52 protein-coding genes and 1 pseudogene (1 of these 53 cut by a window edge) are annotated in these 56,620 nt (G+C 63.3%); 22 read left to right on the top strand and 31 right to left on the bottom strand.

What is annotated here, in order from left to right; all coding sequences use genetic code 11:
- Both EOA78_RS14500 and dhaL read left to right on the top strand, forming a co-directional pair.
- A partial coding sequence (locus tag EOA78_RS14500) for a dihydroxyacetone kinase subunit DhaK (protein WP_164783759.1) occupies positions 1-874 on the top strand: 874 nt, incomplete at its 5' end.
- 11 nt (positions 875-885) lie between these two features.
- Positions 886-1,524, top strand: a complete 639-nt coding sequence (dhaL, locus tag EOA78_RS14505; RefSeq protein WP_127315728.1) for a dihydroxyacetone kinase subunit DhaL — start codon at positions 886-888, stop codon at positions 1,522-1,524.
- On the opposite strand, the gene EOA78_RS14510 is transcribed toward dhaL, so the two are convergent.
- From EOA78_RS14510 to EOA78_RS14520, 3 genes are read right to left on the bottom strand one after another with little or no spacing between them, the layout of a single operon-like run.
- Positions 1,521-1,964, bottom strand: a complete 444-nt coding sequence (locus tag EOA78_RS14510) for an RpiB/LacA/LacB family sugar-phosphate isomerase (protein ID WP_029355267.1) — start codon at positions 1,962-1,964, stop codon at positions 1,521-1,523. The two genes, dhaL and EOA78_RS14510, sit on opposite strands and share 4 nt — an antisense overlap.
- 26 nt (positions 1,965-1,990) lie before the next feature.
- On the bottom strand, positions 1,991-2,749 hold the full coding sequence (locus EOA78_RS14515; RefSeq protein WP_127315729.1) for a triose-phosphate isomerase: 759 nt from the start codon (positions 2,747-2,749) through the stop codon (positions 1,991-1,993).
- A gap of 9 nt (positions 2,750-2,758) precedes the next feature.
- A complete protein-coding gene (locus tag EOA78_RS14520; protein ID WP_127315730.1) occupies positions 2,759-3,526 on the bottom strand; it encodes a DeoR/GlpR family DNA-binding transcription regulator in 768 nt (255 codons plus the stop codon).
- Positions 3,527-3,818: 292 nt separating this feature from the next.
- Here EOA78_RS14520 and fba point away from each other — a divergent pair, with 292 nt between their 5' ends.
- Positions 3,819-4,883 carry a class II fructose-bisphosphate aldolase gene (gene fba / locus EOA78_RS14525; protein ID WP_095483847.1) on the top strand — a complete coding sequence of 355 codons (1,065 nt, stop codon included), beginning with the start codon at positions 3,819-3,821 and terminating at the stop codon, positions 4,881-4,883.
- A 36-nt stretch (positions 4,884-4,919) separates the two neighbouring features.
- Here fba and EOA78_RS14530 read toward each other — a convergent pair whose 3' ends face one another.
- From EOA78_RS14530 to EOA78_RS14575, 10 genes are all read right to left on the bottom strand, one after another.
- Entirely contained in the window at positions 4,920-5,882 is a 963-nt protein-coding gene (locus EOA78_RS14530; protein ID WP_127315776.1) for a TIM barrel protein, read from the bottom strand.
- Positions 5,882-7,399: a glycerol-3-phosphate dehydrogenase gene (locus tag EOA78_RS14535; RefSeq protein WP_127315731.1), complete on the bottom strand. Its 1,518-nt coding sequence runs from the start codon at positions 7,397-7,399 to the stop codon at positions 5,882-5,884. Before EOA78_RS14535 ends, EOA78_RS14530 begins: the two co-directional genes overlap by 1 nt.
- Before the next feature lie 49 nt (positions 7,400-7,448).
- The gene (locus EOA78_RS14540) at positions 7,449-8,489 is read right to left on the bottom strand and encodes a 2-hydroxyacid dehydrogenase (RefSeq protein ID WP_127315732.1); all 1,041 of its coding nucleotides are present in this window, start codon (positions 8,487-8,489) and stop codon (positions 7,449-7,451) included.
- 10 nt (positions 8,490-8,499) lie between these two features.
- Positions 8,500-10,053: an FGGY-family carbohydrate kinase gene (locus EOA78_RS14545; RefSeq protein ID WP_127315733.1), complete on the bottom strand. Its 1,554-nt coding sequence runs from the start codon at positions 10,051-10,053 to the stop codon at positions 8,500-8,502.
- Positions 10,053-11,177, bottom strand: a complete 1,125-nt coding sequence (locus EOA78_RS14550; protein WP_029355254.1) for an ABC transporter ATP-binding protein — start codon at positions 11,175-11,177, stop codon at positions 10,053-10,055. Before EOA78_RS14550 ends, EOA78_RS14545 begins: the two co-directional genes overlap by 1 nt.
- Positions 11,174-12,292, bottom strand: coding sequence for an ABC transporter ATP-binding protein (locus EOA78_RS14555; protein WP_127315734.1), 1,119 nt, complete (start codon positions 12,290-12,292; stop codon positions 11,174-11,176). The genes EOA78_RS14550 and EOA78_RS14555 overlap by 4 nt, the downstream gene beginning before the upstream one ends.
- A 5-nt stretch (positions 12,293-12,297) precedes the next feature.
- Positions 12,298-13,155 (bottom strand): carbohydrate ABC transporter permease, encoded by an 858-nt coding sequence (locus EOA78_RS14560; protein ID WP_095518160.1) that lies wholly within the window; start codon positions 13,153-13,155, stop codon positions 12,298-12,300.
- Between the two features lie 9 nt (positions 13,156-13,164).
- A complete protein-coding gene (locus EOA78_RS14565) occupies positions 13,165-14,088 on the bottom strand; it encodes a sugar ABC transporter permease (protein WP_029355248.1) in 924 nt (307 codons plus the stop codon).
- 205 nt (positions 14,089-14,293) lie between these two features.
- Positions 14,294-15,739: an extracellular solute-binding protein gene (locus EOA78_RS14570; RefSeq protein WP_095518158.1), complete on the bottom strand. Its 1,446-nt coding sequence runs from the start codon at positions 15,737-15,739 to the stop codon at positions 14,294-14,296.
- Between the two features lie 44 nt (positions 15,740-15,783).
- Positions 15,784-16,758: a sugar-binding transcriptional regulator gene (locus tag EOA78_RS14575; RefSeq protein ID WP_127315735.1), complete on the bottom strand. Its 975-nt coding sequence runs from the start codon at positions 16,756-16,758 to the stop codon at positions 15,784-15,786.
- 28 nt (positions 16,759-16,786) lie between these two features.
- Between EOA78_RS14575 and EOA78_RS36445 the strand changes: the two genes are divergently transcribed.
- The 7 genes from EOA78_RS36445 (at position 16,787) to EOA78_RS14605 (ending at position 26,071) form a co-directional block, all read left to right on the top strand.
- Complete coding sequence (locus EOA78_RS36445) at positions 16,787-16,924, top strand: hypothetical protein (protein ID WP_206533444.1); 138 nt, start codon at positions 16,787-16,789, stop codon at positions 16,922-16,924.
- A gap of 289 nt (positions 16,925-17,213) precedes the next feature.
- Positions 17,214-18,614, top strand: a complete 1,401-nt coding sequence (locus EOA78_RS14580; protein ID WP_127315736.1) for an SWIM zinc finger family protein — start codon at positions 17,214-17,216, stop codon at positions 18,612-18,614.
- Complete coding sequence (locus EOA78_RS14585; RefSeq protein WP_127315737.1) at positions 18,611-20,050, top strand: DUF5691 domain-containing protein; 1,440 nt, start codon at positions 18,611-18,613, stop codon at positions 20,048-20,050. The genes EOA78_RS14580 and EOA78_RS14585 overlap by 4 nt, the downstream gene beginning before the upstream one ends.
- 18 nt (positions 20,051-20,068) lie before the next feature.
- Positions 20,069-21,148 carry an AAA family ATPase gene (locus EOA78_RS14590; RefSeq protein WP_077381511.1) on the top strand — a complete coding sequence of 360 codons (1,080 nt, stop codon included), beginning with the start codon at positions 20,069-20,071 and terminating at the stop codon, positions 21,146-21,148.
- A gap of 6 nt (positions 21,149-21,154) precedes the next feature.
- Positions 21,155-23,413: a DUF5682 family protein gene (locus EOA78_RS14595; RefSeq protein ID WP_127315738.1), complete on the top strand. Its 2,259-nt coding sequence runs from the start codon at positions 21,155-21,157 to the stop codon at positions 23,411-23,413.
- Entirely contained in the window at positions 23,406-24,647 is a 1,242-nt protein-coding gene (locus tag EOA78_RS14600; RefSeq protein ID WP_127315739.1) for a VWA domain-containing protein, read from the top strand. Before EOA78_RS14595 ends, EOA78_RS14600 begins: the two co-directional genes overlap by 8 nt.
- Before the next feature lie 5 nt (positions 24,648-24,652).
- Positions 24,653-26,071: an FAD-binding oxidoreductase gene (locus EOA78_RS14605; RefSeq protein WP_127315740.1), complete on the top strand. Its 1,419-nt coding sequence runs from the start codon at positions 24,653-24,655 to the stop codon at positions 26,069-26,071.
- Between the two features lie 41 nt (positions 26,072-26,112).
- Here the strand turns inward: EOA78_RS14605 and EOA78_RS14610 are convergent, their stop codons facing one another.
- The gene (locus EOA78_RS14610; protein WP_127315741.1) at positions 26,113-27,042 is read right to left on the bottom strand and encodes a pseudouridine-5'-phosphate glycosidase; all 930 of its coding nucleotides are present in this window, start codon (positions 27,040-27,042) and stop codon (positions 26,113-26,115) included.
- A 30-nt stretch (positions 27,043-27,072) separates the two neighbouring features.
- Positions 27,073-28,152 carry a carbohydrate kinase gene (locus EOA78_RS14615; protein WP_245477502.1) on the bottom strand — a complete coding sequence of 360 codons (1,080 nt, stop codon included), beginning with the start codon at positions 28,150-28,152 and terminating at the stop codon, positions 27,073-27,075.
- Between the two features lie 196 nt (positions 28,153-28,348).
- Between EOA78_RS14615 and murQ the strand changes: the two genes are divergently transcribed.
- Positions 28,349-29,272, top strand: a complete 924-nt coding sequence (gene murQ / locus EOA78_RS14620; RefSeq protein ID WP_127315777.1) for an N-acetylmuramic acid 6-phosphate etherase — start codon at positions 28,349-28,351, stop codon at positions 29,270-29,272.
- Positions 29,273-29,462: 190 nt separating this feature from the next.
- Positions 29,463-30,593 (top strand): anhydro-N-acetylmuramic acid kinase, encoded by a 1,131-nt coding sequence (locus tag EOA78_RS14625; protein WP_127315743.1) that lies wholly within the window; start codon positions 29,463-29,465, stop codon positions 30,591-30,593.
- Positions 30,594-30,681: 88 nt separating this feature from the next.
- Here the strand turns inward: EOA78_RS14625 and EOA78_RS14630 are convergent, their stop codons facing one another.
- Complete coding sequence (locus EOA78_RS14630) at positions 30,682-31,917, bottom strand: MFS transporter (RefSeq protein ID WP_127315744.1); 1,236 nt, start codon at positions 31,915-31,917, stop codon at positions 30,682-30,684.
- A 48-nt stretch (positions 31,918-31,965) separates the two neighbouring features.
- Between EOA78_RS14630 and EOA78_RS14635 the strand changes: the two genes are divergently transcribed.
- Positions 31,966-32,505 carry an Lrp/AsnC family transcriptional regulator gene (locus tag EOA78_RS14635; RefSeq protein WP_127315745.1) on the top strand — a complete coding sequence of 180 codons (540 nt, stop codon included), beginning with the start codon at positions 31,966-31,968 and terminating at the stop codon, positions 32,503-32,505.
- A gap of 42 nt (positions 32,506-32,547) precedes the next feature.
- On the opposite strand, the gene EOA78_RS14640 is transcribed toward EOA78_RS14635, so the two are convergent.
- From EOA78_RS14640 to EOA78_RS14665, 6 genes and pseudogenes are all read right to left on the bottom strand, one after another.
- Positions 32,548-33,384: a GNAT family N-acetyltransferase gene (locus tag EOA78_RS14640; protein WP_127315746.1), complete on the bottom strand. Its 837-nt coding sequence runs from the start codon at positions 33,382-33,384 to the stop codon at positions 32,548-32,550.
- Positions 33,385-33,389: 5 nt separating this feature from the next.
- Complete coding sequence (locus EOA78_RS14645; RefSeq protein WP_127315747.1) at positions 33,390-34,136, bottom strand: aspartate/glutamate racemase family protein; 747 nt, start codon at positions 34,134-34,136, stop codon at positions 33,390-33,392.
- 8 nt (positions 34,137-34,144) lie between these two features.
- Positions 34,145-34,963 (bottom strand): ABC transporter permease, encoded by an 819-nt coding sequence (locus EOA78_RS14650; protein WP_127315748.1) that lies wholly within the window; start codon positions 34,961-34,963, stop codon positions 34,145-34,147.
- A 4-nt stretch (positions 34,964-34,967) separates the two neighbouring features.
- A pseudogene (locus EOA78_RS14655) lies at positions 34,968-35,801 on the bottom strand (ABC transporter permease); the annotation flags it as partial.
- A gap of 277 nt (positions 35,802-36,078) precedes the next feature.
- A complete protein-coding gene (locus EOA78_RS14660; protein WP_127315750.1) occupies positions 36,079-37,368 on the bottom strand; it encodes a PotD/PotF family extracellular solute-binding protein in 1,290 nt (429 codons plus the stop codon).
- A gap of 32 nt (positions 37,369-37,400) precedes the next feature.
- Positions 37,401-38,489, bottom strand: coding sequence for an ABC transporter ATP-binding protein (locus EOA78_RS14665; protein ID WP_127315751.1), 1,089 nt, complete (start codon positions 38,487-38,489; stop codon positions 37,401-37,403).
- Between the two features lie 261 nt (positions 38,490-38,750).
- On the opposite strand from EOA78_RS14665, the gene EOA78_RS14670 reads away from it, so the two are divergent.
- On the top strand, positions 38,751-39,464 hold the full coding sequence (locus EOA78_RS14670; protein ID WP_127315752.1) for a GntR family transcriptional regulator: 714 nt from the start codon (positions 38,751-38,753) through the stop codon (positions 39,462-39,464).
- Positions 39,465-39,632: 168 nt separating this feature from the next.
- Here EOA78_RS14670 and EOA78_RS14675 read toward each other — a convergent pair whose 3' ends face one another.
- The 7 genes from EOA78_RS14675 to EOA78_RS14705 all read right to left on the bottom strand — a co-directional run bounded on the left by EOA78_RS14675 (position 39,633) and on the right by EOA78_RS14705 (position 45,840).
- A complete protein-coding gene (locus EOA78_RS14675) occupies positions 39,633-40,217 on the bottom strand; it encodes a HupE/UreJ family protein (protein ID WP_127315753.1) in 585 nt (194 codons plus the stop codon).
- Between the two features lie 37 nt (positions 40,218-40,254).
- Positions 40,255-40,785, bottom strand: coding sequence for a hypothetical protein (locus tag EOA78_RS14680; protein WP_127315754.1), 531 nt, complete (start codon positions 40,783-40,785; stop codon positions 40,255-40,257).
- 2 nt (positions 40,786-40,787) lie between these two features.
- Complete coding sequence (locus EOA78_RS14685) at positions 40,788-41,996, bottom strand: agmatinase family protein (RefSeq protein WP_127315755.1); 1,209 nt, start codon at positions 41,994-41,996, stop codon at positions 40,788-40,790.
- 12 nt (positions 41,997-42,008) lie between these two features.
- Complete coding sequence (locus EOA78_RS14690) at positions 42,009-42,818, bottom strand: ABC transporter ATP-binding protein (protein WP_127315756.1); 810 nt, start codon at positions 42,816-42,818, stop codon at positions 42,009-42,011.
- The gene (locus tag EOA78_RS14695; protein WP_127315757.1) at positions 42,815-43,627 is read right to left on the bottom strand and encodes an ABC transporter permease; all 813 of its coding nucleotides are present in this window, start codon (positions 43,625-43,627) and stop codon (positions 42,815-42,817) included. The genes EOA78_RS14690 and EOA78_RS14695 overlap by 4 nt, the downstream gene beginning before the upstream one ends.
- A gap of 105 nt (positions 43,628-43,732) precedes the next feature.
- Positions 43,733-44,797 (bottom strand): putative urea ABC transporter substrate-binding protein, encoded by a 1,065-nt coding sequence (locus EOA78_RS14700; protein WP_127315758.1) that lies wholly within the window; start codon positions 44,795-44,797, stop codon positions 43,733-43,735.
- A 356-nt stretch (positions 44,798-45,153) separates the two neighbouring features.
- A complete protein-coding gene (locus tag EOA78_RS14705) occupies positions 45,154-45,840 on the bottom strand; it encodes a GntR family transcriptional regulator (protein WP_127315759.1) in 687 nt (228 codons plus the stop codon).
- Positions 45,841-46,138: 298 nt separating this feature from the next.
- Here EOA78_RS14705 and EOA78_RS14710 point away from each other — a divergent pair, with 298 nt between their 5' ends.
- The 8 genes from EOA78_RS14710 to atzF are packed head-to-tail and all read left to right on the top strand — an operon-like array spanning position 46,139 to position 54,460.
- Positions 46,139-47,266 (top strand): BMP family ABC transporter substrate-binding protein, encoded by a 1,128-nt coding sequence (locus tag EOA78_RS14710; RefSeq protein ID WP_127315760.1) that lies wholly within the window; start codon positions 46,139-46,141, stop codon positions 47,264-47,266.
- Between the two features lie 57 nt (positions 47,267-47,323).
- Complete coding sequence (locus EOA78_RS14715) at positions 47,324-48,430, top strand: ABC transporter permease (RefSeq protein ID WP_245477504.1); 1,107 nt, start codon at positions 47,324-47,326, stop codon at positions 48,428-48,430.
- Entirely contained in the window at positions 48,430-49,356 is a 927-nt protein-coding gene (locus tag EOA78_RS14720) for an ABC transporter permease (protein WP_127315762.1), read from the top strand. The genes EOA78_RS14715 and EOA78_RS14720 overlap by 1 nt, the downstream gene beginning before the upstream one ends.
- 25 nt (positions 49,357-49,381) lie before the next feature.
- Positions 49,382-50,083: an isochorismatase family cysteine hydrolase gene (locus EOA78_RS14725; protein ID WP_127315763.1), complete on the top strand. Its 702-nt coding sequence runs from the start codon at positions 49,382-49,384 to the stop codon at positions 50,081-50,083.
- 10 nt (positions 50,084-50,093) lie between these two features.
- Positions 50,094-51,623 carry an ABC transporter ATP-binding protein gene (locus EOA78_RS14730; RefSeq protein WP_127315778.1) on the top strand — a complete coding sequence of 510 codons (1,530 nt, stop codon included), beginning with the start codon at positions 50,094-50,096 and terminating at the stop codon, positions 51,621-51,623.
- On the top strand, positions 51,623-52,291 hold the full coding sequence (locus EOA78_RS14735) for an isochorismatase family cysteine hydrolase (protein ID WP_127315764.1): 669 nt from the start codon (positions 51,623-51,625) through the stop codon (positions 52,289-52,291). The genes EOA78_RS14730 and EOA78_RS14735 overlap by 1 nt, the downstream gene beginning before the upstream one ends.
- On the top strand, positions 52,284-52,634 hold the full coding sequence (locus EOA78_RS14740; RefSeq protein WP_127315765.1) for a cupin domain-containing protein: 351 nt from the start codon (positions 52,284-52,286) through the stop codon (positions 52,632-52,634). Before EOA78_RS14735 ends, EOA78_RS14740 begins: the two co-directional genes overlap by 8 nt.
- Positions 52,631-54,460: an allophanate hydrolase gene (gene atzF, locus EOA78_RS14745; protein WP_127315766.1), complete on the top strand. Its 1,830-nt coding sequence runs from the start codon at positions 52,631-52,633 to the stop codon at positions 54,458-54,460. The genes EOA78_RS14740 and atzF overlap by 4 nt, the downstream gene beginning before the upstream one ends.
- A 497-nt stretch (positions 54,461-54,957) precedes the next feature.
- Here atzF and EOA78_RS14750 read toward each other — a convergent pair whose 3' ends face one another.
- Both EOA78_RS14750 and EOA78_RS14755 read right to left on the bottom strand, forming a co-directional pair.
- Positions 54,958-56,136, bottom strand: coding sequence for a hypothetical protein (locus tag EOA78_RS14750; RefSeq protein WP_127315767.1), 1,179 nt, complete (start codon positions 56,134-56,136; stop codon positions 54,958-54,960).
- A 56-nt stretch (positions 56,137-56,192) separates the two neighbouring features.
- Positions 56,193-56,620, bottom strand: partial view of a succinylglutamate desuccinylase/aspartoacylase family protein gene (locus EOA78_RS14755; RefSeq protein WP_127315768.1) — the end only. It continues 583 nt past the right edge of the window; the window shows 428 of its 1,011 coding nt (coding positions 584-1,011); its start codon lies beyond the right edge, outside the window; its stop codon occupies positions 56,193-56,195.

The following is a 56,620-nucleotide window of genomic DNA, read 5'->3' on the forward strand; positions in this document are numbered from 1 at the left end:
GCGGGAAGGCAAAGTTGGCCTCGTCGTCGGCGGCGGCTCCGGCCACGAGCCGACCTTCCTTGGTTTCGTCGGCAAAGGCCTGGCCGACGCGGCGGCGATCGGCAACGTCTTTGCCTCGCCGCCGCCCGACCCGATCCTCGAATGCGCCAAGGCGGCCAGCGGCGGCGCCGGCGTTCTGTTCATGTATGGCAACTATGCCGGCGACGTGATGAATTTCGACATGGCCGCCGAGATGGCGGCGATGGACGATGTCGAGGTGCGCACTGTGCTGACCACTGACGACGTGGCGTCGGCGCCGCGTGACCAGAGGCAAAAGCGGCGCGGCGTTGCCGGCAATTTCTTCATTTTCAAGGCCGCCGGTGCCGCCTGCGACCGGATGCTCTCATTCGATGAATGCGAACGCATCGCCAGGAAGGCCAACGATCACACCTTCACCATGGGCGTGGCGCTGTCGCCCTGTTCGCTGCCGCAGACCCGCCGGCCGAATTTCGAGATCGGACCGGACGAGATGGAGATCGGCATGGGCATTCATGGCGAGCCGGGCATCGCGCGTGGAAAACTGAAAACGGCCGACGAGATCACTGACGAGATGCTGGACAAGATCCTCGACGAGATGGCGCCGGCGCATGGCGACAAGGTCGCCGTGCTCGTCAATTCACTCGGCTCGACGCCGCTGATGGAGCTTTACATCATGAACCGGCGAGTCAAGCAGAGGCTTGATGACGTCGGTGTTGCCATCCACGCGACATGGGTCGGCAACTACTGCACCTCGCTCGAAATGGCCGGCGCCTCGGTGACGCTGATGCATCTCGACGCCGAATTGCAGACGATGCTCGACCATCCTTGCGACTGCGCCATGTTTCGCGCCGGCTGAAAGTAGCATCCATGACATCCATCGATACGGCCGATCTGAAAAGAATGTTTGATGAAATCGCAGTGGCGATCGAAGCCGACAAGGACAGGCTCTGCCAGCTCGACGGCGTCATCGGCGACGCCGATCATGGCGTTGCCATGGGGCTCGGTTTCGGGGCGGTGCGCGATGCACTCGCTTCGCTCGAGCTCGCGGCGACCGAGCCGACAGCTCTCCTCAACACCGCGGCCAAATCGTTCCTCAACGCTGTCGGCGCCTCGTCGGGCCCGCTTTATGCGACCGCCTTCATGCGAGGTGCGGCCGCCGTCAAGGGCAAGGCGAGGCTGGCGAGCGCCGATTTCATCGCCCTGTTCCAGGCGATGGCGCAAGGCATCCAGGATCGCGGCAAGGCCGAGATCGGCGAAAAGACAATGGTCGACGCCTGGCTGCCTGCGGCTGAAGCGGCTGCGGTCGCGCATGCCTCCGGCAAGACGCTGTCCGAAAGCCTGGCAGCCGGCCTTGAAGCAGCCGAACGGGGCGCCGAGGCGACCAAGGACATGATTGCCGCGAAGGGTCGCTCATCGCGGCTTGGCGAACGATCGCTGGGGCACATGGACCCCGGCGCCGCGTCGGCCGTCACCGTCATTGGCGCGATGCGGAAAAGCTTGGGTTAGCCCAGCTTCGCCGCGTCGAGCCTGTCGATGGCCTGGACATTGCCAGCCGACGGTCCCTTTTCGTCGAACTCCGATGCGAGCCAGGCGTCGACGATCGACTTGGCCAGTTCCGGGCCGATGACGCGGGCGCCCATGGTGATGATCTGGGCATTGTTGGATTTCGCAGCGCGCTCGGCGGAGTAGGTGTCGTGGGTGAGTGCTGCGCGAATGCCGGGCACCTTGTTGGCCGAGATGGAAACGCCGATGCCGGTGCCGCAAAACAGGATGCCGCGATCGTTCTCGCCGTCGAGGATGGTCTGGGCGAGCTTCTGCGACAGGTCGGCATAATAGCCCGCCTGGCTGAGGTCGCTGACGGTGAGACCGGGTTTGGTGGCGAGATGCGCGGCAATGACGTCGAGCAGCGGCTTGCCCGCGCTGTCGGCTCCAATGGCTATTTTCATTTATTGTCCTTTCCTGTCCATCGATACTAGATCGCCGCCGAGGCGCGTTGGAGGATGTCGATATAGCCTTCCGCCTGCCAGGCGGAGCGGCCGATGAACAGCCCGTCGATATGCGGCTGGCCGATCAACTCGGCGGCATTTTGCGGATTGACGCTGCCGCCATAGAGCACTGGCGGTACGCCCGGCAGGAGTTCGCCGGCGATTTTCTTGATCAGCGCCTGCTGCCTGTCGGCGTAGTCCGCACTTGCCGGAATGCCCTTGTCGCCGATCGCCCAGACCGGCTCATAGGCAAACAGGATCGTCGCCGCTTTCGCCTCGCCTTCGAGGACCTTTAGCGCGCCGTGCACCTGCAAGGCCAACACCGCATCGGCCTGGCCGCTGTTGCGTTGCGCCAACGTCTCGCCGACGCAGATGAGCGGCACCAGCCCGTGCTTTACCGCCGCAGCTGCCTTGAGGCCGACAGCATTGTCGGTCTCGCCGAAATGCTCGCGCCGTTCGCTATGGCCGAGCTCGACGAGGTCGAGGCCGCAGTCCGTCAGCATCACGGGCGAGATCTCCCCGGTCCAGGCTCCGGCGTCGGCCCAGTGCATATTCTGGGCGCCGACCTTGACCCGCGTCGTCGCCAACGCCTTCTTGACCTCGCGGACCGCCGTGAAGGGCGGGATGACGAAGGGCTGGATGCGGTCGTCGAAACCGGGGACGAACCCCGCCAGCGCCCTGGCGAAGTCAGTCGCCTCTGCAAGCGTCTTGTTCATTTTCCAGCTTGTGCCGACCCAGTAAACCACGCGTCCTCCTCAATCCTTCTCGACTACTGTTAGCGAAACATTGGCACCATCCAACGCCTCGCGCATCTCCGGTCCCAGTTCGCGACCGGTGAAGACGGCGTCGAACGCCTTGAGATCGGTCAGGAAATGCAAGGCCGTGCGGCCGAACTTGCCGTGATCGACCAGCAGATATTTACGGGCGGCGGCGGCCATCATCAGCCGCTTGGTATGGACCACTTCCTGGTCCTGGTGGAAGGCGGAAGAGCCGTGGATGGCAGACGACGACAGAAAGGCCACATCGGCGCGCAATGATCTCAGCGTGTCCTCGGCAAGCAGGCCGAAGAAACCGTGGAATTTCTTGCTGTACTGGCCACCGAGCGCGATCAGGGTGATCCCTCCAACGCCTGCCAGATCCTGTATGACGGCCAGATTGTTCGAGATCACCGTCAACGGGCGGAGATCCGCAAGGTGCCGCGCAATGCCGCCTGCCGTCGAGCCGTCGTCGATGATCACCGTCTGGCCCGGTTCGATCATCGCCACGGCGGCAGCCGCAAGGCGCTGCTTCTCCTCGCCGGCCTGCTTCTGACGGTAGCGGAAATCGCTCTCGAAAAGACCGCTCGGCTGGATCGAGGCGCCGCCGCGCACCTTGCGCAGGAAGCCGCTCTCCTCAAGCTCGTCGAGGTCACGATGGACGGTCATCTTCGACACGCCAAAGCGCGAGGCAAGGTCATCGACACTGGCCGTGCCAGTGTCCATCAGAAAATCCATGATGCCTTGCCGCCGGCCGTCGCTCTTCATTGTCCAGCCTGTTTCCTGAATCCGGCCCGCTGCGAATCCGCCGTGGCGGAAACCGCGAGCCAAAGCTATTATAACAGATGAAATCGCATAGGCGGCAAATTTTTTGTGATGATGTTATGTTTCTTTGGGATATTATATCGCTTCTGATTGCTGTCTTGTAACAAGAATTGCTCCCGGCGGCATGGCCAAAGGTTGCGGTTCTGTGGAAATCCGGCCAGAAGCATCAGCGGGCTGAACGATGATCGGACGGCCCGCAACCACAGGCTTGAAACCAGATACGGGAGACTATTGGGTGGCTCGCATCACATTGAGACAATTGCTCGACCATGCCGCCGAACACGGCTATGGCGTGCCTGCCTTCAACATGAACAATATGGAACAGGGCCTCGCCATCATGGAGGCTGCCGAGGAGACCAAATCGCCTGTTATTCTGCAGGCGAGCCGCGGCGCCCGCGCCTATGCCAACGATGTCGTGCTGGCCAAGCTGATCGATGCGCTGGTCGAAATCCATCCCGATATCCCGGTCTGCATGCATCTCGACCACGGCAACAACGAAGCCACATGCGTGACCGCGATCCAATATGGCTTCACCTCGGTGATGATGGACGGGTCGCTGAAGGAAGACGGCAAGACGCCGGCCGATTACGATTATAATTCCGGTATCACGCGCCGCGTCGTCGATATGGCGCATTGGGGCGGCGTGTCGGTGGAAGGCGAGATCGGCGTCCTCGGATCCCTGGAGATGGGCGGCGGCGAACAGGAAGACGGCCATGGTGTCGAAGGCGCCGTCAGCCACGACCAGTTGCTGACCGATCCGGAGCAGGCGGTGCAGTTCGTCAAGGACACACATGTCGACGCGCTGGCCGTCGCCATGGGCACCAGCCACGGCGCCTATAAATTCTCGCGCAAGCCGGACGGCGCGGTGCTCGCCATGAACGTGATCGAGGAAATCCATCGCCGCCTGCCCAACATGCATCTCGTCATGCACGGCTCGTCCTCGGTGCCGGAAGAACTGCAGGAGATCATCAACAAATATGGCGGCCAGATGAAGCCGACATGGGGCGTGCCGGTCGAGGAGATCCAGCGCGGCATCAAGCACGGCGTGCGCAAGATCAACATCGATACCGACAACCGCATGGCGCTGACCGGCGCGATCCGCAAGGTGCTGACCGAGAACCCGAGCGAATTCGACCCGCGCAAATATCTGACGCCGGCGATGGCCGCCATGAGGAAGCTATGCAAGGAGCGCTTCGAGCAATTCGGCACCGCCGGCAACGCTCCCAAGATCAAGCCGCTGCCGGTCTCGGAAATGGCCAAGCGCTACAAGTCGGGCAGTCTCGATCCGAAATTCGGCTGAGTTCGGCCGGCTTCATCTGACCGGGGCGGGCCCGGTTCAACGGGCAGGAGCCGTACCCTGCCCGTCTAGCGGCAGGAGTGCCGCCCTGCCGGTCTCGATGAACGGCGCCCAGTAGTCGACCGACTCGCGGATCATGGCGACGACCTGGTGATCGACCGGCTCGCGCTCGCGAAACGACAGTTCGAGGCAGATCTCGTTGTCGACGCCGCCGCCGCGGCGAACCGTCTCCAGGAATTTTTCCGGCGTGATGCGGCCGTCCTGGTTGTAGGCGGCGATGAACGGCCAATGACCGCCCTTGTTCATCGACGACTGCTTGATGTGGATGATCGGCGATACGTTGGGGAAGGCTTCGGCCCAGGCATAGGGGTCGATGTCGGCCGGGTTGCTCGACGTCACGTCGCCATGGTCAATGTCGACCATCATCTTCATCGGGATGGCCATGCCGGCTGCCTCGATCTCGTTGTGCAGTACCCAGCAACTCTCGATCGTATGGCCGAATTCGCGGCCGACCGACATCGGCTCCCAGAACAGATAGGTTAATCCGGCCGCCTTGGCGTGCTCGGCAACCTCGCGCCAGCATTCCAGCGCGATGTCGAAAAGCCGCGCGCGACGCTCGGGATCGTCGAAATCCCTGTGCGTGAAGATAGCGAACTGGGTCCCCATACCGGTCGCGCCGAGCTCGGCCGAAATGTCGGCAAAGGTCTTGAACCAATCGACATAGTAGCGGCGCACATCGTCGTCCGGATGGCCGAAATGGTTGAGCCGCCCATAAGGGCCGGTCATCCCCGACGTCACGCGCACGCCGGTGCGGTCGAGCGCGTTGCGGAACAGGCGGACGAATTTCGAGATCGTCGCCGCCGGCCAGCCGGGATTGACGAATTCGTGCGTGAGCTGCACGTCCCGGATGCCGATGTCGTAAGCGATCGCATTGATCAGATCGTCCGGTTCGGCGAAACGGTTGACCAGCGGATTGGTGTTGAGAGAAAGCGTAAAGGCCATCAGCTTGCTTTCACCAGCCGGCTCGCGCACCAGTCCTCGAAGGCGGCTCTTTCTGCGGCGGACAGATGCAGCCCATGCTTGGTGCGCCGTTCGAGAATGTCGGCAGCGGTCAGCGCCCATTCATATTCGAACAAGTAATTGGCTTCGCGCTCGAAAAAATCCTTGCCGAAGCACCGCCCCAGATCGGCAAGCGACTTGGCCGCACCGACCAGAACGCGCGTCCTGGTGCCGTAGAGCCGGCCATAATGCTTGACCAGCGATGCCGGCATCCAGGGATATTCGCGGCCGAGATCGCCGAGAAACTGCTCGAAGTCGGCATTAGCAATATCGCCACCCGGCAGATAGCCTTTCGATGTCCATGGCGTGCCCATTTTCGGAAAGAACGGGGCGATCCTATCCAGCGCGTGCTCAGCCAATTTGCGGAAGGTGGTGATCTTGCCGCCGAAGACGGAGAGCAACGGCGCCTGCCCGGCCGATGCGTCGAGCTCGAAAATATAGTCGCGCGTTACTGCGCTGGGGTTGTCGGCGTTGTCGTCATAGAGCGGCCGGACGCCGGAAAACGAGTAGATGACATCGTCGCGGGCAAGTTCGCGCTTGAAGTAGCGGTTGACGATTTTGATCAGGTAGTCGATCTCGCTGCTATCAGCCTTCACATCTTCCGGCCGCCCGTCATAGGGGATGTCGGTGGTACCGATCAGCGCCAGATCGTTCTGGTAAGGGTTGATGAAGATCACGCGCTTGTCGCTGTTCTGGACGAGATAGGCCTGCCGCCCTTCCCAGAATTTAGGCACGACGATGTGGCTGCCCTTGACCAGGCGCACATTTCGTTTGGAGTTCTGGCCGGCCACGCGGTTGATGATGTCGTTGACCCAGGGACCGGCTGCGTTGATCAGCGCCCGTGCCCGAACCGTCGTCGTGACGCCGGTTCGGCTGTCGCGCATCTCGACCGACCACAGGCCGTTTTCACGGCGGGCGGCGGTGCAGGCGATCCGGGCAAGGATCTTGGCTCCGCGCTCCGCGGCATCGAGCGCATTGATGATGACGAGACGGGCATCGTCGACCCAGCAATCGGAATATTCGAAACCGCGCTTGAACATATCCTTGATCGGCGCGCCTTCGGGCGCGGTGCGCAGGTTGAGCGTGCGGGTGGCGGGCAGCCGCTTGCGGCCGCCGAGATGATCGTAGAGGAACAGGCCGAGCCGGACCAGCCATGCCGGCCGGTCGTCAGGGCTGTGCGGCAGCACGAAGCGCATCGGCCAGATAATGTGCGGAGCGGATTCAAGCAGCACTTCGCGCTCGATCAGCGCCTCGCGCACCAGCCGGAATTCGTAATATTCAAGATAGCGCAGGCCGCCATGGACGAGCTTTCCCGATCGCGAACTGGTGCCTTCGGCCAGATCGTCCTTCTCGCACAGAATGACGGACAAGCCGCGGCCGGCTGCGTCGCGCGCGATGCCGGCGCCGTTGACACCGCCGCCGATAACGAAGAGGTCGACGATTTCAGTGGCGCCGCTCATCCCGCCGGGTCCTCGGTGCCTGGATTGTGTTTCATGGCTGCCGCGACCTTCAGCATGGATTGACCGGTGGGAGCCCGGCGATGAAGCGGCGCACCTCTTCGGCCGCCTGCTCGGCCGCATAGGTCACCGTGCGCACCGATGCGCCGGCGATATGCGGTGTCAGCGTGACGTTCGGAAGCTGCAGCAGTGGCCAGTCGGCAGGCACCGGCTCGACCGCGAACGTCTCCAGCATCGCGCTGCCGATTTGGCCTGAGACGAGCGCATCGTAAAGCGCGTCGTAGTCGACCAGCGGCCCGCGCGCCGTGTTGACGAAGATCACCCCAGGCTTCATTCGGGCGATGGTATCCTTGTTGATCAGTCTGCGGGTCTCCTCAGTCACCCGAGGATGAAGCGTGACCACATCGGAGCGGGACAGGAGATCGTCGAGCGCGACCAGTTCGACGCCGCCATTGCGGTCTTCGGCGCTCAGTTGCACGTAGGGATCGGTGACCAGGATGCGGCAGCCGAACGCGCGCAGCAGGCGGACAACCTTGGTGCCGATATTGCCGTAGCCGATGACGCCGACGGTCATTTCGTTTAGCTCGCGGCCGGTGCGGTCGGCCCGGTAGAGATCGCCGCGCCATTCCCCTTTGCGCAAGGCTTCGTGCCCGACCCGGATCAGCCGCGTCTCGGCAAGGATGGCACCGATGGTGAACTCGGCCACAGCACTTGCATTGCGGCCGGGCACGTTGACCACAGTGATGCCATGGGCCTTGGCGGCGGCCATGTCGATGTTGATCGGGCCGCCGCGCGATACCGCAACCAGTTTGAGTGTGGGCAGGCGCTGCATCATGGTCTCGGAGAGCGGCGCAAGCTGGGTGACGAATATCTCGGCATCGCCGATGAAATCGACCACCTTGTCCGGATCGCCAAAATACTCCTTGACCTTGTCGAGGCCGAGCGCCGCATTGCCGAATTCCATCGGCTCGTCGGGCCAGGCCGCCTCAAGGGTGCGAATGTCGAGATTGTCGCCGCAGGCCTTCTCGATTTTCTCGCAAAACACTTCGGGAAGCATGAAGCGGTCGCCAATGATTGCAATCTTCTTACCCATACTCGACTTCTCAGTTTGCCCTGGATGCGGCCATCGACCGCCAGACCGGCCGCAGCGCCTCATGCGCCAATGTGTAGGATGGAGCCACCCGCTCATAGATCGCCGCAAGCTTTCGGTCGCTCGGCTCCGCCGCGCCAAGCAGCGGCGTGACCCATTCGCCGACGCATTCGTCCATCGACCTGTATTGGCCGACGCAAACCGCAGCGATCATCGCGGCGCCCGCCGCGCCGGCTTCCTCGCGTTGGCTGGTGCGAATGTCGGCGCCGACGACAGCGCCCAGGATCTTGCGCAGAGCCGGGCTTCTGGCCGCACCGCCGGTCAGCCGGATTTCGCTTGGCAGCGGCCCCATGGCGGCGTAGCAATCGCGCGACGCGAACGCCAGTCCCTCAAAAACAGCGCGCACCATGTCGGCATAACCGTGCCGTGACGAAATGCCGACGAAACCGGCCCTGGCATTGGCATCGACGAACGGCCCGCGCTCGCCGGCCTCGGACACGTAGGGCTGATAGAGCAGCGAGGCGGGCTCGGATACGGATATCCACTGATCGACCAGCGCGATCATCTCGCCATTGGTGCGTGTAATGCCTTGCGAGGCGAGAATGCCGGAGGCGAGGCTAAGGACCCAATCGATGTTGAGTGTCGCCGCCATGTTCGACTGCATCTGCGCAAAGACGCCGGGCGTCGGCATCGTCATCGTGTAGCCGGTCGCCGCCTCGTTGAGCAGCACCTCGTCCGGCGTCTGCGCAAGCCGCATATGCATGCCGGTGGAGCCGATGATGGAGCAGCCGGGCTTGCACTCGCGGTCGAGCAGGCCGGCGCCGAGCGCGGTGCAGGCCACGTCGACATAGGCCAGCACCACCGGCGTACCGGAAAGCAGCCCGGTCGCTTCGGCAGCCGTCTCCGAGAGGCCGGCGCTATGCCTGGTGCCGTCGACGATCGGCGGCAGCAGATGCCTGAGATCAGCGACGCCGAGCACCTCAAGCACATCGTCGCAATAGCCACGAGTGCGGAAGTCGCCAAAGGTGAAAGTCCCCTCCGACGGATCGGTGGCGCGTTCCCCGGTCAGGTTGAAATAGAGCCAGTCCTTGCAATGGAATGCCGTCGCCGCCTTGCCAAGCATGTCAGGCGCGTTGCGCTTCATGAAGGCAAGCTGCGGCCCCTGCTGACAGGCGGCCAGCCCGCTGCCGGTCTTTTCGAAACGGAGCCGGTCATCGGGCCGCGCGCGGATCTCCTCGACTATCGCAGCAGCGCGCGCGTCGAGCCACAGCCAGCCCTTCGCGACCGGCTCACCCTCCTTGTCGATCAGCCAGGTGCCATCGCCCTGCCCGGTCACGGCGATGGCAATGGTGCGGCTGGCAAGGTCCGGCACCCTTTCGGCAAGCTGGCGCAAGGTGGTCGCGGTATCGGCCCAGGTGCGCGCCAGATCCTGCTCGGCGCCGCCGCCCGGCAAGGTCTCATACCGGTTCGGCAACGCCGTGGCAGCGAGCTGCCGGCCCGCCGTGTCGAAGGCGACGGACTTGATGACAGACGTGCCGGCGTCGATGCCGATCAGCACATCCCGCATCAGGCAAGCTCCATGCCGTGCGAAATGGCCATGCCGCTGGACTGATCGAAGACGTGCAGGTTTTTCGGATCGATGCTGATATTGATCGGCGCGCCAAGCTCCAGCCGGGTCCGGTCATGTTCGACCAGAACGAGCGAACCGCCGGCGAAATCCGCCGCGATATGCGTCTGGTCGCCGAGCCACTGGTTGGCCGAAACCGTGGCCGGCACGCCGTCCTTCGAGCGGCGAACCGCGTAGGGCCTTATGCCGATGACGACCCGCTGCCGTTTGAGCAATTCGTCGCGAACCGAGCCGCTGAACGCGTCCTTGTCATAGTCGAGCGAAAGTCCGTCGGGCAGCCGCAGATTGATCTTGTCGGCGGCCGTGCCGACATAGGCCTCGAAGACATTCATCGGCGGCTCGCCGACGAAGGTGCCGGTGAACAGGTTGGCCGGCCGCTGCTTGAGCATGTCGGGCGTGTCGAATTGCTGCAGCACGCCGCCTTCCATGACCGCGATCCGGTCGGCAAGCGCATTGGCCTCGGTCTGGTCGTGGGTGACCAGGATCGCGGTCAGGCCGCGCTCCTTGATGAAGTGCTTGATGCGGCCGCGCAGCACGGCGCGAAGCTGCGGTTCGAGCTGGCCCATCGGTTCGTCCAGCAGATGAAGATCTGCCTCGCGGATCAGCGCCCGGCCGAGGCTGGCGCGCTGCTGCTGACCGCCGGAGATGGAGCTTGGATAGCGCTCCAGAATGTCCTCGATCTCGAGCAGCTTGGCGATGCTGGCAACCTTCGCATCGACGTCGCTTTTCCGCAGTTTGGCCGCCTTCAGCGCGAACGCCATGTTCTCGCGCACGGTCAGCGGCGGATAGAGCGAGTAGCCCTCGAACGCCATCGCCACATTGCGCTTGACCGGAGGCAGCGTGTGCACCTTGCGGCCGGCAACCGAGATGGTGCCGCGCGAGACCTCCTCGAAACCGGCGATCATGCGCAATGTCGAGGTCTTGCCGCAGCCGGACGAGCCGAGCAATGCGACGATCTCGCCCCTGCCGATTTCCATCGTCAGGTTCTGGACGGCGTGCACGCCCCTGTCGATCGGACCGTAGAACTTGTCGACGCCGGAAATGGTGAGTGCGCTCGGGATCATGCCGCTTCTCCGCTGCGCAAATTGACGACGTTCCTGGCGCCTATTCTGTCGCCGCTCGCATGATCGAACAGCAGGGCGCTTTTGCCGTCGACGGCGATATGGGCCCTGCCCTCGGTCTGACCCGGTGTTCCGGCCGGCCGGGAGACCAGGATTTCACGGCCGCGCACGGTGCGCACCAGCGTGACGATCTTTTCATTGAGCGGCGTCTCCGCCTCAACCGTCACCGGAATGGCAGCGGGCGTTCCTTCGTCGACGAAGCTCAGGGCTTCCGGCCGTAAGCCGATCACGCAGTCGCGGCCGACCGTCGCGTCATAGGCACCCGTCAGATGAACCTGGACATTCGACAGGCCTACATAGATGCCCTTGGCATCGCGCGACGGCTTGACGTCGAGCAGGTTGATGGTCGGGTCGCCAAACAGCCGCGCGATCTCGATGTTCGCCGGCTCACGATAGATCTGCTCGGGTGTGCCGAGCTGCTTGATGACGCCTTGCGACATCACTGCGATGCGGTCGCCGAGCGCCATGGCCTCTTTGTAGTCCTGGGTGACGTAGACGACGGTGGCGCCACGGTCGGCCAGCAGCCTCGGCAATTCGAGCCGCATTTCGAAGCGCAGTTTGGCATCGACGTTGCGCAAGGGGTCGTCGAGCAGGAGAACCGGCGGCGAGCCGACCAGAGCGCGGGCGAGCGCGGTACGCTGCTTCTGGCCATTGGACAGCGCCCGTGGCTTGTGGCTGAGCACGTGGCCGATCTTCAGCAGCTTAGCGGCGCTCTCGACGCCCGCCTTCATCGCACTCTGCGACGAACGCTTGGCCTGTAGCGGCGTGGCGATGTTGTCGAACGCAGTCATGTGCGGAAACAGTGCGAAATTCTGGAACGCCATGCCGACGCCGCGGAACTCGGCATCGAGGTCGGTCATATCCTCACCGCCGATGAAGATCTTTCCCTCATCGGGGTCGATAACGCCGGCGACGAGCCGCAGCAGCACCGTCTTGCCGGCGCCGGACGGTCCGAACAGGACAAGGGTTTCGCCGTCGGCGACGGTCAGCGACAGATTGTCGAGAACAGTCTGGCTCTTGTAGCGCTTGACGACATTTCGCAGTTCGAGGCTGGCCATGAGAACTATCCCTTTACCGCGCCGAGCGACAGGCCTTCGACGAGATAGCGCTGTGCATAGAGGGCGAGCGCCAGCGTCGGCGTGATCGAAAGCACGATCGCCGCCGAGATCTGGCCATACTGGATGCCGGAGGAGGTGATGAAGGCCAGCGCACCGACTGTCACCGGCTGCTTGTCGGCCGAGGCGAGCACGAGCGCGAAGACGAAATTGTTCCAGGCGAAGATGAATGCGAGCAGGCCGGCAGCCGCAATGCCCGGGCCGGCGAGCGGCAGCGCGATCTTGCGGAAGGTGGCGAACCAGGAATGGCCGGCGATGCGATAGGCATATTCGATGTCGGCCGGGATGTCCTCGAAATAGCCGCGCACGATCCATAGGATCAGCGGCAGGCAGATCAGCTGATACACCCAGATCAGCCCGATATAAGTGTTGGCCAGTCCAAGCTTCTGGAAATAGAGGGTCAGCGGCAGGAGCACCAGCAGCGCGGGCGCGAACCGGAACGACAGCAGCGTAAAGGCAATGTCTTCCGAGCCGCGAAACTTATGCCGTGCAAAGGCGTAGGCCGCCGGAACGCCGAGCAGCAGCGCGACGGCGACCGAGGTGACCGACAGGAACACCGAATTCCAGAGGTTGCGCATGAAGGCGATGTCGAGCGTGCCGGCCGCCGTCGTCAGCTTTCCGGTGATCAGCGCGGTGTAGTTGGCCAGCGTCGGCTTGAAGACAAGCTGTGGCGGAATCCGCAAGATGGTTTCGTTGGTCTGGAACGACATCATTAGGATCCAGACGATCGGGAACATGAAGAAGATCACGACCAGTGTCAGCGCTATGCCGCGCAGGATGCGTTCGAGAAGCGAGGTGTGTTCCATCTCAGCCTCCTATGCCTGGCCGCGGGCGCGTTCGCGCAGCCGCAGCCAATTCTTGATGAAGATATTCGAGAGGAAATAGGTGATTGCCCACAGGATGATCATCAGCGCTGCCGAGCGGCCGACATTGGTCGACTGGAAGAAGTTGAGATAGGCCTCGACCTGGAAGACGGTCAGCGTGTCGCCCGGACCGCCCTGGGTCATGGCATAGATGATGTCGAACTGCTGGATGGAATCAAGCAGACGGAACAGCGTCGCCGTCAGGATGTAGGGCATCAGCATCGGCAAGGTAATGCGGAAGAACACGAAACTCCTCGGCACGCCGTCAAGTGCTGCCGCCTCGAAGGGCTGCGTCGGCAGGCTGCGCAGGCCTGCAAGCAGCAGGATCATGATGAAGGGCGTGTAGACCCAGATGTCGACAAGGACCACGGTGAAAAGCGCGGTCGACGGCGACGAGGCCCAGCGGAAATCGTGCAGTCCGATCAGGCTGGCGAGATAGCTCAGCACGCCGAAGCCGGGATTGGTCATCAGCTTCCACATCAGCGCGGCAAGCGCCGGCGCCGTCATCAGCGGCATCAGCAGCATGATCGAGATGAAGTTGTTCAACGTCGAGCGCTTCTGCAGGAGCATGGCGATGCCGAGACCGAGAAGCAGTTCGAGCAGGACGGTGATACCGGCATAGAGCAGCGATATCTCCAGCGTGTTCCAGAACTTCGGGTCGGTGAAAAAAGAGATGTAATTGTCGCCCCAGTTGAACTGACGCGCCCAGGGCTGGCTCAGCCGGTAGCGCTGGAACGAATAGACGACCGATGTGAAGAACGGGATCAGGATACCGATGCAGACGAGCAAGGCCGGCAGGCTGAGCACATAAGGCAGCACCCTCTTGCTGATCCTGAAGCCGGAAGGCTTGTTTCTTTGCATGGTCGCCGCAGTCATCGTGCTGTTCCATCATCTCTGTTGCTTCGCCCTGCCGACCGCCCAGGGAGCTAGGCGGCCGGTTGGGCGAGTGGCGGCACCGCCAGTGTTTGAGCATCGGATTTTCCCAAAACCGGTTTCCACTTTTGGGTCCGATGCTCCAGGCGCCGCTTCGCAGTGGAATGGCCGGCTGGCCCGCAAAAGCGGACCAGCCGTTCGCCAGGACTTAGCCGAGCCCGGCTTCCTTGAGCTGGCCATCGATGCTGGTGGCCAACATGTCGATGCCTTCGTCGACGGGCACTTCCTTGGCCACCATCTTCTGCAGCGTCGCCGCCCATTCGGTGGTGAGATCGAAGAACAGCGGCTGCGGGGTGAACTTGATGCTGGCGCCGGGCGCCGAGACGTCGAACATCTCGACATAACCCGGGTAGCTCTTGTTCAGCTTCTCGCGGAACATCTCGTCGTTCCAGACCGACTGACGGACCGGATTGACGAAGTCCATCTTGGTCGCACCGAACAGTGCATGCTCGGGCCCGGATGCCCATTGCATGAAGTACCAGGTGGCGTCCTTATCCTTCGAGAAATTGGACATCGACAGCGACCAGATCCAGATGTTGGGCGTCGGCGCCTTGGCGGCGGGATTGGCCTTGAAGGCGGAGAAGGCGAGCTTGCCTGCCATCTTGTTGTCGCCGCCATTCATGAAGTAGCCGAGGATGTCGGCGTCGAAAATCATCGCCGAGGCGCCGGCGCCAAGATCGGTGCCGACCTGATACCAGGTATAGGTCGACCAGTCCTTGGGGCCGCTCTCCTGGATCATCTGAACCCACTGCTTGTGGAAGGCCTTGGATTCGGCGGTGTTCATCGCGGCCGACAATTTGCCGTCGGCCGAGACATTCAGGTCCTTCTGGTCAAAGTTGGCATAAGCCGAGAGGAAGCCGGGATGGATCGTCGCCCAGGAGCGCGAGCCGCGCACGCCGATGCCGTAGACGCCGCCACCGACATCCTTGGTAAGCTTGGCCGCCGTAGCGACCATTTCGTCCATATTGCCGGGAACGCCGACGCCGACCTTGTCAAACATACCCTTGTTATAGGTGATGTTGTTCTGTTCGAAGCCCCACGGAATGCACCACTGCTTGGCGTCGTCGGAGCCGAGCACTCCGCCGGGCTGGCCGTTCCAGGCGCAGGACTTCCTGACACCGGGCAGGAAGTCGTCCCAGGCATAGTTCACGTTGGTCTTGGTCGGATCCTTGATCCACTCGTTGAGGTCGGTGATCCAGCCGGCCGGGCCGTAGGTCCAGGTCATGTAGGCGCCGGTCATGAAGGCATCGTATTCAGGCGAGCTGGCCGACAGCGCAGCGGTGACCTTGTCGAAATAGACGTCTTCCGGGAAGACGTCGTAGACGACCTCCATGCCGGTCAACTTCTTGAAGTTTTCAAGGTTGGCGATCATCGCATCGGCGTAAGGATGCTTGTTGAGCAAGAGCTTGATGGTCTTGCCTTTGTGCGCCTGCCAGTCGAAATCCGCCGCCAGTGCGCGGGTCTGCCCCAGATTGAGCAGCGTGCCGGCGGTGCCGGCGGCAAGGCCCATTGCGCCGAGGCCTTTGATCAGCCCACGACGATCGACTTGTCCGCGCAGGAACGCGTCGATCAGGTCTTTCTCTTTCTCATGCATTTGTCTTCTCCTCCACAGGGTAGTTTCAACTGAATGGTTGCCGGCTACCCGACCGGCATCTGCTCCACGAGTGATCGCGCCGTCCGCTCATCGGTGACCAGGCCTTTGAGATAGCGGCCCTCCAACACCGACTTGATGGCACGAACCTTCACCTTGCCGCCGGCAACGGCGACAATCCTGCGATTGCTGATGTCTTCGCGCGCCAGCGCCAGCGCCCGGTTGGAAAGGGTCGTCTCGACCGCTTTTCCAGCATCGTCGAAGAAATGGCCGAGCAGTTCGCCGACGCCGCCCTTGCGGCGGATCTCCTCCATTTCACCCTTTTCGATCATGCCGGTGGCGACCAGCGACGCCTCGCGCTCGGCGGTGCCGATACCGGCAATGAGCAGGTCGGCGGCCTTGCCGAGATCGAAGACCTCGCTGATGCCTTTCTGCCCGAGCAGCACGGTTCGATCCTCCACCGTGTTGGCGAACATCGGCACCGGCATCACATAGGCTTCCGCGCCGGTCCGTTCGGCCAGACGGTGAATGACGTCGTGCGGATTGGCCGAGAACTTGCGCGTCAGGCCGCCAAGCAGCGAAACGAAACGGGTCTTTTCGGCCGATATGCGCGGCAGATATTCGACGCAGGCGGCAAGCGTGCGGCCATGACCGACGCCGATCAGCGTGTCCTCGCCGCGTTCGATTTCACGCTTGAGGAACTGCGCGCCGGCAATGCCAAGCGCCTTGAGCGGCAAGTCTTCGCCATCGAAGTCGGGGACGACCTCGCAATAATCGAGGCCGTAGCGGCTGGACAAATCATCTTCAAGCGCGACGCATTCCGACACTTCGCCATCGATATAGACTTTGACCAGCCCTTCCTGATTGGCCTTGGTGATGAGGCGATGCGCCTTGAGGCTGGTCAGGCCAAGTCGCTTGGCAACCTCCGACTGGGTCAGGCCGCCAGCATAATGAAGCCAGGCGGCACGTGTCGCCATACTGGTTTCATCATCGCGCAGGAGGCCGTTTCCAAAACCAACCATTTCCGCCCTAAGATATTTTTATCAGTCGATGCAAAATTTTTCACAAGGCGTTGCAGGAGTCAAGCACCGCACCGTTCAAATCGCACAAAAAGGCGCCAAAAAGATTCAGCCCGCTGGATCGATCGTGCAATTAGCGCCCGTTGAAGTGTCGGGCCTGTCGATCTGAAGGGCAAAGGCTGAACGGCTCGCTCCACGAACCAGTTGCATGGGTTGCTAAGGCTTGCTCGCGTCCACTGAGCGCACAACTGGGCTGGCCGACGCCAAACACCGTTTTGCTGAAAATCCTCTGCCTGCCGAAATGGCGGTGGACCGCGCTTGCGGATCAGGTGAATTCGGCCACATAAGGATAAGACCGAGAAGTATCGATCTTCGCTTCACGAGAGCTACAATAATTCTTCACAAACGGCTATCTATCCTGGCGACAGGCGTTTGGTTCGAGTCACGAGGGGCGCGGCTTGGAATTCGATTTGAAGACCATCGAGGCGCTTGCCCCCGATCAGGCGTCGCTGAGCGCCGCCTCCAAGCTAACCAAACGATCGAACTGGCCGCGGCTCGAGAAGAATGAGCAGCAGGCGCTCATCTGGGGTGAATGCCAGGGCTCCGGCTCCAATCCTTATCGGGTGGTGGTCGACACAGGCGACCACGGCTACAAATGCACCTGCCCGTCGCGAAAATTCCCGTGCAAGCACACGCTGGCCCTGATGTGGATCGCCGCCACTGCGCCAGCCAGTTTTGCAGCCGCTGAATCGATACCGGAGTGGGTGAATGACTGGCTCAGCCGGCGCAGGAAGACGACGCCACCGCCTGCGCAGTCGATACAAGGTGCGGCAGCCAAAAGCATCGATGAAGCCGCACGGACGGACCTGAGCGCCGCGGTCGAAGACGTTGCGGCGGTGGAGCGTCGTGAGGCAGCGCAGCGCAAGCGGGCGGAAGACACACGACAAGCAGTGTCGGCGGCGCTAGATGAACTCGACCAATGGATCGCCGACCAGTTGCGGCTTGGCCTTTCGGGTTTTATCGACGGCAGCAGCGATCGTTGCCGCCGGATTGCCGCCCGGCTGGTCGACATGAAGGCAACCGCACTTGCTGGTCGCATCGACGAGATCCCATCGCGGCTGATGGCGCTGCGCAGCGAGGAAAGACCGGATGCGGCGATCCGCGAGCTCGGCAAGCTTGTGCTGCTGGCCAAGGCGTGGCGGTCGGCGCCTGACGATCCCGAGCTGAAGCGCCTCGTATCGACCTCTGAGACCCGCGAACAGGTTCTGGCCAATCCCGATGCAAGACAGGTCGAAAGCTTCTGGGAAGTTCTGGGCGAGAAGATCGAGAGCCGCCGTGACGGTCTCGTCAGCCATTCGACCTGGCTGCTTGATCTGAAGAGCACTACCCCGCAATTTGCCGTGCTGCTCGATTATTTTCCGGCTTCCGCCGGACGCCGGTCCAACGCTTTTGCTCCGGGGGATCGTTTCGATGCCCGGCTGGTCTTCTATCCATCACGCAAGCCGCTCCGCGCACTGGTGGCGGAGCGCATGGGTGAAGTGATGTCCGGCGCGTGGCCTGATTTCAGCTTCGGCACTGCAAAGGACCCACTCGCCACGCATGCTTCCTATCAGGATGCTGCGCCTTGGATTACCGATTGTCCTCTCATGCTGCCACCTGGTGCGATCCTGGTCGATGACCGCGGCACAGGCTGGTGGCAGGCCGCGGACGATCGGCAAGGCATCGCCTTGCCGATCGCGGGCGCCGTCGATCAAACATTGCTCGGCCTCGACCTTGCGGCCACGGCAGCGCTCTGGGATGGCGCCCGGCTTGACCTTCTGGCGGCGCAAAGCGGGTTTGGGAGGCTTGACCTGTCGTGAACGAGAGCGAGCAGACAGGCCTGGCGACAATGCGCGATTGCTGGATCACCGGCGGCGCCACTTTCGACCTGGCTCCGACCGACTGGAAGACAATCGCCGGTGATGCAAGTCCCGACGAGCAGGAGCGCCGGCTCCTGGCGATCGCGGCGCAAGCGCTCGACGTCGCCCTGCGGCCGGCGGCGCCGAAGACGCTCAAGCGGCGGCGGCCGCTGCCCAGGCTTGCGCTTCCTATGTTGCCAGAGCGGTTGCGGCCGCTGTTGAGAGCCGCTCTGAAACACGCCGCCGACGCGAGACGCAAGACGCGCGTGGTGACGCTTGTCGCCAGCCGCGGCTTTGTCCTCCATCCGATGGACTGGATGCCCTCGGATCAGAACAGTCCCGACGTCTACGCTCCCTGGATCGACTGGCAAGCAAGCTTCGACGGGGAGAGACATGCCCCACTAGAGAAACTGACGGCGGAAAATTGGGATGAATTCTATCCCGCCGCGCGACGCATGGCGCTGGCAGACATGCGCCGCAGTGAACCGGCTTCGGCTCGAATGCTGGTCGAGGCCAAGGCTTCGGGCGAGCCCGCCGAGGTCAGGCTTGCGCTGATCGAACTCATGCGCTTTGGCCTGAATCCTGAGGACGCGCCGTTCCTTAAAAGCCTCTCCGCCGACAGGTCCGGCAAGGTGCGCGAACTGGCTGGCCGGCTGCTGGCAAGGCTGGGAGAGCACGGCCATTTAAGCGAAGGCGGGGCGGATGACCCCGCAGCCGAACTCGCCGCCTTCATCAGCGAAGGCAAATCCGGCATCATCCGCCGCCGGACAACTTACACGCCGGCGAAACTGAAATCGTCGGCGCAGGAAAAACGTCGCGCCGAACTATTCGAGACCTGCAACCTGGTCGACCTTGCCGCACGGTTCGGCACTACGGAACCCGAATTCATAGGGGCCTGGCAATTCGGCGCCGACAACAATGCCGACATCCTGATCGCACAAATGGTCGCCGCTTCTGGGAGCGACGCTGCAGTGACGCATATGGCGGATACGCTTGTCGCCGATGGCGGCAAACCGGCGCTGTTCGTACTGCACCTCACGCCGCGCCTGGACAATCGCAGAAAACGAGCCGTCGTCCGGCTGATCCTGAAAGACTCGAAATATCTTGGTGCTCTCAACCTTGCCGAAGGCCTTGAAGCAAGTTGGTTGGAATGGGGCGATCTGACGAATGGCCAGACCCTGCTGGCGTTGCGTTCCGCTGTTGCAGGAAACGACGACGCCGTGAAGCGAGGCGCCGACGAAATGCTGGAAACGATGGGCTTTCTTGCCACTGCGACCACAGCCGCAAAATTGATCGACGAGGTGGTCGCAGCCGGTATGCCGTCCGCGGCCCCATCACTCAGCGTCCTGCGTCTCAACGCGGCGCTGGCCGAACATCAGTCTAGAACCGACACATGATCAATCCGGAGAATAGATATGAACGCTGCCATCCGTCTCCCGGTCGAGCAGGCCTATGCCTCTGAATTGCAGGCGCTGGCGCGCGGTGACGACAGGCAAAAGCCTGCCGGCTGGAGCCTCTCGCCACAGGCGGTGCTGACCTATCTGCTGGGCGGGAAGGCCGGCGACGGCACGCCGGTAACGCCAAAATATGTCGGTCGCCGCCGATTGATGGAGACCGCGGTGGCAACGCTCGCCACCGACCGCGCGCTGTTGCTGCTCGGCGTTCCCGGAACGGCCAAGTCCTGGGTGTCTGAACATCTCGCCGCCGCCATCATGGGTGACTCCACGCTGATCGTGCAGTGCACGGCCGGCACCGACGAGAACCAGATCCGCTATGGCTGGAACTATGCGCAACTTCTGGCAAAGGGCCCGAGCCAGGAAGCATTGGTGCCGACGCCGCTCTACCGCGCCATGCAGACCGGCAAGCTCTGCCGGCTCGAGGAACTGACGCGCATGGGGTCGGATGTGCAGGACACGCTGATCACCGTGCTTTCAGAGAAGATGATGCCGATCCCGGAATTGAACACATCGATCTATGCCCAGCGCGGCTTCAACATCATCGCCACGGCAAACAACCGGGACAAAGGTGTCAATGAACTCTCCTCGGCGCTCAAGCGTCGCTTCAATGTCGTCGTTCTGCCCTTGCCGGAAGACATGGCTGAAGAGGTGGCGATCGTCTCCAAACGGGTCGATGAGATGGCCGGCGGGCTCGACCTGCCGGTGCCGAAAAATGTCGGCGAGGAGATAGCCCGGGTATTGACCATCTTCCGTGAATTGCGGTCCGGTGCGACCGCCGACGGCAAGGTGACGCTGAAGACGCCCTCGGGCTCGCTGTCGACCGCCGAGGCGATCGCGACGATGGTTGGCGGCCTGAGCCAGGCGGCGTGGTTCGACAGCGGCAAGCTCGGCGCCGAAGGTCTCGCCGCCAGCCTTGTCGGCGCGATCGTGAAAGACCCGGTACAGGACAAGGCAGTGCTTGAGGAATATCTGGAAACAGTGCTCAAGAAGCGGCCTGACTATGCCGGCTACTATGCGGCCTTGAACGCAGCGATCTGACGCGCCATGGGGCACAGCGACGTCGCTTATTTCGGTATACGCCATCACGGGCCGGGTTCCGCCGACAGCCTGGTGCAGGCATTGCAGGATTTGCAGCCGGTCGCCGTGCTGATCGAGGGGCCGATCGATGCCTCCGCGCTACTGCCGTTGCTGGCCCGCCCGGAGATGCAGCCGCCGGTAGCATTGCTTTGCTATCCGGAGGAGGATCCGGCTTCGACAAGCTTCTGGCCCTTCGCCGAGTTCTCGCCCGAATATCAGGCGGTTCTTTGGGCAGTGGACAACAAGGCGGCGTTGCGCTTCATCGACCTGCCGTCGTCGGCGCGCTTCTCGGCAGCGGCGGTCCACGGCGCGGAAAAGGTCGATGCTGGCGAAGCGAAGGAAGCAAGCGAGCATGATGACGTGGCTCCGCATCGGCGTGATCCGATAGGCACGCTGGCGCGCGCCGCCGGCTATGAGGATGGCGAGAGCTGGTGGTCGGACATCATCGAGCAGAACCCGGAACCAGGCCCCATATTCGCCGCCATCTCCGACGCGATGATGACGCTAAGGGATGGTGAAGGCTCGATCGCGCAGTTCGAGGCCCAGCGCGAAGCGCATATGCGGTTCGAAATCGCGGCGGCGCGCAAGGAATTCGACGGACCTATCGCCGTCGTCTGCGGGGCGTGGCATGTGCCGGCACTGCAGGCGACACACACGCAGAAAAACGATCAAGCCCTGCTTAAGGGGATTGCGAGGCGCAAGAGCACGATGACATGGGCGCCGTGGACGGGACCGCGTCTGGCGCTGGGCTACGGCTATGGCGCGGGCGTCGTCGCACCCGGCTGGTGCAAGCATCTCTGGCGCACGCGCGGCCGGCGCGATGCAGCAACCTTGTGGCTTGCAATGATTGCAGCGGTGCTGCGGGTGAAGGGTCACCTGGTCTCGACCGCTGCGCTGATCGAAGCGGAGCGGCTCGCCCGCACGCTCGCCGCGATTCGCGAGCGGCCGAAACCCGGGTTTGAGGAATTGCGCGACGCCGCAATTGCGGCTCTGTTCAATGGCGAAGCGTTGCTGTGGGCCCTGGTCGAGGCCGAGCTGCTTCTGGGTGCGGACGTCGGCGAAATTCCACCCGACACGCCGTTGGCGCCGTTGATCGATGATCTGCAGCGCAACCAGAAGGCGGCGCGGCTGAAGCCTGAAGCGCTGGAGCGGGAACTATCCGTAGACCTGCGAAGCGACAGCGGGCTGTTTCGCTCGACATTGCTGCATCGGCTGAACGTGCTTGGTGTGCATTGGGGCAAGTTGACGGACGCCGGTCGTAGCCGCGGCACCTTTCGTGAGCGGTGGATCCTGTCCTGGGAGCCGGAATATGCCGTTCGCCTGGTGGAGAACCTGATTTACGGGCCGACCATCGAAAAAGCTGCCAACGGCCGCCTGATCCAGATGATCGAAGCCGCAGCGACCCTCGATACGCTTGCGGCACTGGTGCAGGGCGCCATCACGGCAGGCCTGTCGGAAGCATCGACTGCAGGTCTCGCGGCATTGGAGGCCCGAGCGGCGCGCAGCAGCGAATGCCTGGAGATCCTGGCGTCGATGCCGCCGCTCGCCGACATCATCCGCTACGGCGAGGCCCGCAAAACGGAAACGAACCGGCTGTCCGGCCTCATGGAGCGGCTGATCGTCGAAGCTGCGATCGCGCTTCCCTATGCGGCACGCGATCTGGACGAGCAGGCCGCCGCGACGCTGGTTGGCGCGATGCGCAAGGCCGATGAAGCGATCAGGCTGGTCGAGCCCGGGCAAGACGTGCTGAACCGATGGCGCAACGGGCTGGCTGCCGTGCTGGAGGGTTCGCGGTCGACGGCGCTGCTGGCCGGATGCGCCGCGCACCTGCTCTACGAAGCCGGCCGGCTGTCCGCCGAAGCCGCGGCCGGGCTGCTCGGGCGACGCCTGTCGCCGGGCACCCCGGTCGCTGAAGCGGCAGGGTTCTTCGAGGGCTTCTTCAGCACAGCCGGTCAACGGCTGATCTATGATGAAGGTCTGCGCGGCGCTGTGGATTCCTGGCTTAAATCGCTCGACGAAGATGCTTTCATCGCGCACCTGCCGTTGCTGCGCCGCGTCTTTTCCAATCTGGACAGCATGGAGCGCCGGCGGCTGATCGAGGCAGTTCTCGGCCGCGCCGCGCGCTTGCCGGCCGGCCTGACGCCGACACCGGATGGCGGCGAGGCGTGGCGCCGACACCTGGAGCTGCTTGGACCATTGCTCACGGGAGGAAACGGCAATGGATGACGAGGGCGAAATGAACGAGGCCGGCCCACTCACAGCCGATGGCGGCAGGGAGCGCCGCTGGCGCCTGGCGATCGGCGCCGCCGATGAGGCATCGCCGTCGCTTTCCAGCGACGACAAACGGCTTTCGGCGGCGCTCGATGCTCTCTACGGCGACGGCGACAGCGCCGCAGCCAGCGACCCGCGCAAGCGGCGCGGCGGACTCGGCCGCTCGGCGCCGCGCGTTGCACAGTGGATGGGCGACATTCGCTCCTTCTTTCCCGCGCAGGTCGTTCAGATCGTCCAGAAGGACGCTTTCGAACGGCTGGACCTGAAGCAGATGCTGATGGAGCCGGAATTCCTCAAAGCGATCGAGGCCGACGTCAACCTCGTTGCCGACCTGATTTCGCTGCGCTCGGTCATGCCGGCCAAGACCAAGGACATCGCCCGCACGATCATCGCCGATATCGTTGCCAAGCTGATGCAAAGGCTGGAGCAGAAAACCGCCGAGGCGATACGCGGCGCACTCGACCGATCGAGGCGCACCAACCGCCCGCGTGCACGCGATATCGACTGGCAGCGCACCATCTCGGCGAACCTTCGCCACTACCAGCCCGAGCATAAGACTATCGTGCCGGAGAAGCTGGTTGGTTTCATGCGCAAGCAGCGCCGGCTGGTCGATCTCGACGAAGTTGTTCTCTGCGTCGACCAGTCCGGCTCGATGGCAAGCTCGGTCATCTACGCCTCGATCTTCGCAGCGGTGATGGCCTCGCTGCCGGTTGTGCGCACCAAGCTCGTCTGTTTCGATACGGCCATCGTCGACCTTACCGAAGAACTCAGCGATCCCGTCGAAGTGCTGTTCGGCGTGCAGCTTGGCGGCGGTACCGACATCAACCAGGCCGTCGCCTACTGCGCCGACCGTATCGAGCGGCCAACCAAGTCGCATCTGGTGCTAATCACCGACCTTTATGAGGGCGGCAATGGCCAGGAGTTGCTGCGGCGGCTGGCGGCGCTGGTTCGATCCGGCGTCAATGTCGTCGTGCTTCTGGCGCTGACCGACCAGGGCCGGCCCGGCTATGACCCCGCCATGGCAGGTTCGGTTGCGGCACTTGGCATTCCGGTCTTCGCCTGCACGCCGGATCTGTTTCCGGACATGATGGCGGCGGCATTGCGCCGAGAGGATATCGGCGCCTGGGCGGCGGGAGCCGACATCAAATTGGTTCGCGCCGATGGCGAGGCGCCTAGGGCGGACGAGTGAGCCCCATGTCACAAAAGATTGCCGAGCTCCTGTCGCGGCTCGAAAAGCGGCTGGACAGGTCAGCGATGGTTTCGGCCAACGATGCCGGACCACGCTACCAGGAAGACCCCGACGGCAAGACCGGCGCACCGCCGGAGTTCGTACTGCGTCCGCGCACTGCCGGCGAGGTGTCGGACATACTGCGCCTGTGCAACGACGCCCGGCAGAGGCTTGTCGTCCAGGGCGGCCGGACCGGGCTTGCCGGTGCGGCTCGCATCCAGCCCGGCGAAGCGGTGCTGTCGCTGGAGCGCATGACGGCGATCGCGGCTCCCGACCGCGAGGCGGCGGCGATCGTCGCCGAGGCCGGCGCGCCGCTGCAAATGGTGCAGGACGCGGCCGATGCGGCCGGCTTGCTGTTGGGCGTCGACATCGGCGCGCGCGGTACGGCCACGGTCGGCGGCAATGTCGCCACCAATGCCGGCGGTATCCGGGTGCTGCGCTACGGCATGTACCGCGCGCAGGTGCTCGGCCTGGAAGCGGTGCTTGCCGACGGCAGCATTCTTACCTCGCTCAAGGGCTTGCCCAAGGACAATTCCGGTTACGACCTCAACCAGCTCTTCATCGGCAGCGAAGGCACGCTTGGCGTCGTCACGCGTGCCTGCCTGCGGCTGCACCCGAAGCCGTCCACAGAGGTCAACGCCTTCTGCGCGCTTGCTTCGCTCGACGCGGCGATCGCGCTGCTCGGCCTGCTCAGGCAGAGGCTTGGACCCCTGCTCTCGGCCTATGAAGTGAATTTCGCACCGCTCTACGGCGCCATGGTCGCCGGCATGGACGCGCCGGCGCCGCTGCCCGTCGGCTCGCCGGTCTATGTGCTCGCCGAGATACAGGGCAGCGAGCCCGACCGCGACGGCGAACGTTTTGCCGCTGTGCTGATGCAGGCGGTCGAGGACGGCGTGATCGACGACGTGGTGGTCTCGCAGTCGCCGCGCGAATTCCGCGCGCTCTGGGCGGTGCGAGAGGACGCCAATCGCTTCCTGTTTTCGATAAAAGGCCTGATCGGCGTCGACATCAGCATCCCGTTGGCGCGGATGGGGCCTTTCCTGAAAGAAGCGGAAGCTGCGATCCAGGCCATCGACCGCAACGCTGACATCTATGTCTTTGGCCACCTCGGCGATGGCAATCTGCATTATCAGGTGCGCACCATGGATCCGGCGGCCGCATACGACGTCGTCTATCGGGGCGTGGCTGCGGCCGGCGGCGGCGTCTCGGCCGAGCATGGCATCGGCCTCGATAAGAAGGAATGGCTGCACCTGGTGCGCAGCGATGCCGAGATCGCCGCCATGCGGCGCTTGAAAGCGGCCTTCGACCCGAACAATATCCTCAATGCCGGGCGGGTCTTCGATCTCGCGCCGGCGGCCAGCATACGTGACGTGCCGCCCCAATGAGGCTGGAATCGAAGGTCGGTAGCGCCGGCCGGGCGCTGAGTCTATCTGCCCACTTGCCTCAACCGCGCATGCGCCACCGCAATACGGGCGGCAAGCGCGGCGTTGCTGCGGACCAGCGCGATATTGGCCTTCAGGCTGCGACCCTGCGAAAGCTCATTGATGCGGGCGAGCAGGAACGGCGTCAGCTCCTTGCGGCCGATGCCGCGTCCTTCGGCTTCCGCCACCGCTGCCGTGATCGTGCCGTCGATGAAGGCCGGATCGAGCGCATCCACTTCCGGAATTGGATTGGCGACAAGGATGCCGGTGCCCGAGCCGATCTGCTCGTGCACCAGCATGGCCTGCGCTATGTCCTCGGGCGTATCGAGGCGGTGATCGGCTTTCAGTCCGCTGGAGCGCGTATAGAAGGCCGGAAAATCGTCGCTCTGATAGGCGATCACCGGCACGCGCTGGGTCTCCAGATATTCCAGCGTCTTTGCAATATCGAGGATCGATTTTACGCCGGCGCAGACGACGGTCGTGCCGGTCTGGCCGAGTTCGGTCAGGTCGGCCGAGATATCAAAAGTGGCCTCGGCGCCACGATGCACGCCGCCGACGCCGCCGGTCGCGAAAATGCCGATGCCGGCGAGTGCAGCGATCCGCATCGTCGCCGAGACCGTGGTTCCGGCCGAGCCGCCGCCCACCATGATGGCGGCGAGGTCGCGCCCGGATGCCTTGACCACGTCTTTTGCCGCTGCCAGCTGCTCCAACTCACGATCGTCAAGCCCGACCTTGATCTTGCCGGCGACCACCGCGATCGTGGCGGGCACCGCACCGTTCTCGCGCACCACGGTTTCGACGCCGCGCGCGGTCTCCAGATTGGCCGGATAGGGCATGCCGTGGGTGATGATCGTCGATTCCAGTGCCACCACTGCGCGGTCTTCTTGAAGTGCTGCCGCGACTTCGCTGTTCAGGTGGAGAAGTGAAGGTTTCATCGTCGTCTCGCTTTCAGGGTCGTCTCGCTTTCAGGCGGGAATGCGGTACATGCCGGCAGTGAGGAAGCGCGGCGACAGATCTGGATGAACGCTGGATTCGCTCTCGGTGGTCAGCGTGGCGAGCAGTGCGCCAGTGCGCGCCGCGTGAGGCACGGGATCGCCCGAAAGCACCTTGTACATCGTGCCGGCAATCATGGCGTCGCCGGCGCCGGTGATGTCGACGGCGCGGGCCGGGACGGAACGCATCGTCGCCACGCCGCTTTCGGTCGCCACCGCAAATCCATGCGCACCCATGGTCACGATCACCTCGCTGGCGCCGGCCGCGCGCAGCGCCCTCGCTGCCTCGTTCGGCTTCAGCCGCTTGTCGGCATCGGTGATGCCAAGCATCATGTTGGCCTCGTCGTGGTTGGTGAACAAGAGGTCGATGCCGGTCAGGTCCTTCGGAAGGCGCGCCGATTTCGGCGACGACACCGTGTCGACGGCGAGCTTGAAGCGCGCGCCCTGCTTGCGCGACATCAGCGCGGCGATCGTTGCGGCCGGCAGGTTGCAGTCGATGAACACCCATGTCGCCGAAGCAAGATGCGGCCAGAAACGGTCGAGATAGGACGGCGAAAACAGATCGAAAATCTCCATGTCAGCGATGCCGAGGACGAGATCGTTGTTGAGATCGAGGATGGCCGCATATTCCGCCGTCGGCCGCTCCGTGGTGGTGATGACCTGGCTGACGTCAGCGCCGAGATCGCGCAGATGCCGCACCAGCGAGCGGCCGGTTTCATCATCGCCGACAATCGAGACGAAGCTTACGTCGACGCCGAGGCGGACAAGGTTCTCGGCGACGTTGCGGGCGACGCCGCCGAAGCTGCGATAACCGTCGACCGGGTTCGACGTCTCGAAGATCAGATCCTTCTTGGCGTGGTACTTACGGTCCAGAACCGCGCCGCCGATGCAGATCATGCGTTTCGAGGCCGGCAAGACATAGCCGCGGCCGAGAATGTAGCCCTTGTTGACGAGCTGCACGATGTGGGCCGCTACGGTCGAGCGGGCAATGCCGAGCACGCTCGCAATGTCCTGCTGGCCGGCGAAAGGGTTCGCCGCGATGAGGTCCAGCACTGCTTGTTCCTGTGATCCAAGATTGTCCATCGTCTCACCCGGCCGTCCAATTTATGGCGAGCATTGATCAACAACAGACGATCTTGTCAACATTTGTTTGGAGCGAGTGAAGGTCCGTCAAATGCTGGTACTGGTCGACGCTTGGCGCCGCATCACATTACTTATTGCCGACGGCAAGAACTTTGAAAGCAAGCGGATGAGCGAACAGGCGTTGATGTCGGAGTTGGAGCGGTTGGTTTCCGAGGACCGAAACCCGAAGACGATGGATATCGACCTGCTGCCGACCATCGAGATCCTGCGCAAGATCAATGACGAGGACAGCGGCGTTCCGGCCGCTGTCGAGAAAGTCATTCCGGAAATCGCTGCCGCGGTAGACCGGATCGTTAGTGCGTTTCAAAAAGGCGCGCGGCTTGTCTACATCGGCGCCGGCACGAGCGGCCGGTTGGGAGTTCTCGACGCCTCGGAGTGTCCACCGACATTCGGTGTGCCCGAGGACATGGTGCTCGGCCTGATCGCGGGCGGCCCCAAAGCGTTGATGCAGGCTGCGGAAGGCGCCGAGGATGATCCGCAACAAGGCATGAATGCATTGCAGGACATCAAGTTGACCGCCGACGATGTGGTGGTCGGCATCGCGGTCAGCGGCCGCACGCCCTATGTGATCGGCGGTTTGACCTACGCAAAGCAGGTGGGAGCGACGACAGTGGCGCTCTCTTGTAATCCCAGATCGACCATTGCCGGCATTGCCGACATTGCCATCTCTCCGCTTGTCGGCCCCGAAGTTCTCGCCGGCTCGACCCGGCTGAAGTCGGGAACCGCGCAGAAGCTGGTTCTCAACATGCTGACAACAGCCAGCATGATCCGGATCGGCAAGAGCTATCAGAACCTGATGGTCGACCTTCATCCCCGCAACAAGAAACTCGTCGCCAGGGCGGTTGGGATCGTGATGCAGACCACCGGCTGCACAGCGCAGCAGGCACGACGGGCGCTCGACCAGACCGGCAAAGACGTGAAGCTGGCGATCCTGGTGACAATCACCGGCATGAGCGTCGAAGAGGCGCGTAAGGCGCTCGACAATGCGGGAGGATTCCTGCGAAAGGCGATAGGCGAAAAGCCCGTATGAGGATGAGGGCTGGCGGCGGCCGGCTGTGCCGGGACGGTCGGGCATACCGCTTTACCGGCATCGGCTGTGGATCGACCTCGACAAAGGCAATGCATGGACCTTGCTCGCCAAACGGATCCATCCGACACATCATTCAACAGCGGAATCGCTTCGCCAATCGGTCGGCGCTCGCCAATGGAGCCTAACAAACATGATAGCGAAAAGTGGCCAGCCAATCTGGGCCGTCGGCCTGATGACCGGCACCGTCCTCGACGGCAATATCGACGTCGCGCTGATCAAGACCGATGGCGAGCGGATCGCGGATTTCGGCACCTACACGCTGGCGCCCTACCCTCAGTCGATCCGGACCCTGCTGGAAGAGACGCTGGATCGGGCTAGGGCATGGAATTTCACCGGACCGGAGCCGGCGATTTTTCGAGAGGCCGAAGAGGCGCTGACGCGCGCCCAGTCAGCAGCCGTCAAGGACCTTGTCGAAGGTTACGGGCTGACGATGGCCGATATCGGGGTCGTCGGCTTCCATGGCCAGACCGTGCTGCATCGTGCGCCGCAAGTCGGCCGGCTCGGCCAGACCCGCCAGCTCGGCGATGGCGAGTTGATGCATGCCATCCTGGATACCAAAATTGCCTACGACTTCCGCTCGGCCGACATAGGCGCCGGCGGGCAAGGGGCGCCGCTGTCCGCGGGCTATCACGCCGCGCTGCTACGCGATGCCGACGCCAGCGGCGACACGGCCGTTCTCAATCTCGGCGGCGTCGCCAACGTCACGTGGTGGGATGGCAAGGACAATGTCGTTGCCTTCGACACCGGACCGGCCAATGCGCCGTTGAACGATTTCATCAAGTCCAAAGGGCTCGGCGAAATGGACCGCGACGGCGCGCTGGCCCGCGCCGGCACTGTCGACGAAGCCCGGCTGGCCAAGCTCTTGCAGCATCCCTATCTGGCCAAGCCCTATCCAAAGTCGCTGGACCGGTTCGATTTCGGCGCAGCCATGGCGGACGGGATGAACGCTGAGGATGGCGCTGCACTGCTGACGGCCTTCACCGCCGCCGCCGTCGGCAAAGCGCTCGACCTCTTGCCGCACCGGCCGAAGCGGCTGGTGGTCAGCGGTGGCGGCCGCCACAACCCGACGATCATGGCCATGCTCGCCAGCCGTGCCGGTGTCGAAGCCGTGCCGGCGGAGGCGCTCGGCTGGAAGGGTGACGCGGTGGAGGCGGAATGCTTTGCCTTCCTTGCGGTTCGCGTGCTCAGGGGCCTGCCGATCAGCTTCCCGACCACCACCGGTGTGCCACAGCCGATGCGCGGCGGACGCCTCGCCGGCTAATCAAGCCGACAATTCTTCTGCAGGAAGACGCGGCTGCGGCCGACGGGAAGATCGGGAAGCACGCCGAAAGACCGATAACCCCCGACGCTCATAGACCTTGACCGCCTGGGGATTGAACGTCTCGATCAGCCGCGTGGCTCCGCGACTGCACGGACCGCGGCGAACGCCACACCGCCGCTGAGGCCGCGACCAGCATGAGCAACGCTGCGACCACGGCCGATGCCGCAAAACCAAAGCTGGAATAAAGCGGTCCGAAGGCCGTGGTGCCGACAAACACCGCGAGATAGGTCACCGCGCTGTTCAGACCCATGATCGTGCCGCGCCGCGCCGGATCGAGCGCCGAGAGGCGCATCACCAGGACGTTCAGTCCAAAATGATTGGCAAGACCCCAGGCCGCCACCATCGCGATGGTCAGGCCGAAGCTGCCGCTTGCCGCGGCAAGCGCGACATAGACGACCGCGACGAGAAGATAGGCGAACGGCATGACGCGTCGCGCTCCCAGGCGATCGATCACGCCGTCGAGAAGTGCCGCCATGCCGAAGCCGGCGCCATAGGCGAGCGCGGCCAAGCCGTTGGCACTGACCGGCCGTCCCAAGCCATTGTGAAGGTGATCGCCGAGATAGCCGTATACACCGTAGAAGGCGGTCATGAAGGCGCCGCAGGCGATCAGGAGCGGCGCTATGCCGGGAACGGCCAAAGCGCCGAGCGGCGTCGGCGCCGGGCCGCTTTTCCTGACGTCGCTCAACGACGTCAGCGTAAGACCGGTCAATGCGAGCGCGGCAAGCACCGCGACCGCCGCAAAAACGGCGCGCCAATGCACGAGGTCGGCAATTACTGCCGACAACGCGACACCAGCGACCATGCTCAGGGTCCAGCCGGTCAGCACGACGCCGATGGTCCCGCTTTCGCGACCAGGCGGCGCGATCACGGCGGCGCTGGCATAGATTGCCGGCATGGCGACGCCGGCAGCTAAGCCGGCGAGAAGCTGGGCTGCAACCAGCGTCGTTACCGTCGGCGCGGCGGCGCTGGCGAGAAGCGCTATCGCCAGCAGCAGCAACGCCCCTTGCAGCATGCGGCGGGCGCCAAGCCGGTCGATATAGCGCGCCAGGAACAGGGCGCTTGCGGATGTCCCGAGGCCGAACGCGGCGGACGCGATCATGACGGCCGGCACGCTCGTCGCAAACGACGCGGCCACTGCCGGTGCTATCGGACCGAGAACCAGCGAGTTGGAGCCGATCACCGCGATGCATCCGGTGAGGAGATAGGCGAGCGCCGGGATAGGCGGCCTTGCCATCAAAGTTGCGACTTGATCACTGTTCGACATACGTCGATAATGGCCGTATTAAATTCTGCATCAATAAGGAATTTCGATATGGACGAAGAAACAGATGGCATTCCGCAGAACAGGCCTGCCGCCCGCGATGTCGACGCAACCGACCGAAAAATATTAGGCGTTCTGGTCGACCACGCCACGATCAGCTATGCCGAGCTCGGCGACCGCGTCGGCCTGTCACCACCGGCAGCCCATGAACGGGTGAAGCGGCTTCGGCGCAGCGGCGCCATCCGCAACACCGCGGCAATCATCGATCCCAAGGCGGTGCGCAAGCCGCTGCTCGCTTTTGTGCACATCGACACCAAGGGGTGGGGAAAGACCCCTGAACTGATGGCGATTTCCGAACACCCCGAAGTCGAGGAGATTCATTCGGTGGCCGGCGACACATGCATGCTGATCAAGGTCCGCACCGAGGACACACGGGCACTCGAAGGTCTGCTGTCGCGTCTTTACGAAACGCCTGGCGTCACCTCGACGCGAAGCTACGTGGTTCTGTCGACTTATCTGGAGCGGCCGGTGCAGCCCGGGATCACGACCGACTGGCCGACGCCCCGGCACATGGCCAAGCCGCTGTATTAGCCGGAGCGCGCGAGTCGGGACGGTGTGCGCTAGTCGGACGTCTCAACCAAGCTCCAAGGTCGTTATCGCAAAGACGCCGGACTGCATGAGCTGCGGCGCTTTTCCCTTGTACATTCGAGCCGTTTCGAAGCCCGGTTGAAGGCCGGCGGACGACAGCAAATCTGCAAATTGCCCGCTGGTCTCGGGAACGTCGAGATGGACATTTCCGGGTCCCGAGGCGTTGGCGAACGCCGCGAAAAGTCGAGTTGCCGCGTCCAGGCTGTTGGAAAAGAGCGGACCGATCTTGCAACCGTCCCGGCATCGGCGCGCGACGCCATATCCCTCGATCGTGCCATCCCTAACGATCGCAAGCGCCATGTGAGGCGGGCGCAGCCAGTGGTCCAGGAAGGATCGCCTCGAAGCCGGAAAGAATCGGCGGTCATAGTCCAGGACATCCGCGATGAGTTCCGGGCCTATGACGCAAACGCCGCTGTCGACTTCTGCCGGACCGTTCGGCGACCCGACGAACCGGATCGTCCGGTAGACCGGCGCAAAACCCATGCTGCGGTAGTTGGCCTGCTGTTCGACGACACCATCGAGGCCGATCGTGCGGTCGCCGAGCCGCGCCATGCCGGCATCCCAGACCGCCTTGCCATGGCCCTCACCGCGCCTGTCCGGCCGACAGATGTAGAGGCCGATGAAGCCGAAATCGTCGCCATAGGCGACGGCCGAAATACCGGCCACCATCTCGCCATCGACAAAGGCGCCGATGAAGCCCTCTGGATCCGCCGCCTGGAACGCCACGGCATCGACAAGGCCGGGATTCCAGCCCTCCGCTGCCGCCCAGTCGACAAGGATTTCCACGTCTTCAAGTGCGAGCGTTCTGATCGTTCGGCGCATTGCGATCACTCGGCGGCAACTATACCGGGGGCGAAGGATTTCAATGCGCCACGATAAGGCTTTGCCAGCGGGTTTGCATAGGCGCCGCGCTTGGACGTTGACAGGCCAAGCGCGATGAGTGCCTCGGCCTGCTTGACCGCGGCGCCGACGCCGTCGATGACCGGAACGCCGAATTCCCGCTGCAGCTCGGCGGCGAGGTCGGCCATGCCGGCACAGCCGAGCACGATGGCCTCGGCGCGATCCTCCTCGAGCGCGCGCGCGATCTCGCCGCGCAGTTTCAGGATCGCGTCCGATGCCGGGTCTTCGAGGGCAAGAACCGGGATATCGGCGGCGCGCACGCGCGCCCGCCCGGCCATGCCATAGCGCTGCACCAGCCCTTCGACCGGCACCCGCGAGCGCTCGGTCGTGGTGACGACGGTGAAGCGCTGCGCGATGAACGAGGCCGTGCTGAGCGCTGTCTCGCAAATGCCGACGACCGGAATGTTGGCCATAGCGCGCGCAGCATCCAAGCCCGTATCGTCAAAACAGGCGATGACCGCGGCCTGCGCGCCCGACCGTTCGCCCGCGGCGATCTCGACCAGCAGGCCCGGCACGGCGAGCGCCTCGTCATAATAGCCTTCGATCGAAACCGGACCCATCGTCGAGGTGACGGCGACGATGTCCGTACCGGCGCCGGCAACCAACCGCGCCGCCGCTGCAATGGTTTCGGTCATGCTGGCGGTGGTGTTCGGATTGGCAACGAGGATTTGCATCGAGGATCTCATGCACGCGCCCGGCGGCGACCGACATAGACGATTGCGCCGAGCGTCAGCAGGATCACCAGGAAGGAAAAGACGGTGGTCACGGTACCCAGCGCATAGAGCACCGGCGTCGTCACATTCGTCGTCATGCCGTAGATTTCGAGCGGCAACGTGTTGAACGTGCCCGAGGTCATCAGCGTGCGGGCGAACTCGTCATAGGACAGGGTGAAACCGAACAGGCCGACGCCGATCAGGCTAGGCGCGATCATCGGCAGAACGACATGCGCGAAGGTCTGCCAGGACGACGCTCCGAGATCACGCGCGGCTTCCTCATAGGCCGGCGAGAACCGGTTGAAGACGGCGAACATGATCAGCACGCCGAAGGGCAAGGTCCATGTCAGATGCGCGCCGAAGGCAGACGTGTACCAGGCGGGGCGGAAGCCGACCTGCTGGAAGACGACGCCAATGCCGAGCGAGATGATGATCGACGGCACGACCAGGCTGGCGACCGCCAGATAGAACAATGCGGTGGCGCCGCGAAATTTCTGGCGGAAGGCAAGACCGGCAAGCAGCGACACGCCGACGGTCACGATCATCACCATCACGCTAAGAACGAAGGAACGTTTGAAACTGCCGCCGAAATCGCCGACCGCCTGCCGCTCGAACAGGTTGGCGAACCAGTGCAGCGACACGCCGTTCAGCGGAAAGGTCAGCCCGCCATTCTCGCCCTGGAAGGACAGGATCAGGATCGCCGAAAGCGGGCCGTAGAGAAACAGCACGAAAAGGACGAAGAAGGCCGCCAGCACGTAGAATTCGAGGGTGCGCTTATCCCGGCTCATCGCCTCACAGCTCCTTGCGGATGTCGACGATGCGCAGGATGCCGGCGACCATCAAGAGCACCAGCACCAGGAGCACGACCGCATTGGCGGCCGCTGCCGGATATTGCAGCAGCGACATCTGGTTCTTCATCATCAGCGCGACGGAGGCGCTCTGCCCGCCGGACATCACCTGCACCGTCGAAAAGTCGGCCATCACCAGCGTGACGACGAAGATGGTGCCGATCGCCATGCCGGGCTTGGCAAGCGGAATGATGACGTTCCACAGGACCTGCCAGCCGGAAGCGCCGGCGTCACGCGCGGCCTCGATCAGCGCCTTGTCGATGCGCATCAGCGTGTTGAAGATCGGCGTCACCATGAACAGCGTGTAGAGGTGCACCATGGCCAGCACCACGGCGAATTCCGAATAGAGCAGCCACTCGATCGGCTTCGGGATCAGTCCGATCTGCACCAGCGTCGAGTTGACCAGGCCATTGCGGCCAAGCACCGGAATCCACGAGATCATCCGGATGATGTTGGAGGTCAGGAACGGCACGGTGCAGACAAGGAACAGCACCATCTGCATGGCGGTGGTCCTGATATGGAAGGCGAGGAAATAGGCGACCCAGAAGCCGATAAGCAGCGTCAGCGCCCAGACGATGGCGGCGTATTTCAGCGTGTTCAGATAGGTTTTCCAGGTGACCCAGGAGCCGAGCGTGTCGGAATAGTTGGTGGTCAGCAAATCCGGGTACATCGCCGCGAAGTCGTAGTCCCAGAAAGAGACCACCGCGATCATCAGGATCGGCAGCAAAAGGAATGCGCCGAGGATCAGCGCCAGCGGTGTCGCCTGGAGATAGGGGACGAAGCGAGCAAGAGACAGGCGGCGTCTGGCCGGCTCTGCGGACTTAACGTGAGTGGATTGTTCGAGCGCTAGGGTCATCAACATCTCGGTCTAGGTCGGCGACGCGACTGAGGCTGCGTTCCCTTCTCCCCTTGTGGAGAAGGTGGCCGAGCGAAGCTCGGTCGGATGAGGGGTGCTCCAGCTTGGCCCGACGGCGATCCGTCCGACACCCCTCAACCGTCTTGGCGCTGCGCGCCAATCCACCTTCTCCACAAGGGGAGAAGGGGAAGAGGTTGCACTACGCCGCGATGAATTCGTTCCAGCGCCTCACCATGTAGCGGTCCTCGTCCATGACCGAGTTCCAGCAAGCGACCTTGCCCATGCGCTCGACGAAGGAGCCGCCGTCGCGCACGGCGCCCGCCTTCTCCATGACCTTGCCGTCCGGCGCCATGATGTCACCCTTTGCCGGCCTACCGTCGACCCAGTAGCCCCATTCGTCCTCGGACATGAACTGCTTGGCCGTATCCATAGCGGCCGAGTAGTAGCCCTGGCGGTTGAGGTAGGCGCCGACCCAGCCGGACAGGTACCAGTTGATATATTCGTAGGCAGCGTCGAGTTCGGCGCCCTTGAGATGCGCTGCAAGGCCAAGGCCGCCGCCCCATGAGCGGTAGCCTTCCTTGAGCGGCTGGTACTTGCAGGCGATGCCCTTGGAGCGGACCGCAGCGACGGCCGGCGACCACATCGACTGGATGACCACTTCTCCCGATGCCATCAGGTTGACGCTCTCGTCGAATGATTTCCAGAACGCACGGAACTGGCCGTCCTGCTTGGCCTTGATCAGGAAGTCGATCGTCTTGTCGATCTCCTCTTTGGTCATGTTGCCCTTGTCGGCATATTTGATGTTGCCCATGGCTTCCATGATCATCGCCGCATCCATGATGCCGATCGACGGAATGTTGAGGATGGCAGCCTTGCCCTTGAAGGCGGGATCCATGATGTCGGCCCAGGTGGTGATGTCGCCGCCGACAAGGTCGGGGCGGATGCCGAGCGTATCGGCATTGTAGATGGTCGGAACCATCGTCATCCACTGCGTCGGTTGCTTGGCGAAAGTCTTGGCTTCCTGCGCCTCGACGAAGCCGACCGTATGCGGCGCGGTGCCCTGGGCAATGACGCTGTCGGGCGTCAGCTTGCCGGTGATGAAGAGCGGTACGATCTTGTCGTAATATTTCAGCTTCTTGACATCCATCGGCTGCATCACGCCGGACGGATACACCTTCTTGGCGATCCAGTATTCGATGTCGGCGATGTCGTAGCTGTCCGGCTGGGTCACCGCGCGCTGGGCGGCGGCATCGGAATCGGTCGCCGTCATCTCCAGCGTGATGCCGAGATCGGCCTTGCACTTGTCGGCGATGGCGTTGAGGTTGGACACGCCGGTGCCGAACTGGCGCAGCGTGATCGGGTTCTGCGCCCAGATCGTCGGGAACCCGGTGATCACGCCGGAGCCGGCGGCAAGACCGACGGCGGCGGCACCTGTCTTGAGCAGCGAGCGGCGGGAAATTCCTGTCTTCTTGTCGGTGGTGTTGGTCATGTCAGTTCCCCTTTTTGATTGGTTGTTCTGGTTCAGGAATCGAGACGGCCAAGGACGATCGCGTCCTCGGTGTCCCAGGCGATCGGCGCGGCGTCGCCGACGGCCACCGGCTTGGCGAAGAAGCTGGTGTCGTCGACGATCACGGTAAAATCCTCGATGCCGGCGCCATTGACCGAGAGCTTCACGGTCGAGCCGCGGTACTCGATATTGGAGACGATGCCGGTGAAGCCCAGCCCCGTGGCCGGCGGGTCGCCTATCCGCACATGATCGGTGCGAATGGCGATATCGATCGGCTCGCCGATCACCCTGCCCTGCCCGCTGGCCGCAAGCGGGCCGCCACCCGGCACATCGAAAACAACCATGCCATCGCGACTGCCGGTGACGCGGCCGGAGACGACGTTGTGATCGCCCATGAAGCGGGCGACGAACGCGGTGGCTGGTCGCTCGAAGACGGTGCGCGGATGCGCCGCCTGCTCGATGCGGCCGTCATTCATAACCACGATGAGGTCGGCGAGCGCCATCGCCTCCTCCTGGCTGTGGGTGACGTGGACGAAGGTGATGCCGAGCGACGTCTGCAGCTTCTTCAGTTCCGCCCGCATCCGAATCTTCAGGAACGGATCGAGTGCCGAGAGCGGTTCGTCGAGCAGCAGCGCCTCGGGGTCGGTGATCAGCGCGCGGGCCAGAGCGACCCGCTGCTGCTGTCCGCCCGAAAGCTGCGCCGGGCGGCGGCCGGCATAGGCTTCCATCTGCATCAGCTTCAGCATGACGAGCGCCTTGGCGCGGCGCTCCTCCTTGCCGACACCTTTCATCTTGAGGCTGAACGCAACATTGTCGATCAGGTCGAGATGCGGAAACAGCGCGTAGGACTGGAACATCATGGCTGTGCCGCGCTTGGCCGGCGGCAGGTGGGTGACCACTGTGTTGCCGAGACGCACGTCGCCACTCGATATGCTTTCGTGCCCGGCAATCATGCGCAGCGTCGACGTCTTGCCGCAGCCGGACGGCCCGAGCAGGCAGCAATAGGTTCCCGCGGGAATTTTCAGGCTGATATCTTCGACGGCAGTCGTAGCGCCATAGATCTTCGAAACGGACACGATGTCAATTTCGGCGGCTTTAGACATCGAGCTTCCTCTCTAAATCAACTTAAGCAATGCATCATGCATGCCAGTTGCCCTGCATGGGCCTCAAAGGACTGATTTCTTGTGTAAATCGGGACTAGATCCGGCCGCCCCGCCGAAACGGCACGATTGTGCTATGCACAAATTATAGGCGATAGAAGGCGATTCTAGCAAAAATCGTATGCAATCTTTTCTGGCATCGTATTCACTTTGGCCCTCTGCAACCGGCCCGATTCAGGGTAGAAAGGTGAAGGGACTACCATCATGAATATAGCCGACCAGACTTTCCCTGCTGTCGACAGTGCCAACGAGGATCGCGCCCAGGCGATCCGCGACCAGTTGCGCGACGCGATCGTCGATCGCCGGCTGGCGCCCGGAACCAAGCTGTCGGAAGGCGAGGTCGGCACTCTGTTCGATGTCAGCCGCACCGTGGCGCGCGCAGCACTGCAGATGCTCTCCTTCGAAGGCTTGGTTCGGACCGAGCGCAATCGCGGCGCTTTCGTCGCCAATCCGTCGCCGGAGGAAGCGCGTCAGGTCTTCGCTTCCCGCCGGCTGATCGAGCCCGGTATAGCGATCGCCGCCGCCGGGCGGATGACGCCGGCGCATGTCGCTGCCTTCAAGGCGCAGCTCGATGAAGAGGGCCGCTTCATTGCCGAACGCGGACCAAATGCAAGACGCTCGGAAATCAAAGCTTCGGGCGATTTTCACCTGCTGCTGGCTTCGGTTGCCGGAAACGCGATCCTCCAGCGCTTCATGGAAGAACTGGTGGCGCGGTCATCGCTGGTGATCGCACTCTATGGCCGCTCGGGCGTGTCGAGCTGCGGTCATAGCGAACACATGAATATCCTCGAGGCGCTGGAAAATGGCAATTCCGAACGCGCCAGCGCACTGATGCTGCACCACATCGACCATATCGAGGCCGACCTGGATCTGCGCGTCAGGAGCGGTCCGGCGCTCAGGCAGGCGCTCGAATTCTGACGCTCATTTCGACCGGAGGGACGCGAAAACCGCGCCCCTCAAAGCCGCTCGGCCCGGATCTTCAGGATCTGGTACAGCAAATCGCGGATGCGCCGCAGCCTCATCGACAATTTCCGGCTCATCTGCATTCCAGTTCTGTTTGCCGACCGCCTGCGTTGATCGCCTCACTCAGAAGGTCTGGGCCGCCATGGCCAATCCAACCAGCGAGGTGGCGAGCCCTGCGGTGCGGACCGTCATCGGCCAACGGGCGAGCTTGAAGACGGATGACGCCCCGATCGCATGCAGCATCGACGTGCCGAGCATGAAACCAGCGGCGTAGGCGATGCCGCCGGCGCTCTCGGGAATCTCGAGGCCGTGGGCATTGCCGTGAAAGAGGCCGAACAGGGCCGTCAACGCCGCGGCGGCGGCCAGCGGCAGCGGCCTGGCAAGGCCGACAATGGCGCCGAAGACCACCAGCGACAGCGCGATGCCAGTTTCAAGCGAAGGCAGGCTGATGCCCGCCATGCCGAGCAAGGCTCCGGCGACCATGGCTGAGACGAAGAAAAGCGGCACAAGGACAAAGCTGCGGCCACCAGAGCGGGCGCCAATCATGCCGACCGCGACCATGGCCAGCAGATGGTCCATGCCAAGGAGCGGATGTTCAAGCCCGGCGAAAAAGCCATGGACGTGAGCGCCGCCGCTATGGGCAAACGCCAGCGACGGCGTGAGGGCGGCGAGAGCTGAAAGGATGCCAAGTCTTGCAAATGTTTTCATGGTTGTACCTGTTCGATGAGAGTGACGGGTTCTGATTTCAGTGCCCGGGAACGGTGAATCGCGAAGCGGCGGAACGGTCCGCGAGAGCGCGCGCCGCGGCGAAGCCGAGGGGCTTTTGCTCACTGCCATCGTGATAGATGAAAGCGAGGCGGCGGCGGTGCGATGTCAGGCGCGCCGGCAACGGGTGATAGGCGACGCCGGTGCCACCGACGAGCGGCATAACCGCGCCGACATCGACCAGATCCTCGGTCTCGACGCGAAGCAGATGAAGCCGCACGCCGTCCGCCCCCTCGCCGACAAAGGGTATACCGGCCAGGCGCAGAAAGCTGGATGGGTCCGGCGCCCGCGCAAAGCCTTCGAGGAAGGCGGTTTCAACAAGGTCGAGGTCGACCGCCGCTGGATCGGCCGGCGGCTCGTGAGCCTGGTCCGGCAGATGCGGCGTCTGCCATTGCAGCGGCTTGCCCGTGGGCCCGTTGTGGCCGAGGGCGTGCGGATGGTCATGGCCGTGCGGCCCATGATGCTGATGGCCATCGCCATGATCGTGACTGTGGTGGTGATCATCGTGCATGGTCAAAAACTCACCGGTTTGTCGATGATCGATTTATGCTTGCCGAGATTGCCGTGGGCGACCATCGAGCCGAGCGCTTCGACGACGACACGCACACCGAACAGCGCCGTGATGTCCGACGTGTCGTAAGGCGGCGAAACCTCGACCACTTCCAGCCCGCAAATGCCTGGAGCCGTCACCAGCCCAAGCAGCTTGAGCGCCTCGCGCGGCAGGAAGCCGCCCGGCTCAGGCCAGCCCGTGCCGGGCACGAAACCGCAATCGAGGCTGTCGACGTCGAAAGAGATGTAGACGGCGTCGGTGTCCTTCCATGCGAGTTCGAGCGCGACTTCCGCCGCCTTCTCGAGGCCCATCTGCTCGATGTCGGCAATGGTGAGCACGTTGGTGCCGCGCTTCCTCGCTTCGGCGACGCCGTAGCGGGGGACCTGCCAACCACCGATGCCGAGCTGCACGAGATTGGTCGCCGAGACATTCGGCAGGTTGGTCGCCCAATACCACGGCGTGGTGTGCATGCGCTCGTCGAGATCCTTTTCCTGAATGTCGATATGGCGATCGAAATGGATGATGCCGATGCGCTTCGAGGTCACGTCGGCAATGCCGCGCACGCAAGGGAACCCGATCGAATGGTCGCCGCCCAGCATGATCGGCAGCGCGCCGGACGAGGCGACATGGCTGACGCCCTTGGTGATCTGGTCGAAGCTCTTTTCGAGGTTGGCGGGAATGGTGAAGACGTCGCCGGCGTCGCACAGCGTCATCTGCTCGCGCAGGTCGACGCCGAGCTCGTAATTGTACGGCGTGTAGAGCGCCGAGATGCGGCGAATGCCTTGCGGGCCGAAGCGGGTTCCCGGCCGGTAGGTGGTGCCGCTGTCGAAAGGAATGCCGATGACGGCTGCATCGTATTTGCCGACATCGCGAACGTTCTCGACATAGGGCGCCTTGAGGAAGGTGTTGATGCCGGCGAAATGCGGCAGCTCGCCGCGCGCGAATGTCGGGATCGACCTGTCGACGATCGACTCCGATCCCGGCAGGCCCATGTCGAGCGCCCATTGCTGCTCCTTGCGCCAGCCGCTTTCCGACAGCTTGCCCTCGGCCTCGATCGACTTCCAACCCTGCGTGCCGCGGGCGTCGAAATCGGGGTGGTGAAAGCGTTCCCTGGACTCACGGGCGACGAGCCCTGCGCGGCGGTGGCTGCGTTCGGGGATATTTCTGGACATTCACGGTCTCCGTTACGACGCCGTCGTCGCCATTGCTGGATCCGGCCGGGTCGTCCCGACCATCGCGGCCACCTTGGCCAAGTGATGAGAGGAAGCCCGGGTCTTGCGATCGAGCTTCAAATCGTAGGTGATCGTCGCGCCGTAAGCGGACGGGAACTGCGGATCGTGGCGCACCTTGTCGAAAACCAGCACGCGGGTGCCGAGCTTGAAGGCTTCGCCGATATCGTGGGTGACCATCACCACCGTCATGCCGTGCTCGGTCCAGAGCTCGGTGAGCAGATCGTGCATCTCGACGCGGATGCCGGGATCGAGCGCACCGAAAGGCTCGTCGAGAAGCAGGATCTGCGGCTTGCCGAGCAAGGCCTGCGCGATCGCCAGCCGCTGCTGCATGCCGCCGGAGAGCGATGCGGGATAAAGGTCGCGCGCATGAGCAAGGCCGACCCGCGCCAGCATGGCTTCGGCCTCTTGCCTGGCATTTCTGCGCCTGGCGCCGAAGACGCGGCCAAACGGCCCGCCCGAGCGAAAGTCTTCGACCAGCAGCAGGTTCTGGAGGGCGGTCAGATGCGGAAACACCGAATAGCGCTGAAAGACGATGCCACGCTGCGGCGTCGGCTCTGGAACGATTGGGCCATCGCCGACGATGACGACGCCACTGCTCTGCTGCTCCTGGCCAAGCAGGATGCGCAGGAACGTCGATTTTCCGCAGCCGCTGGCACCGACCAGCGACAGGAATTCGCCGGCTTCGGCGGTGACATTGACCCGCTCGAGCACGCGGGCATCGCCGTAGCTCTTTTCCAGTCCGTGAACGACGATGCGGCTCATCTGGCCTCCACCGGATGCGCCCAAGGAGAGATCGCGCGCGAAAGCCGCACCAGCAGCCAATCGGTGATGACGGCAAGCAGGGTGATCCAGGCGACATAGGGCAGGATAACGTCCATCGAGAGATAGCGGCGGACGAGGAAGATGCGGTAACCCAGCCCTTCGGTCGAGGCGATGGCTTCGGCGGCGATCAGGAACAGCCAGGCCGGCCCGAGCGCCAGCCGCACGCAAGTGATGAGGCGCGGCATGACTTGCGGCAGCACCAGCCGCAAGACCATGGTCCAGCTGTTGCCGCCAAGCGTCTGCGCCTTGGCCACCAACTCTGGTGGCAATTCCATCACCCGATTGGCGATGTCGCGCACCATCACCGGCGCGACGCCAAGGGCGATCAGTGTGATCTTGGCGGTTTCGCCGAGGCCGAGCGCGATGAACAGGATCGGCAGCAGCGCCAGCGGTGGGATGACGCAAACGACGGTGACGAACGGCAGCAGGAAGGCCCGCACCCGCGGGATGAAGCCGATGGCGATGCCGAGCGAAAGCGCGGCGAACGTGGCCACGCCGACGCCCGCGAACAGCCTGAGGAGACTGGCATAGGTGTCGACCCACAGGATAAGGTCGCCCGAGCGCTTGTCCGGAACCGTCGCAAGGTCAAGAAAGGCCGACCACATCTGTGGCGGCGAAGGCAGCAGCTTGTCACTGGGATTGACAGCCAGCCGCTGCGCCGAGGCGACGAGATAGGCGATCGCCACGAACAAGAACGGCAGGCCGCCGAGGGACAAGGCGCTGCCGCGCGAGACCTTCGCATTGATCATGCGAAGGCGCACCTTCGGCCTTGGCGGAGAAGGGCGCGTGGTGCCCTCCCCGCCCGTCTCGCAGGCTTCATCCCTGGCACTCATTTCCTTGGCCAGCATGTCGCGTCAGGGCGTTGCGGTTGCGGCCTCGGCCATGAAGGCTGGATCGAAACGCAGCTTGACGTTTTTGGCGTCGCCCAGCGTGGATCCGTCGGGAAAGCTCATGCCGACCACGTCGACACTCGTCGCATTGGTGCCGAGGATACCGTGGCTGAACAGGAAGTTGCGGACCAGATCCATCGTCTTCGGCAATTCGGTGCCGTTGGTGAACTCGACCGCCTTGGCCGGGTCGAAGAACATTGCCGTCGAGGCGAGCTGCGCGTCGAAACCGGCGAGATCCGTGCCGGACGCCTTGGCCATCTCCTCCTTGGCTGCCTTGCCTTCCGGCGTGTCGGAGGTCATCAGTTCCATCGCTTCGTACCACGCGCCGACCAGTGCCTTGCCCAATGCCGGATTGTCCTTCAGCGTCTCGGTGTTGACGACCATCATGTCGATGATCTCACCGGGAATCTGCGAGGAATCGAAAACCTTGTGCGCACCCGGCATGGCGACGATCTCGGAAACCAGCGGGTTCCAGGTAACAACCGAGGTGACGTCGCTGGTGCCATAGGCGGCGACCATGTCGGCGTCGGACGTGTTGACGATGGTGATGTCCTTCTCGGCGAGCTTGACCGTGTCCAGTGCCCGCGCCAGCAGGTAATGCGAGACGGAGAGCTCGACGAGATTGACCTTCTGGCCGGCAATGTCGGCGAGCGCGGCCTTGTCCTTGAGGATCACGGCATCGTTGCCGTTGGAGAAGTCGCCGATGATCACGGCGGTGGTGTCGACGCCGCCGCCTGCGGGGATCGACAGCGCGTCCATGTTGGTCATCGAACAGCCGTCAAAACCGCCGGCCGTATACTGGTTGATGCTTTCGACATAGTCGTTGATGCGGGTGATCTCGACATTGATGCCGTTTTTTTCGGCCCATTTCTTCATGATGCCGCTGTCGGAGAGATAGCCCCACGGCATCCAGCCGACATAGATCGACCAGCATATCTTGAAGTCTTTCTTGGGCGCCGCGTCGGCGGCGGATATCATGGGAAGGCTGAGTGATGCGGCTAGGATGATTGCGGCCAGCTTGCGAAGCATTGCGTACCCCTGTTCGCGATCCGGATTGCGTCCGGATTTTATGTTGGGGTTTACGGAGCGCGCATCCGGGAGAGGTTCGCGCCAGCAAACCCGTGCAGGGTTCTCCCGGGATTTTGGCCCGCCGTGTTCCGCCGGATGCCTCAGTGCACCCTTGGCGGTCGCATCTCTTGGACCAGCACCGCTTTGTCGCGGCCGGAACCCTAGACGCTCTGCACACCATCTACGAAGCAAGGAGCATGCCAAAGCCGAATTATGCCAGATATCCGGCAATTGTTGGCCAGCGCTGCTCCGAGCACCTGCACCAGTGACGCGAAAATCATCGCATCGCCGACGAATTGGGCATTTTTGCCTGATTGCTAGGAAGACATCCCGATCGAATCTGTCCCCGACCTTATCGGGTCAACCGCGGCAAAGACGGCGCTCGCCTCGCTGACGATCGAGACGTGATCCTTGGCTGCTTGTCCTGCGGCAGCGCCGTCCCCGCGCATGATTGCGGTAACGATGACGTCATGCTCCTGCCAGGATTTGGCCAGACGGCCCGGCAGCATGAATTGCGCGCGCCGAAACGGCGCCAGCCGGCTTCGTGTCATGACGGTCAGTTCATGGATGTGCTTGCTGTGCGCGCCGCGATAGAGCCGGGTGTGGAACTCCGTGTTGAAATACTCGTAGTCCTCCTCCGCACCCAGTTGCACAAGGCGCGCCGATGCCTGATGCTCGATTTCGAGCGCGCGACGTTCGCCGGCGGTCATGCGCTCGGCCGAGAACCGCGCGCAGATCGCTTCAAGCTCGGCCATGCTCTCGAACATCGAAGCGAGATGCTCCTGCGTCACCACGGCGACGGTGGCGCCACGGTTGGGCCGCCTTTCGACCAGGCCCATGGCGCTCAGCCGGCCAAGCGCCTCCCTGACGGGGGTGCGCGACACGTCAAAGCGGGCAGCGAGCGAGGCCTCGTCGAGCTTTTCGCCGGGGCGCAGGAAGCCAGTGACGATCCGGTCGCCGATTGCCCTCACCATCTGATCGACGGTCGTGCCCGACCTGATCAAGCTGCGCTTCCCCGACAATTCTCCTCCGTCCAGTCTTTTTCCCGGCCGTGCGGCAAGTGGCTCGCCGGAAGTTTCGACTCGGGCGCGTCCTCTATGCCTTCAATTTAATCTAGATGTCAAACTGGCTAACTGAAAGGCAAAAAGTGCATGCAATTGCCTTTCGCTTGAGCACGGCGGTTCGGCACAGCAACTGATTTTATTGGATTAATTCTAGCTTTTGAACTGGCACGACGATTGCATGCACTTTTACGAGAAGGGAATTAATCGACCCGAAAAGGGTCCAACAGGGAGCATTCACATGACCGAGAGATTCATGCTTAGCCGCCGCGAGCTGCTCAAGACCTCCGCCGCCGGAGCGGCACTCGGTCTGGCCTCGGCGTCATTCCCGATCAGCAGGGCGTTCGCCGCTGCCGTCACTGTCGGCTTCATCTATGTCGGACCGAAGGACGACTACGGCTACAACCAGGCGCATGCCGAGGGAGCCGCCACATTGAAGGCCATTGAGGGCATTTCCGTGGTCGAGGAGGAGAACGTCCCCGAGACGGTCGATGTCCAGAAGTCGATGGAATCGATGATCAACCTCGACGGCGCCTCGCTGATCTTCCCGACCTCGTTCGGCTATTTCGATCCGCACATGCTGGCCATGTGCGCGAAATTCCCCGACGTGCAGTTCCGCCATTGCGGCGGCATGTGGAACAAGGACAAGCATCCGATGAATGCCGGTTCCTATTTCGGCTATATCGGCATGGGCCAGTATCTCAACGGCGTTGCCGCCGGCCACGCCACCAAGACCAAGAAGCTTGGCTTCGTCGCGGCAAAGCCGATTCCGCAGGTCCTGCTCAACATCAATTCTTTCCTGCTCGGCGCACGCTCGGTCGACCCGGCCATCACCTGCCAGGTGATCTTCACCGGCGAGTGGTCGCTGGCGGTCAAGGAGGCGGAAGCCACCAATGCACTGGTCGATCAAGGTGCCGACGTCATCACCTGCCATGTCGATAGCCCGAAAGTGGTGGTCGAAACGGCGGCGGGACGCGGCGCCTTCATCTGCGGCTACCATGCCAACCAGAGCCCGCTGGCGCCCGAAAAATATCTGACCGGCGCGGAATGGAACTGGGCGAAGTTCTACAAGATGTTCGTCGACGACCTCGTTGCCGGCAAGCCGCTGCCCAATTTCACACGCGGCGGACTGGCCGACGGCTTCGTCAAGATGAGCCCGCTCGGCCCCGCAGTCAGCGAGGCGGCGCGCGCGCAGTTCGACGGCACACTCGCCGAAATGATGAAGGGTGGCTTTTCGGTGATCAAGGGTCCGTTGAAGAACAATAAGGGCGACGTCGTCGCAACCGAGGGACAGACCTTCGTCGAGGCCGCGATCGAGCTGGAAAGCATGGACTATCTCGTCGAGGGTGTCGTCGGCTCTACCGCTTGAGCATGGATCGGAGACGGGGCCATGTCAGACACCGTGAGCAGTGCGAGCGTGCCAGTGATGCTCGGCGCCCAGGGCTATCCGACGGCCCTCGAATGGATCGCCCGGCGGGCGGAAGCCTTCGTCATCCCGCTCGCGGCACTGATCGTCGGCATGGCCCTGTTCAGCCTGTTCATCGCGCTGGTCGGCAAGTCACCCGTGCAGCTCTATGAAACGATGTGGCGCGGCGGCTTCGGCTCGTGGTTCTCGATCCAGAACTCGCTGTCGCGAGCCGCACCCTTGCTGCTTGCGGCGCTCTGCGTGGCACTGCCGGCCCGGCTCGGCCTCGTCGTCATCGGCGGCGAAGGCGCGATCGTGCTGGGCGGTGTTGCCGCGGCTGCGATGGGCGTGGCCACCAGCGGCGCCCCCGCGTTTTTCGTTATTCTTGCCATGGGCGTGGCGGGCCTGGCCGCCGGCGGCATCTGGATCGGTGCCGTCGGCGCGCTACGCCACTACCGTGCCGTCAACGAAACCATATCGAGCCTTTTGATGGCCTATATCGCCATCGCCCTGATGAACCATCTGGTGGAAGGGCCGCTGCGCGATCCCGCCTCGCTCAACAAACCCTCGACCGAGTCGCTGGCGGAGGCCTACCGCATTGGCAACATTCCGGGCATGGACGTGCATTGGGGCCTGGTCGTCGGCGTCGTCGCCTGCGTTCTGTCCTGGCTGCTGATCGAAAAGACCCGCTGGGGCTTCGCCGCCCGCATCGCCGGTGGCAATGTCAGGGCAGCCCAGGTGCAGGGGCTTGCCGTCGGACCGCTGATCGTCGGTTTCACCGCGCTGGCCGGCGGCTTCGCCGGCCTTGCCGGCATGCTGGAAGTCGCCGCCGTGCAAGGCAGCGCCAACGCCTCGCTCGCCGCCGGCTATGGGTATACCGGTATCCTGGTTGCCTTCCTCGCCCGCCACAATCCGCTCGCCATCATTCCGGTTGCCTTGCTGCTTGGCGGCATCGACGCCTCTGGAGGTCTGATCCAGCGCCGCATGGATCTGCCCGACGCCACCGTGCTGGTGCTGCAAGGCATGCTCTTCGTCGTCATTCTGTTCAGCGAAACCTTCTACGGCCGCTTCAAAGCCTTCAATCCCGACCTCTGGCAGAGGCCCGATCTCTTGAAGGGGACTGCCTGATGGACGCAACCGAGATCGGCCTCTGGGGCGTTCCCCTTGCCATGCTCGGCGGCGCCATCCGCGTCTCGACGCCGTTTATCTTCGTGTCGCTGGGCGAAGCCATCACGGAACGTTCGGGGCGCATCAATCTAGGCCTCGAGGGCACGCTGGTGTTTGGCGCAATGACCGCCTATGCCGTTACGGCGATGACCGGCTTGCCATGGCTCGGTCTGCTGGCTGCCGCAGTCGCCGGTCTTTGTTTCGGCCTGTTCCACGGCTGGATCTGCAAATTCCGTGGGGTTAACGACATCGCCATCGGCATTGCGCTGATGCTGTTCGGCTCGGGTCTCGCCTTCTTCTTTGGCAAGCCGTTCATCCAGCCCTCGGCGCCCGACCTGCCGGCCATCCCCTTTGGCGGCTGGTCCGACGTTCCGCAGGTGCAGGCGGCGCTCAACGTCAACGTGCTGTTCCTGATCGGCGCAGCACTTTCGGTGTTTCTGTGGTGGGCTTTCCGCAACACCCGCGCCGGGTTAATCGTGCGCGTGGTCGGCGACAGCTCCGACGCCGCGCGCGCCATCGGCCTCAACCCGAACACCGTGCGCCTCATCGCCACCGGCATCGGCGGCGCGCTGGCCGGCATCGGCGGCGCCTATCTGTCGCTCTACTATCCCGGCAGCTGGACCGAAGGGATTTCGTCGGGCCAGGGGCTGATGGCAGTAGCGCTGGTCATCTTCGCGCGCTGGAACCCGCTCGGCTGCTTTGCCGCCGCGCTGCTGTTCGGCGGTGCCGGCGCGCTCGGGCCGGCGCTGCAATCGGTCGGCGTCACGCAAGGCTACTATCTGTTCTACGCCGCCCCTTACATTCTCACCCTCGTCATCATGATCGCCACCTCGTCGCCGAGCCGTTCGCTGGCCGGCGCGCCGGGCGAACTGTCGATCACCAAATGACGTTTCCAGACAGGAGTTTTGCTCAATGAACGCCAGAGCCGAGCTCACGCAGCGCTACATCGACGCCGATCCCTATCCATGGCCTTACAATGGCGAGCTTCGGCCCGACAACACGGCGCTGATCATCATCGACATGCAGACCGATTTCTGTGGGCCGGGCGGCTATGTCGACCATATGGGCTACGATCTCTCGCTGGTGCGGGCGCCGATCGAACCGATCAGGTCGGTGCTGTCGGCCATGCGGGCGAAGGGCTACACCATCATCCACACGCGCGAGGGCCACCGGCCCGATCTCGCCGACCTGCCGGCCAACAAGCGCTGGCGCTCGCGCCGCATCAATGCCGGCATCGGCGACCCCGGACCATGCGGGCGCTTCCTGGTGCGCGGCGAGCCGGGCTGGGACATCATCCCCGACCTCTATCCGGCCGAAGGCGAGCCGATCATCGACAAGCCGGGAAAGGGATCGTTCTGCGCCACCGACCTCGTATTGATCCTCAACCAGCGCGGCATCGAAAACATCGTGCTGACCGGCATCACCACCGACGTCTGCGTGCACACGACGATGCGCGAAGCCAACGACCGCGGCTTCGAATGCGTAATGCTGGAGGATTGCTGCGGGGCGACCGACTACGGCAACCATCTCGCCGCGATCAAGATGATCAAGATGCAAGGCGGGGTGTTCGGCGCGGTGTCCAATTCGGCGTCCTTTATCGCCCAGTTGCCATGAGGGTGTCGTGATGCGTGAAAGCGGCAAGAAGGCCGTCGGCGTTGAGACGATCGGCATGAGCATGCGCTTCGGTGCATTCACCGCGCTCGACGACGTCTCGATCAAGGTGCCGGCGGGATCGTTTCATGCGCTGCTTGGCGAAAACGGCGCGGGCAAGTCGACGCTGGTCAAATGCATCATGGGTTTTTATCACCCGACCTGCGGCGACATTCTGGTCGACGGGCGCGAGGTCGGGATTGCCAGTCCGAAGGATGCCTCGGCGCTGGGCCTGGGCATGGTCTACCAGCATTTTACCCTCGTCCCGTCGCTGACGGGTGCGGAGAACCTGGTCATTTCGCGCGAAAAAGTGCCTGGTGTCATCGACTGGCGCAAGGAGCGCGCGGCACTTGCCCAATTCATGGAACGGATGCCGTTCAAGCTGCCGCTCGCCGTCAAGGTGGCGGAACTTGCCGCCGGCGAAAAACAGAAGCTCGAGATCATCAAGCAGCTTTATCTCGGCCGCAGTTTTCTGGTGCTGGATGAGCCGACTTCGGTGCTCACCCCCGGCGAGGCGCAGGAAGTGCTGGGCCTCGTGCGCGGCATGACCAAGGCGGGCGGCCTCACCGTGCTTATGATCTCGCACAAATTCCACGAGGTGACGGCATTTGCCGACGACATCACGGTGCTGCGCAAAGGCAGGCTGACCGGAACCGGGACTGTATCGGAGCTGTCTCACAAGCAGATGGCGGCGATGATGATCGGCGACCAGCCGATCGCCGCGCTCGACTCGCGCGCTCCAGTGCCTGTCGGCGCCCGGCAAATCCTGACGGTGAACTCGCTGAAGGCGCCCGACAGCACGGGCCTGAAAACCATCAACATCGGCGAACTCGATGTGAAATCCGGCGAGATCGTCGGTGTAGCCGGCATCTCGGGCAACGGCCAGAAGGAGTTTTTGGAAGTCCTTGCCGGGCAGCGTAGGCGTGATGCCGGCTACGTTCTGGTGAAGGGATCGGCCTATGGCGCCAGCCGCGCCGAGGCCCGCACGCTCAATGTGCGCTTCATCCCGGAGGAACCGTTGCGCAATGCCTGCGCGCCGAGGATGACGGTTGCCGAAAACATGGCTTTTCGGACCTTCGACCTGAACGAGGCCGGCAAACAGATCAACTGGATTAGGATGAGCGCCATCAGGGACTATGCGACGCGCCTGGTCGAACAGTTCAAGGTCAAGACGGCCTCGCTCGCCTCGCCGATTTCATCGCTGTCCGGCGGCAATGTGCAGCGCGCTGTGCTCGCCCGCGAACTGACCGGCGAGGTCGATCTTCTCATCGTGTCGAATCCCTGCTTTGGCCTCGATTTCTCCGCCGTCGCCGAAATCCGCGCCCGTATCATGAAGGCGCGCAACGCCGGCGCGGCGGTGCTGCTGATGTCGGAAGACCTCGATGAATTGCTTGAGCTTTCAGACCGCATTTTCGTCATGTCCGATGGCGCGCTGGTCTATGAGACGCCGATCGCGCAGGCGAGCGTGCAGACGATCGGCGAATACATGGCCGGACATCACTGATGGCGGAGATCGATGCGCTGCCGTTTCCGTTTGCCTTCAAGCCTGAGGCGATGGCGCTGGTCGTCATCGACATGCAGCGCGATTTTGCCGAGCCGGGCGGCTTCGGCGCCGGCCTCGGCAATGACGTCAGCCGGGTGATGGCGATCGTGCCGACGGTGAAGAGGCTTATCGAGGGATTTCGGGAGGCCGGCCTGCCGGTGATCCACACAATGGAATGCCACAGACCAGACCTTTCGGACCTGCCGCCGGCCAAGCGCAATCGCGGCAATCCGTCGATCAGGATTGGCGATGATGGCCCAATGGGTCGTGTGCTGATCGTCGGCGAGCCGGGAACGGCAATCCTCGACGAGCTTGCTCCGTTGCCTGGCGAAATCGTCATCGAAAAACCCGGCAAGGGCGCCTTCTACGCCACCAGCTTCGGCGAGGACCTGAAGCGGCTCGGCGCGCAGCAACTCGTCTTTGCCGGAGTCACGACAGAAGTCTGCGTGCAGACGACGATGCGCGAGGCCAACGACCGCGGCTATGAGTGCCTGCTGGCCGAGGATGCGACGGAGAGCTACTTTCCGGAGTTCAAGGCGGCCGCGCTGGCCATGATCAGGGCGCAGGGCGCGATCGTCGGCTGGACGGCGACGACAAACCAGGTGCTCAAGGGAATTGCCGATGCCTAACATTGCATATCCGGCTCTCATCGATGGGAGCTGGCGTGATCTGGCATTCGAGCATTTTCGCGACGGCATCACGGCGCATTGGCTGCTCAAGGGCGGACCGGTGGAACCGTCCGTCGCGATCCTGAACTATCGGCCCGGCGCAGGCGTGCCACGCCACCGCCATGTCGGGCTGGAAACCATCGTCGTGCTGGATGGCACACAGAGCGACGAGAACGGCGACTATCCTGTCGGAAGCGTGATCCTGAACCCGGTCGGGACCGAGCATTCGGTGTGGACGAAAGACGGTTGCGTCGTGCTGATCCAGTGGAACCTGCCGGTGGTCATTCTGGGCGAGGCGAAATGAACGACATCCGATTCGATATCGGCAGCCTGCACGCGGCTTATGCCTCCGGCATGTCGGTTAGAGCCGTGATTGAAACCGTGTTTCAGCGCATTTCGGAAGCGGACGATCCCGGCATCTTCATCCATCTGGCGAGCAAGGCGGAGCTGCTCGCTGAAGCCGAGGCACTCGGCGGATTCGATCCGGTGGCAAAGCCGCTCTGGGGCGTGCCGTTCGCGGTCAAAGACAACATCGATGTTGCCGGCATGCCGACCACGGCCGGCTGCGCCGAATATGCGTATTTGCCGGCGAAAGACGCCACCGTCGTCGCGCGTCTGAGGGCGGCCGGCGCGCTGGTCGTCGGAAAAACCAATCTCGACCAATTCGCCACCGGCCTCGTCGGCGTGCGCACGCCTTATCCGGTCCCGAGAAACGCGATCGATCCGAAACTGGTGCCAGGCGGCTCCTCGTCCGGCTCGGCGGTGGCGACGGCGCGCGGTATCGTTTCCTTCGCGCTCGGCACCGATACCGCCGGCTCCGGCCGCATACCCGCCGGCCTCAACAACATTGTCGGACTGAAGCCGACCGTCGGCGCGCTGTCGGCTGCCGGCGTCGTGCCGGCCTGCCGCACGCTCGACTGCGTCTCCGTCTTTGCGCTCACCGTCGATGACGCCTACAGCGTCTTCAGGGCCGCGGCAGCAAAGGATGACGAAGATCCCTATTCGCGCTCCATCGCGGCGCCGTCACTCGGTCCGCGTCCACCCGTGCTATCTGTCGGCATTCCGGCAAAAGCGGACCGGGAATTTTTTGGCGATGCGGCCATGCAGGCGGGATTCGAAACGGCGCTGCGGACGCTGGAACAGCTCGGCTGCCGGTTGGTCGAAATCCCCTTCGGCAATTTCTACGCCACCGCCAACCTTCTCTACGAAGGCGCCTGGGTGGCCGAGCGCTATGCGGCGATCGCAGATTTCATGGAAGCGAACGAAGCGGTCATGCATCCGGTGACGCGCACAATCATCGGCGGGGCGCGTAAGCTTTCAGCAGCGGACGCCTTCAAGGGCCTGTATGCGCTGCAGGCCTACAAGGCCAGGCTCGCGCCGGTCATCGCCTCAGTCGACCTCTTCTGCGTGCCGACGGCGCCGACGCATTACACGGTCGACGTCGTCTTGGCCGATCCGATCGTGACCAACAGCCGGCTCGGCACCTACACCAACTTCGTCAATCTGCTCGACATGTGCGGCGTCGCCGTACCGACGGGCAAGCGAGACGACGGTCTGCCGATGAGCGTTACCTTGCTTGCCGCCGCCGGCAAGGACGCCCTGACGGCGTCGCTGGCCAGCGAGCTGCAGGCAGCCAGCGGTCTCGACCTTGGCGCGACTGATTGGGCGATGCCTGCCAGCGTCGCCAAGGCCCCTGACCTCGATGACGGCATGATCGAGCTCGTGGTCGTCGGCGCGCATCTGTCGGGAATGCCGCTCAACGGCCAGCTCTGCGCGCTTGGCGCGCGATTGAGCAGAGCCGCCAGGACGGTTGCTTCCTATCAGCTCTACGCACTCGCCGGCCAATCCGTGCCGAAGCCTGGGCTCGTGCGTGTTGCCGATGGCAACGGCAAGTCGATGGAGGTCGAGGTTTGGCGGCTTTCAGCGGCTGCCTTCGGGCGCTTCGTCGCCGCGATCCCGCCGCCGCTCGGCATCGGCACGATCGAGCTCGATGACGGGACATCGGCCAAGGGCTTTCTGGTCGAGACCGCCGGGTTGTCACGAGCTATCGACATTTCGGCCTATGGCGGTTGGCGCAGCTTCATCGCAAAAGCCGGCGGAGAGCGACTGGAAAGCGTCCCGGCCGATTGAACGACCGGCCGTTCGCGCCGGCAACGTCAGCGCGACCTCAAATCATAGCAGCGATGCTCGGCGAGGCTGTCACGCCGAATGCCGTAAGCGATCCGTAAGCGCGCGTGTTCGAAAGTTGCACCGTGAGTGGCAGGCGTCACCAAGCGCTTGCGACTGCCGGAGAGCTCGCGATGCGAACAGGTAGTGCAGTGGCCCCAACAGATTTCGTCGGGACTCATCAGACGCGGCGATGCTCCGTGCTGTCGGGTTTTTCTTCACGCCGGACGCTGTCGAAGGCAGCGGCGATATTTCTCAGCCTGCTGCCGGCTTCGGGGTCGGTGGAGATCAGACCGTTCTGCGACTGCAGCCTCCCACTCGCGCACCGACCACCTTTAAACCTTTAACAAGGCGGGCAGGTCGTGCGCCTCTCGTCGCGACGCAATGTGGCAGGGCAGCTGCATATGAGCGCTTACGGCAAAGCCGGCTAACAGCTAGACTGCGGCACACGGATCGATTGTTCAAACAGCTCGTGCTGCACGCACCCAATCGAGTCGTGCGGCGGGAACAAGCCCGTAATTGTAAAAATTGATACCGTCGACGTCCGGCGCCAACGCCGGTTTCACCTTGGCGGCGAGGATTTCAGGACCCGCCATTTCCGGATAAAAGAGTCGGTAACCGACGCCGAGGAATTTCTCTGCTCCGAGCGCGGTGCGGCCGGCCGCCGTCAGGCCTGCGACGTCGCCGGCCTGCATGTCGTAGGCACACAGGATCGCCCCGTCGCAGCCCTTGCCGAGCGCTGCCAGATCGCAGCCGCCGAGCCAGCCGTCTTTCAGGTCGATGATGAGGACACGTGTCCCCGGATCGGCAACCTCGCGTAGCTCGGCGACAAGACTTGTCACCGGCTCGAACCGCCACAACAGATAGGCGTGGAGTTGCGGCCAGGGCAGAAAGGTGTCGAGGCCACTTGCGGGAAATTCTGGAAAACGCCGTTCAGGCACCGCGCGCTCACACGCCTCGGCAATCCACTGCTTGACGAGCTCACGCGCCGCCTCGGCCTCGATGCCGGCAACGGCGGCGCGGGCGAGGCAGGACGGGCAGAAGCACAGCGACAGGAGAAAGTCGTCTTCCGGCGTCAGCCCGACACCGTCCTTCTCGTGATGGTATTCATGGGCAAAGCCCATGAAGGACGGGCTTTCAAGTTCGATTCTGTCCGGCTTGTAAGTATGAGTGATATCCGCGGCTAGCGCACGGACATAGGCGCGTGCATCCGGATGTGATGGACAGAGATTGTAATAATTGGGGTCGCCAAAGGCGTTGCGGGTCACGGCCTGCGGATAAAGCATGCCGAGGCGGGTGTTGTGCAGGCAGACCGTCCAGCACGACACCTGGAGGCCGCCTGCCTCGCGCCGTTGGACAAGCTCGGCCAGAACGTCGCCACCTTCCGTGATCACGTCCGCCACCTTGGGCTGGATCACGAGATCGGCCCATCGCGCGGTGGTTGGTTTAAAGTAGATCGTGCCGTCCTCCGGGAAATAGGCTTTGCGGCGCGGGCTGCGCGGCTGCAGGAACCGGCCGGCATGATAGGACGTCGCCAAGCTGATCATGTTGAGTCCGGCACGCTCAACCAGATCGCGTTCGATCATCTCCAAGCCCAAATCCTGGACATCCCAGGGATAGGTCCACATCGAAAGCTGCATGAAATAACCTCAATCCTCTGGAGTGACGCGGCAGACAAACGCCGATTGGGCTCCCGTCAGCCTTCCACCGGTTCGGCGACTTGCATGAGGCAGTCTCCCGCCTCGCAGATCGTGTGCAGCCGGCGCGAAAGTACGATACCGCTTTCGGCGAAATACAGGGCTTCCTCGGCAAGATCGAGCCGTTCGAGGTCATGATACCAGCCGGCCAATTGTCCGTCGCTCACGCCGTCGCCGAGCCTGACGGCGGGTTCGAACCAGCCGCGGCGGGTGGCATAGAGGCCCTGACTGTGCCGGGAAAGCGAGAGCAGTCGCGTCGGCGTCGAAGGCTTTGACTCAGGCGCAAGGACCGGCGCTTCGACCACGCCGAGGGTAATCATCAGACTGTCGATCGCGCGAGCGGTAATCGCCATCGTGTCGACTGTGGCGGTGCCGCCGCCGCCGAACTCGCCGCTGACGCCGATGGCACCGGCCCGGCGGGCTGCGC

It is taken from the genome of Mesorhizobium sp. M5C.F.Cr.IN.023.01.1.1, from assembly GCF_003997585.1.
Taxonomy (GTDB): Bacteria; Pseudomonadota; Alphaproteobacteria; order Rhizobiales; family Rhizobiaceae; genus Mesorhizobium; species Mesorhizobium wenxiniae.

What these genes read in the sequence shown, in the direction of transcription:
- EOA78_RS14630 (WP_127315744.1), bottom strand. Translation starts at nt 31,917, where the DNA reads ATGTCGAACAGTGATCAAGTCGCAACTTTGATGGCAAGGCCGCCTATC.
- EOA78_RS14600 (WP_127315739.1), top strand. Translation starts at nt 23,406, where the DNA reads ATGGATGACGAGGGCGAAATGAACGAGGCCGGCCCACTCACAGCCGAT.
- EOA78_RS14700 (WP_127315758.1), bottom strand. Translation starts at nt 44,797, where the DNA reads ATGCTTCGCAAGCTGGCCGCAATCATCCTAGCCGCATCACTCAGCCTT.
- EOA78_RS14735 (WP_127315764.1), top strand. Translation starts at nt 51,623, where the DNA reads ATGGCGGAGATCGATGCGCTGCCGTTTCCGTTTGCCTTCAAGCCTGAG.
- atzF (WP_127315766.1), top strand. Translation starts at nt 52,631, where the DNA reads ATGAACGACATCCGATTCGATATCGGCAGCCTGCACGCGGCTTATGCC.
- EOA78_RS14715 (WP_245477504.1), top strand. Translation starts at nt 47,324, where the DNA reads ATGCTCGGCGCCCAGGGCTATCCGACGGCCCTCGAATGGATCGCCCGG.
- EOA78_RS14645 (WP_127315747.1), bottom strand. Translation starts at nt 34,136, where the DNA reads ATGCAAATCCTCGTTGCCAATCCGAACACCACCGCCAGCATGACCGAA.
- EOA78_RS14660 (WP_127315750.1), bottom strand. Translation starts at nt 37,368, where the DNA reads ATGACCAACACCACCGACAAGAAGACAGGAATTTCCCGCCGCTCGCTG.
- EOA78_RS36445 (WP_206533444.1), top strand. Translation starts at nt 16,787, where the DNA reads ATGCAAAATTTTTCACAAGGCGTTGCAGGAGTCAAGCACCGCACCGTT.
- EOA78_RS14670 (WP_127315752.1), top strand. Translation starts at nt 38,751, where the DNA reads ATGAATATAGCCGACCAGACTTTCCCTGCTGTCGACAGTGCCAACGAG.
- EOA78_RS14540 (WP_127315732.1), bottom strand. Translation starts at nt 8,489, where the DNA reads ATGGGTAAGAAGATTGCAATCATTGGCGACCGCTTCATGCTTCCCGAA.
- EOA78_RS14590 (WP_077381511.1), top strand. Translation starts at nt 20,069, where the DNA reads ATGAACGCTGCCATCCGTCTCCCGGTCGAGCAGGCCTATGCCTCTGAA.
- EOA78_RS14610 (WP_127315741.1), bottom strand. Translation starts at nt 27,042, where the DNA reads ATGAAACCTTCACTTCTCCACCTGAACAGCGAAGTCGCGGCAGCACTT.
- EOA78_RS14665 (WP_127315751.1), bottom strand. Translation starts at nt 38,489, where the DNA reads ATGTCTAAAGCCGCCGAAATTGACATCGTGTCCGTTTCGAAGATCTAT.
- EOA78_RS14625 (WP_127315743.1), top strand. Translation starts at nt 29,463, where the DNA reads ATGATAGCGAAAAGTGGCCAGCCAATCTGGGCCGTCGGCCTGATGACC.
- EOA78_RS14710 (WP_127315760.1), top strand. Translation starts at nt 46,139, where the DNA reads ATGACCGAGAGATTCATGCTTAGCCGCCGCGAGCTGCTCAAGACCTCC.
- EOA78_RS14690 (WP_127315756.1), bottom strand. Translation starts at nt 42,818, where the DNA reads ATGAGCCGCATCGTCGTTCACGGACTGGAAAAGAGCTACGGCGATGCC.
- EOA78_RS14725 (WP_127315763.1), top strand. Translation starts at nt 49,382, where the DNA reads ATGAACGCCAGAGCCGAGCTCACGCAGCGCTACATCGACGCCGATCCC.
- EOA78_RS14730 (WP_127315778.1), top strand. Translation starts at nt 50,094, where the DNA reads ATGCGTGAAAGCGGCAAGAAGGCCGTCGGCGTTGAGACGATCGGCATG.
- dhaL (WP_127315728.1), top strand. Translation starts at nt 886, where the DNA reads ATGACATCCATCGATACGGCCGATCTGAAAAGAATGTTTGATGAAATC.
- EOA78_RS14550 (WP_029355254.1), bottom strand. Translation starts at nt 11,177, where the DNA reads ATGATCCCGAGCGCACTCACCATTTCCGGCGTCGACAAGTTCTACGGT.
- EOA78_RS14680 (WP_127315754.1), bottom strand. Translation starts at nt 40,785, where the DNA reads ATGCACGATGATCACCACCACAGTCACGATCATGGCGATGGCCATCAG.
- EOA78_RS14695 (WP_127315757.1), bottom strand. Translation starts at nt 43,627, where the DNA reads ATGATCAATGCGAAGGTCTCGCGCGGCAGCGCCTTGTCCCTCGGCGGC.
- EOA78_RS14555 (WP_127315734.1), bottom strand. Translation starts at nt 12,292, where the DNA reads ATGGCCAGCCTCGAACTGCGAAATGTCGTCAAGCGCTACAAGAGCCAG.
- EOA78_RS14545 (WP_127315733.1), bottom strand. Translation starts at nt 10,053, where the DNA reads ATGCGGGATGTGCTGATCGGCATCGACGCCGGCACGTCTGTCATCAAG.
- EOA78_RS14560 (WP_095518160.1), bottom strand. Translation starts at nt 13,155, where the DNA reads ATGGAACACACCTCGCTTCTCGAACGCATCCTGCGCGGCATAGCGCTG.
- EOA78_RS14520 (WP_127315730.1), bottom strand. Translation starts at nt 3,526, where the DNA reads ATGAAGAGCGACGGCCGGCGGCAAGGCATCATGGATTTTCTGATGGAC.
- murQ (WP_127315777.1), top strand. Translation starts at nt 28,349, where the DNA reads ATGAGCGAACAGGCGTTGATGTCGGAGTTGGAGCGGTTGGTTTCCGAG.
- EOA78_RS14575 (WP_127315735.1), bottom strand. Translation starts at nt 16,758, where the DNA reads ATGGTTGGTTTTGGAAACGGCCTCCTGCGCGATGATGAAACCAGTATG.
- EOA78_RS14565 (WP_029355248.1), bottom strand. Translation starts at nt 14,088, where the DNA reads ATGACTGCGGCGACCATGCAAAGAAACAAGCCTTCCGGCTTCAGGATC.
- EOA78_RS14635 (WP_127315745.1), top strand. Translation starts at nt 31,966, where the DNA reads ATGGACGAAGAAACAGATGGCATTCCGCAGAACAGGCCTGCCGCCCGC.
- EOA78_RS14595 (WP_127315738.1), top strand. Translation starts at nt 21,155, where the DNA reads ATGGGGCACAGCGACGTCGCTTATTTCGGTATACGCCATCACGGGCCG.
- EOA78_RS14750 (WP_127315767.1), bottom strand. Translation starts at nt 56,136, where the DNA reads ATGCAGCTTTCGATGTGGACCTATCCCTGGGATGTCCAGGATTTGGGC.
- EOA78_RS14650 (WP_127315748.1), bottom strand. Translation starts at nt 34,963, where the DNA reads ATGAGCCGGGATAAGCGCACCCTCGAATTCTACGTGCTGGCGGCCTTC.
- EOA78_RS14605 (WP_127315740.1), top strand. Translation starts at nt 24,653, where the DNA reads ATGTCACAAAAGATTGCCGAGCTCCTGTCGCGGCTCGAAAAGCGGCTG.
- EOA78_RS14535 (WP_127315731.1), bottom strand. Translation starts at nt 7,399, where the DNA reads ATGAGCGGCGCCACTGAAATCGTCGACCTCTTCGTTATCGGCGGCGGT.
- EOA78_RS14510 (WP_029355267.1), bottom strand. Translation starts at nt 1,964, where the DNA reads ATGAAAATAGCCATTGGAGCCGACAGCGCGGGCAAGCCGCTGCTCGAC.
- EOA78_RS14530 (WP_127315776.1), bottom strand. Translation starts at nt 5,882, where the DNA reads ATGGCCTTTACGCTTTCTCTCAACACCAATCCGCTGGTCAACCGTTTC.
- EOA78_RS14740 (WP_127315765.1), top strand. Translation starts at nt 52,284, where the DNA reads ATGCCTAACATTGCATATCCGGCTCTCATCGATGGGAGCTGGCGTGAT.
- EOA78_RS14640 (WP_127315746.1), bottom strand. Translation starts at nt 33,384, where the DNA reads ATGCGCCGAACGATCAGAACGCTCGCACTTGAAGACGTGGAAATCCTT.
- EOA78_RS14570 (WP_095518158.1), bottom strand. Translation starts at nt 15,739, where the DNA reads ATGCATGAGAAAGAGAAAGACCTGATCGACGCGTTCCTGCGCGGACAA.
- EOA78_RS14685 (WP_127315755.1), bottom strand. Translation starts at nt 41,996, where the DNA reads ATGTCCAGAAATATCCCCGAACGCAGCCACCGCCGCGCAGGGCTCGTC.
- EOA78_RS14720 (WP_127315762.1), top strand. Translation starts at nt 48,430, where the DNA reads ATGGACGCAACCGAGATCGGCCTCTGGGGCGTTCCCCTTGCCATGCTC.
- EOA78_RS14675 (WP_127315753.1), bottom strand. Translation starts at nt 40,217, where the DNA reads ATGAAAACATTTGCAAGACTTGGCATCCTTTCAGCTCTCGCCGCCCTC.